Source organism: Flavobacteriales bacterium (assembly GCA_025210805.1).
Taxonomy (GTDB): domain Bacteria; phylum Bacteroidota; class Bacteroidia; order Flavobacteriales; family CAJXXR01; genus JAOAQX01.
Genome location: JAOAQX010000006.1, coordinates 173,014 through 230,684, shown reverse-complemented (window position 1 = coordinate 230,684; position 57,671 = coordinate 173,014). Strand labels below are relative to the sequence as shown.

General features: G+C 34.4%; 45 protein-coding genes and 1 riboswitch (2 of these 46 only partly in view). Of the genes, 31 read left to right on the top strand and 14 right to left on the bottom strand.

Annotated elements, in window-relative coordinates:
• The 3 genes from N4A45_03835 to N4A45_03825 form a co-directional block, all read left to right on the top strand.
• Positions 1–269: the 3' portion of a UvrD-helicase domain-containing protein gene (locus tag N4A45_03835; GenBank protein MCT4664351.1), read on the top strand. The gene continues 2,836 nt to the left of window position 1, outside the view; 269 of the gene's 3,105 nt are visible here — the last part of the coding sequence; the start codon falls outside the window, past its left edge; it ends in the stop codon at positions 267–269.
• Positions 269–2,980 carry a PD-(D/E)XK nuclease family protein gene (locus N4A45_03830; protein ID MCT4664350.1) on the top strand — a complete coding sequence of 904 codons (2,712 nt, stop codon included), beginning with the start codon at positions 269–271 and terminating at the stop codon, positions 2,978–2,980. The genes N4A45_03835 and N4A45_03830 overlap by 1 nt, the downstream gene beginning before the upstream one ends.
• Positions 2,981–3,195: 215 nt before the next feature.
• The gene (locus N4A45_03825) at positions 3,196–3,912 is read left to right on the top strand and encodes a GNAT family N-acetyltransferase (GenBank protein MCT4664349.1); all 717 of its coding nucleotides are present in this window, start codon (positions 3,196–3,198) and stop codon (positions 3,910–3,912) included.
• Positions 3,913–4,083: 171 nt separating this feature from the next.
• Here the strand turns inward: N4A45_03825 and N4A45_03820 are convergent, their stop codons facing one another.
• The 6 genes from N4A45_03820 to N4A45_03795 form a co-directional block, all read right to left on the bottom strand.
• The gene (locus N4A45_03820) at positions 4,084–5,301 is read right to left on the bottom strand and encodes a hypothetical protein (GenBank protein ID MCT4664348.1); all 1,218 of its coding nucleotides are present in this window, start codon (positions 5,299–5,301) and stop codon (positions 4,084–4,086) included.
• 303 nt (positions 5,302–5,604) lie between these two features.
• Positions 5,605–8,259, bottom strand: coding sequence for a TonB-dependent receptor (locus N4A45_03815; protein ID MCT4664347.1), 2,655 nt, complete (start codon positions 8,257–8,259; stop codon positions 5,605–5,607).
• 295 nt (positions 8,260–8,554) lie between these two features.
• Positions 8,555–9,253 carry a 16S rRNA (cytidine(1402)-2'-O)-methyltransferase gene (gene rsmI / locus N4A45_03810; GenBank protein MCT4664346.1) on the bottom strand — a complete coding sequence of 233 codons (699 nt, stop codon included), beginning with the start codon at positions 9,251–9,253 and terminating at the stop codon, positions 8,555–8,557.
• 87 nt (positions 9,254–9,340) lie between these two features.
• Positions 9,341–10,945, bottom strand: a complete 1,605-nt coding sequence (gene pckA / locus N4A45_03805; GenBank protein ID MCT4664345.1) for a phosphoenolpyruvate carboxykinase (ATP) — start codon at positions 10,943–10,945, stop codon at positions 9,341–9,343.
• A gap of 100 nt (positions 10,946–11,045) precedes the next feature.
• Complete coding sequence (locus N4A45_03800; GenBank protein ID MCT4664344.1) at positions 11,046–11,438, bottom strand: DUF423 domain-containing protein; 393 nt, start codon at positions 11,436–11,438, stop codon at positions 11,046–11,048.
• Positions 11,439–11,445: 7 nt separating this feature from the next.
• A complete protein-coding gene (locus N4A45_03795; GenBank protein MCT4664343.1) occupies positions 11,446–11,769 on the bottom strand; it encodes a hypothetical protein in 324 nt (107 codons plus the stop codon).
• A gap of 238 nt (positions 11,770–12,007) precedes the next feature.
• Here N4A45_03795 and N4A45_03790 point away from each other — a divergent pair, with 238 nt between their 5' ends.
• Both N4A45_03790 and N4A45_03785 read left to right on the top strand, forming a co-directional pair.
• Positions 12,008–12,553 (top strand): hypothetical protein, encoded by a 546-nt coding sequence (locus tag N4A45_03790; protein MCT4664342.1) that lies wholly within the window; start codon positions 12,008–12,010, stop codon positions 12,551–12,553.
• Positions 12,554–12,702: 149 nt separating this feature from the next.
• Positions 12,703–14,796, top strand: coding sequence for a carboxy terminal-processing peptidase (locus N4A45_03785; GenBank protein MCT4664341.1), 2,094 nt, complete (start codon positions 12,703–12,705; stop codon positions 14,794–14,796).
• Positions 14,797–14,883: 87 nt separating this feature from the next.
• On the opposite strand, the gene N4A45_03780 is transcribed toward N4A45_03785, so the two are convergent.
• The gene (locus N4A45_03780) at positions 14,884–15,477 is read right to left on the bottom strand and encodes a transglycosylase domain-containing protein (GenBank protein ID MCT4664340.1); all 594 of its coding nucleotides are present in this window, start codon (positions 15,475–15,477) and stop codon (positions 14,884–14,886) included.
• 398 nt (positions 15,478–15,875) lie between these two features.
• On the opposite strand from N4A45_03780, the gene N4A45_03775 reads away from it, so the two are divergent.
• Positions 15,876–16,721 (top strand): universal stress protein, encoded by an 846-nt coding sequence (locus tag N4A45_03775; protein MCT4664339.1) that lies wholly within the window; start codon positions 15,876–15,878, stop codon positions 16,719–16,721.
• A gap of 7 nt (positions 16,722–16,728) precedes the next feature.
• Positions 16,729–18,924 carry a SulP family inorganic anion transporter gene (locus N4A45_03770; protein ID MCT4664338.1) on the top strand — a complete coding sequence of 732 codons (2,196 nt, stop codon included), beginning with the start codon at positions 16,729–16,731 and terminating at the stop codon, positions 18,922–18,924.
• Positions 18,925–19,023: 99 nt separating this feature from the next.
• Here N4A45_03770 and N4A45_03765 read toward each other — a convergent pair whose 3' ends face one another.
• Positions 19,024–20,271, bottom strand: a complete 1,248-nt coding sequence (locus N4A45_03765) for a carboxypeptidase-like regulatory domain-containing protein (protein ID MCT4664337.1) — start codon at positions 20,269–20,271, stop codon at positions 19,024–19,026.
• Between the two features lie 410 nt (positions 20,272–20,681).
• Here N4A45_03765 and N4A45_03760 point away from each other — a divergent pair, with 410 nt between their 5' ends.
• The 4 genes from N4A45_03760 to N4A45_03745 all read left to right on the top strand — a co-directional run bounded on the left by N4A45_03760 (position 20,682) and on the right by N4A45_03745 (position 28,543).
• Positions 20,682–23,732 carry a SusC/RagA family TonB-linked outer membrane protein gene (locus N4A45_03760; GenBank protein MCT4664336.1) on the top strand — a complete coding sequence of 1,017 codons (3,051 nt, stop codon included), beginning with the start codon at positions 20,682–20,684 and terminating at the stop codon, positions 23,730–23,732.
• Positions 23,733–23,742: 10 nt separating this feature from the next.
• A complete protein-coding gene (locus N4A45_03755; protein ID MCT4664335.1) occupies positions 23,743–24,888 on the top strand; it encodes a SusD/RagB family nutrient-binding outer membrane lipoprotein in 1,146 nt (381 codons plus the stop codon).
• Between the two features lie 177 nt (positions 24,889–25,065).
• Positions 25,066–26,817, top strand: coding sequence for a DUF1800 domain-containing protein (locus tag N4A45_03750; protein MCT4664334.1), 1,752 nt, complete (start codon positions 25,066–25,068; stop codon positions 26,815–26,817).
• Between the two features lie 4 nt (positions 26,818–26,821).
• The gene (locus N4A45_03745; protein MCT4664333.1) at positions 26,822–28,543 is read left to right on the top strand and encodes a DUF1501 domain-containing protein; all 1,722 of its coding nucleotides are present in this window, start codon (positions 26,822–26,824) and stop codon (positions 28,541–28,543) included.
• A gap of 87 nt (positions 28,544–28,630) precedes the next feature.
• Here N4A45_03745 and sucC read toward each other — a convergent pair whose 3' ends face one another.
• Complete coding sequence (sucC, locus tag N4A45_03740) at positions 28,631–29,821, bottom strand: ADP-forming succinate--CoA ligase subunit beta (protein ID MCT4664332.1); 1,191 nt, start codon at positions 29,819–29,821, stop codon at positions 28,631–28,633.
• Between the two features lie 317 nt (positions 29,822–30,138).
• Here sucC and N4A45_03735 point away from each other — a divergent pair, with 317 nt between their 5' ends.
• The 11 genes from N4A45_03735 (at position 30,139) to N4A45_03685 (ending at position 44,436) form a co-directional block, all read left to right on the top strand.
• On the top strand, positions 30,139–31,038 hold the full coding sequence (locus N4A45_03735) for a MerR family transcriptional regulator (protein ID MCT4664331.1): 900 nt from the start codon (positions 30,139–30,141) through the stop codon (positions 31,036–31,038).
• Between the two features lie 67 nt (positions 31,039–31,105).
• Positions 31,106–31,224: riboswitch (SAM riboswitch) on the top strand.
• Between the two features lie 64 nt (positions 31,225–31,288).
• Complete coding sequence (locus N4A45_03730; protein MCT4664330.1) at positions 31,289–32,278, top strand: homocysteine S-methyltransferase family protein; 990 nt, start codon at positions 31,289–31,291, stop codon at positions 32,276–32,278.
• 1 nt (position 32,279) lies between these two features.
• Positions 32,280–34,907: a methionine synthase gene (metH, locus tag N4A45_03725; protein MCT4664329.1), complete on the top strand. Its 2,628-nt coding sequence runs from the start codon at positions 32,280–32,282 to the stop codon at positions 34,905–34,907.
• A 20-nt stretch (positions 34,908–34,927) separates the two neighbouring features.
• Positions 34,928–35,884: a methylenetetrahydrofolate reductase [NAD(P)H] gene (gene metF / locus N4A45_03720; protein MCT4664328.1), complete on the top strand. Its 957-nt coding sequence runs from the start codon at positions 34,928–34,930 to the stop codon at positions 35,882–35,884.
• Between the two features lie 139 nt (positions 35,885–36,023).
• Complete coding sequence (locus N4A45_03715) at positions 36,024–36,251, top strand: hypothetical protein (GenBank protein MCT4664327.1); 228 nt, start codon at positions 36,024–36,026, stop codon at positions 36,249–36,251.
• A 437-nt stretch (positions 36,252–36,688) separates the two neighbouring features.
• Complete coding sequence (locus tag N4A45_03710; protein MCT4664326.1) at positions 36,689–38,482, top strand: SurA N-terminal domain-containing protein; 1,794 nt, start codon at positions 36,689–36,691, stop codon at positions 38,480–38,482.
• Positions 38,483–38,568: 86 nt separating this feature from the next.
• Positions 38,569–38,928 (top strand): hypothetical protein, encoded by a 360-nt coding sequence (locus tag N4A45_03705; protein MCT4664325.1) that lies wholly within the window; start codon positions 38,569–38,571, stop codon positions 38,926–38,928.
• Positions 38,921–39,841: a DMT family transporter gene (locus N4A45_03700; GenBank protein MCT4664324.1), complete on the top strand. Its 921-nt coding sequence runs from the start codon at positions 38,921–38,923 to the stop codon at positions 39,839–39,841. Before N4A45_03705 ends, N4A45_03700 begins: the two co-directional genes overlap by 8 nt.
• Positions 39,842–39,943: 102 nt before the next feature.
• Positions 39,944–40,573, top strand: a complete 630-nt coding sequence (locus N4A45_03695; GenBank protein MCT4664323.1) for a NifU family protein — start codon at positions 39,944–39,946, stop codon at positions 40,571–40,573.
• Positions 40,574–40,776: 203 nt separating this feature from the next.
• The gene (locus tag N4A45_03690; protein MCT4664322.1) at positions 40,777–43,533 is read left to right on the top strand and encodes a M43 family zinc metalloprotease; all 2,757 of its coding nucleotides are present in this window, start codon (positions 40,777–40,779) and stop codon (positions 43,531–43,533) included.
• Positions 43,534–43,608: 75 nt separating this feature from the next.
• Positions 43,609–44,436 carry an iron dicitrate transport regulator FecR gene (locus N4A45_03685; protein ID MCT4664321.1) on the top strand — a complete coding sequence of 276 codons (828 nt, stop codon included), beginning with the start codon at positions 43,609–43,611 and terminating at the stop codon, positions 44,434–44,436.
• A gap of 8 nt (positions 44,437–44,444) precedes the next feature.
• Here N4A45_03685 and der read toward each other — a convergent pair whose 3' ends face one another.
• From der to N4A45_03670, 3 genes are all read right to left on the bottom strand, one after another.
• The gene (gene der / locus N4A45_03680; GenBank protein ID MCT4664320.1) at positions 44,445–45,749 is read right to left on the bottom strand and encodes a ribosome biogenesis GTPase Der; all 1,305 of its coding nucleotides are present in this window, start codon (positions 45,747–45,749) and stop codon (positions 44,445–44,447) included.
• Between the two features lie 11 nt (positions 45,750–45,760).
• The gene (gene era, locus N4A45_03675; protein ID MCT4664319.1) at positions 45,761–46,639 is read right to left on the bottom strand and encodes a GTPase Era; all 879 of its coding nucleotides are present in this window, start codon (positions 46,637–46,639) and stop codon (positions 45,761–45,763) included.
• Positions 46,640–46,752: 113 nt separating this feature from the next.
• Complete coding sequence (locus tag N4A45_03670) at positions 46,753–47,781, bottom strand: DUF3667 domain-containing protein (GenBank protein ID MCT4664318.1); 1,029 nt, start codon at positions 47,779–47,781, stop codon at positions 46,753–46,755.
• 252 nt (positions 47,782–48,033) lie between these two features.
• Here N4A45_03670 and N4A45_03665 point away from each other — a divergent pair, with 252 nt between their 5' ends.
• The 8 genes from N4A45_03665 (at position 48,034) to N4A45_03630 (ending at position 55,295) form a co-directional block, all read left to right on the top strand.
• Positions 48,034–49,215 (top strand): acyl-CoA dehydrogenase family protein, encoded by a 1,182-nt coding sequence (locus N4A45_03665; protein MCT4664317.1) that lies wholly within the window; start codon positions 48,034–48,036, stop codon positions 49,213–49,215.
• Positions 49,216–49,596: 381 nt separating this feature from the next.
• Positions 49,597–49,818: an addiction module protein gene (locus N4A45_03660; protein ID MCT4664316.1), complete on the top strand. Its 222-nt coding sequence runs from the start codon at positions 49,597–49,599 to the stop codon at positions 49,816–49,818.
• Positions 49,799–50,104 (top strand): type II toxin-antitoxin system RelE/ParE family toxin, encoded by a 306-nt coding sequence (locus N4A45_03655; GenBank protein MCT4664315.1) that lies wholly within the window; start codon positions 49,799–49,801, stop codon positions 50,102–50,104. Before N4A45_03660 ends, N4A45_03655 begins: the two co-directional genes overlap by 20 nt.
• A gap of 215 nt (positions 50,105–50,319) precedes the next feature.
• Positions 50,320–51,369, top strand: a complete 1,050-nt coding sequence (gene queA, locus N4A45_03650) for a tRNA preQ1(34) S-adenosylmethionine ribosyltransferase-isomerase QueA (protein ID MCT4664314.1) — start codon at positions 50,320–50,322, stop codon at positions 51,367–51,369.
• Positions 51,370–51,450: 81 nt separating this feature from the next.
• Positions 51,451–51,906 (top strand): DUF6495 family protein, encoded by a 456-nt coding sequence (locus N4A45_03645; protein MCT4664313.1) that lies wholly within the window; start codon positions 51,451–51,453, stop codon positions 51,904–51,906.
• A gap of 101 nt (positions 51,907–52,007) precedes the next feature.
• Positions 52,008–52,922 carry a DUF3078 domain-containing protein gene (locus N4A45_03640; protein MCT4664312.1) on the top strand — a complete coding sequence of 305 codons (915 nt, stop codon included), beginning with the start codon at positions 52,008–52,010 and terminating at the stop codon, positions 52,920–52,922.
• 472 nt (positions 52,923–53,394) lie between these two features.
• A complete protein-coding gene (locus N4A45_03635) occupies positions 53,395–54,159 on the top strand; it encodes a LysE family transporter (protein ID MCT4664311.1) in 765 nt (254 codons plus the stop codon).
• A 230-nt stretch (positions 54,160–54,389) separates the two neighbouring features.
• A complete protein-coding gene (locus N4A45_03630; GenBank protein MCT4664310.1) occupies positions 54,390–55,295 on the top strand; it encodes a metallophosphoesterase in 906 nt (301 codons plus the stop codon).
• Positions 55,296–55,399: 104 nt separating this feature from the next.
• On the opposite strand, the gene N4A45_03625 is transcribed toward N4A45_03630, so the two are convergent.
• Positions 55,400–56,032 carry a peroxiredoxin gene (locus tag N4A45_03625; GenBank protein ID MCT4664309.1) on the bottom strand — a complete coding sequence of 211 codons (633 nt, stop codon included), beginning with the start codon at positions 56,030–56,032 and terminating at the stop codon, positions 55,400–55,402.
• 167 nt (positions 56,033–56,199) lie between these two features.
• A complete protein-coding gene (locus N4A45_03620; protein ID MCT4664308.1) occupies positions 56,200–56,841 on the bottom strand; it encodes a CoA pyrophosphatase in 642 nt (213 codons plus the stop codon).
• Between the two features lie 120 nt (positions 56,842–56,961).
• Between N4A45_03620 and N4A45_03615 the strand changes: the two genes are divergently transcribed.
• Positions 56,962–57,671, top strand: partial view of a bifunctional riboflavin kinase/FAD synthetase gene (locus N4A45_03615; GenBank protein MCT4664307.1) — the 5' portion only. Its footprint extends 217 nt past the window's final position; 710 of the gene's 927 nt are visible here — the first part of the coding sequence; the start codon lies at positions 56,962–56,964; its stop codon lies off the right edge, out of view.

The window sequence follows — 57,671 nt, the reverse complement described above, 5'->3', positions numbered from 1 at the left end:
CAGAGATGGATGCCTTTTTTGATCCCAAAAATATCGTTTATAATGAAAGGGATTGGTTAGATTCACAAGGAGCTTTGTTTAGACCAGATAGACTGGTAAAACGCCCAAATGGGGACTATCTATTATTGGATTATAAAACAGGAAAGCCAAAAGTGGAGCATGAGCATCAGGTAGAAAAATATCGAGCTATTCTAGAGAAATCAGGGCTTAGAATAACTAAATCTTGTTTAATTTATATAGAAAAATTAGTGATTAAAACTGTAGGTTAATGGATAATTTTATAAAAAATGTAGCACAATATATTGCCAAGAAAGAACTTCAAATGGAGGAGGTTATTTTGGTAGTTCCTGGAAAAAGAATCGGTGTTTTTCTAAAAAAAGAATTTGCCAAAATTTTACCTTTACCTAGTGCTTTACCAAAAATTGTAAGTATTCAAGATTGGTTAGCCGAAAAATCGGATCAAACGGTGGTGCATCCTTTAAGATTACAAGCTTTACTTTTTGAGTCTTATAAGGAAATAAAAATAGAAGAAAAAGAACATTTTGGTAGTTTTATAAAATGGGCAAATACGCTTTTGGCAGATTTTAATGAAATGGAAAAGAGCATGGCAGATGTATCTGCCTTGTTGAATCATTTACAAGATTTTTCGGAGATTGATGCCTGGAGTGAGCAGTTGGGTATAGAGGCTTTTCATAAAAATAGTTTGTTAAAGCAAAAACATGAAGAGTTTTGGAAAATTGCTCACCAACTTCATCATATTTTTCATCAAAAACTAGAAAAAAGAGCTTGGACTTACTCTGGGAAACAGCTGAGGACTATTGCCGAAAGTATTCGTGAAAAGGCTCAAGAAAATACGCCTATTTATTTTATAGGATTTAATGCGCTGAGCAAGGCGGAAGAACAAATTTTTGATTTTTACATTCGTCATAAAAAGGCACAAATTCTGTGGGATATAGATCATGATATGCTCCAAGATATACACCAAGAAACAGGAATGTTTATAAGAAAGTATTGGGAGCAATGGCGAGAGTTTATCCCAAAAGATTTTCCTTGGAAAAAAAGTTATTTCAGAGCGGGAAAACAACAGATGAAAGTCATTCCTGCCAATGGGATATATCAGCAAATGGAAGTGTGTAGCCACCAGTTAAATAAATGGAAAGAAGCGGGCGAAATACAGCACAAAACGGCTCATGTTCTTTGTGACGAAAAAGCTCTTTTTCCTTTTTTGTCAAGACTTCCTGATGGGATTTCTTCGGTAAATATTACAATGGGATTTCCACTTTCTGCCAGTCCCACCATGCAGTTTATAAAATCAATATTGGCATTGGTTAAAACCAAGAAAGGTAGTTATTATCTTCCCACTATAGAGACTTTGTTTTCTCATCCTTTTTTTAGTCATTTTGATACAAAACAGATTTTCTTGGAGGTAAAAAAACAAAATAGATGGTGGTCTGGTGCAGCCTTTTGGAATGATTTATTAGAAAAAAATCAACTGAATGTTTTGCAATTATTCTTTCAAAGAATAGAAAGTAATGAGGATTTACTCAAACTGGGGTTTCAAGCAATAGAATTAGTGAAGAAAAACCCTCAAATCAAAACATTGGAAAAAGAATTTTTATATGAATTCTTTTTGATTTGGGATCAAATGGCAGTAATTGTTGAGGAGTTTTCGAGTTTAATCAATGATTTTAATACTTTTCAGTTATTGGTAGAAAAAGTCGTTTCTCAACAACAGATAGATTTTGTGGGTGATCCTATTGGGGGACTCCAGATAATGGGAATGCTAGAAACGAGATTATTAGACTATGATCGAATCGTATTTAGCAATATCAATGAAGGAGTGATGCCCAAAGGGAAAAGTCAGGACAGTTTTATTCCTTATGAGCTGAAAAAACATTATGGACTTACTACGCATATTGAAAACGATGCCGTTTATGCTTATCATTTTTTCCGTTTGCTTCAGCGTGTAAAAGAAGTGGTTTTTGTGTACAATTCTAATGTAGATACCACAGGAGGAAGTCAGGTGAGCAGGTTTGTAATGCAGCTGATACAAGAGTGGAAGCATCACCCTCACTTATCCGCAGAAATACAAGAACATCATTTTAGTTTTAAGAAATTCCCAAAGACTTTAGAGGTGGAATATGCCCGTGATCAATTTTCTCAGGAACAATTGATTTCTTGGGCAAAAAAAGGAATTTCAGCTTCTTGGATTAATAGTTATTTTTATAGTTCTTTAGCTTTTTACAGAAACTATGTTTTGGGTATTCGTGATGAGGAAGAAAATGAAAATATCGCCATAAACGAACTCGGAACAGTGATTCATAATAGCCTTGAGCGTTTGTATAATCAAAATATAGGGGTGCCTCTTTCAGAGGAAATTCTTAAGTCTTACCTTAAACAAAGTAGCACTTTCCTTCGTGAAGAATTTGAAAAATTGGGAAATGGAGTCTATTTAGATCAGGCACAAAATAGACTGCAGATTCAAGTAGCAAAACGCTTTGTTGATCGGGTAATTTATACAGATTTAGAGGTCGTCCAGCAAGGAAATGAACTTCTAATTATTGCCAATGAAATGAAATTGGAAATAGAAAAGAAGTTTGAGAAAATACCATTTCCTGTGAAGCTAAAAGGGTATATAGATCGAGTGGATCAACTTAATGGGGAAGTTCGTTTATTGGATTATAAAACAGGGAAAGTAGAACAACTCACTACAAAAAAAATATTTGAAACTTTCTGGGGGAATCCCAAAAAACATGCAAAAACGCTCCAAGTACTGTTTTATTTAGTGCTTTATGGAAGTCAGAATAGTAATAATTCTCAAGTATCTGTAGGGATTTGGTTTATCCGATCCATGGAGAAACAGCCTTTGTCTTCATCATTGCCTTATGCTACATCTTTAGAACGGATGGAGGAATTACTGGGGAATATTTTGTATGAAATCTTTTTTTCAGAAGAACATTTTCAAGATTTAGGTGAATGATTTACGATAGGTAGTATATAAAAATAAATACATCAGTATATAAAATTAAATACATCAGATGTAATAGGAATCAAAACCATATCTTTGTTGAAATTACCTATGGTAAGTAGTTTAATGCTAATTGGTAAAATAACTCTATAGATGGTATGGTAGGTTTGGAAAACATTCTCTAACTAATTCATTTTCATCAATAGAGGTTCTAAAATAGCTGAGAGATGATAAAGAAATTAGAATGGGATTCCGAATTTTTTAGATATAAAGTTGGGTTTATAAGAGCTGAGACTTCATGTATGTTTGAAATAAACGAAGCTTTGAATACGATTCTTGATGAAAATTACAAATTATGTTATCTTGCAAGTTCAGAGGAAATGGATTTTTCCCAATTTGATCATAAAGATTTGGAAATAAAATTTGTTGATCGTAAGGTAACTTATTTAAAAACGGTAGATTCTTTAAAAACGATTAATCCAGCTGTTACGAGTATTGAACAATTTGGTCCTAATGATAGAATTTTGAATATCGCTATCCAAAGTGGTGAATATTCTAGGTTTAATGTTGACAAGAATATTGAGGAAGGAAAATTTGAAGAATTGTATCAGTTGTGGATTCAAAATTCCATCAATAGAGAATTAGCTTTTGATGTACTAGGTTTTCAAGCTCAAGGAGGTTTAGCAGGATTTGTAACCTTAAAGGAAACTAAAGGACGTGCAGATATTGGCTTAATAGCAGTAGATGGGTTATATAGAGGTCAAGGTATTGGTAAATCTTTAATGAGTTCTGCTGAAAAGTGGGTGGATAATTTAGGATTTAAAGAACTTCAAGTGGTTACTCAAGGTGAAAATATTCCTGCTTGTAAATTCTATGAAAGTTGTGGTTACCAGTTAGAGCAAACCCAATATTATTATCATGTCTGGAATAAAAATATAAAATAGTCTCAGGCACCTGATTGAGAAATGTTTAGGTTTGCCTAAATCTTATTATAGATTTAATACATACAACAAAGAATTTAAAGAAACGACAAGCGTTTCTTTAAATTCTTTGTTGTATATCAGTACCTTTATAAGATATTTAGTAAGGTATTTGTCATTAGCGGCTAGAATTGATTACTGAGAAATCACATACCATTGATTATCACTAAATACTATAGAAATCAGTTTGAAAGGAGCATTAAGAATTTGCATGGCACTCCCGTCTATCGTTGCAGTACTAGAAATACTTACTAGGTTCGTGCTAAGATCAATTTTTTTGATAATAAATTTTTTTCCCGAGGGAGGATTTGCGGGTAAGGTAACCGTAAGTGCTCCGTTCATGGCATCAGCCAAAATGATTTCATCTTCTATCGTAACGGTATAATTGGAATGAATGACTCTTTCTATGGCGAATGATGAATTTGCTCGACCTTTATAAACTTTTCCAGCATTGTTGATGACCATTACATCGCCATTTCCTGCTAAGTTTTCAACCATTATACTATCGTTCTTTGCCTCAATATGTAAATATTTTTCGGGCTTTACGATTCCTATTCCCACTTTTCCTCTATGGTTGATAACCATATTGGTTTGAGGTCGGTTTTCTCCTGCAGGAGTGGTTCTAAATTCTAGTCTTCCTGGAGTACTAGTGGGTGTTACAATTGAGTCTGCCAACGATCTAATCTCGGCGATGGGCGGAATTTTGTCTAAAGCATCCACAGATGGAGGGCTTAGAACATTGGAGGCTAAACGAAATCTTAAACCACCTGCACTGATGTTTTCTTCGGTAACATTGCTAGTAGAGTTTTCTTTAAAACGAATCATATCAATATCTAAATCATTCTCTAGTTGATTGTTGAAACGTACAAAAAGTATATCTTCTGTTTTTGTATGTGCTTCTATTCTTCCTTGTGGGTTTTCTGTTCCTATTCCTAGATGGCCCTTATCGGAAATAAATAAATTACTGTCTGCATTTCTTGTTGTACTGCCATCTGATAAATGATTTAATGAGGTGGTTTCATTACTAGAATTTTGTGTCCAGATGGGATTATGGTCTTCACCTGTTAATAAAAGATTCCATTTGCTACCATTCCAATAATAATATCCAGGTTGTAGAGAATGTGTACCATTTACTGTATTTGTATTAAATATTAAAAGTGAGGTGGCTGGGTTACTTATCGTGGTTATATCATTACTTCCATTTAAAGAAATTCTTGGAATGAGAAGTCCCTTATTATTAGAAGATGCTTCTAAAATTGCAGAGGAATGTGGAATCGTCGTTCCTATCCCGATTTGCCCGAATGTTGTAGAGGTTATCATTATGCACAGTGTGGATAGTAATAGTTTTTTCATAAGACATATAAATTTTAAATTTTCTTTAAAGTTAATATGCTCTCTAGAGGAAATTAGAATGAAATACGTTTAGTTATATAAAATTGATGTTCAGTCATCTATATTCTTCTTTGAATCAAATATAAAAACAAAACTATATTAATGTTCTTGTTTAATATAACTTTTATTAGTTGTTTTAACGAATTTTTGTTATTTATTACAGTGTTGTAAATCAATATTTTAATTTAAATAACAAAAAAACCACCTAATCTTTCGATAGGTGGTTTAAAATATTTTAGAAGTATTTTTCTAATTGAAATTTATTTAGAAGTTGTAACGAACCCCAAAATTCCAAGTTCTTCCATAACCCCATTTAACTTGGTTAGAAACATCTACCCCATTCCATTGACCTTCTGAGTCTGTTTCAATATGGTTGTTGGTTCTAATGTTCTCAATGTATAGTTTATCGAATACATTATTTACATTCAAGTTAACATCAATTGAATTTCCATTCTTTAGCTCAACGTTATAACGAACACCTAAATCAACTGTGCTATAGCTTGGAAGCTTAATTGCTCCTTTGTGGTCTTCATTAATAAATGCCTCAACTCTTGTTGTATTACCATACATATCTGCATAATAGTTGTAGTTAGCATTCATTGATAGTTCTTTTGTTACCTCATAATTTAGACCAATACCAGCAGTAGTTTGTGCTACATTTCCTACTTTTACACCATCCAAGTAAACGATTTGTGTTGTATCTCCGTATTTTTCAGCATTTGCAGGATCGTCAGAAACTGTTCTTGCTACTCCATTACTACCATATCTCCAATCACCTAAAGAAAGGTATGCCGAAACACTAAGTTTGTCAGTAAGTTGCGACATCAATTCAAGTTCAGCACCATAGTGTGTTTGAGAGATTGGTCCAACAGTTGAGAATTGATCATCAACACCATCTTTGTCATTATCAATACCTCCACCATTCATCACACGGTTGTCCCATTGTGTATAATAAACATTGGCATTTACCTGAACATCACCTACGTGCTTATATCCTGCTTCAATACCTGTGATTTCTTGATTTTGATCAACAGTAAGTGGGTTCGTAACGTTTGAATAATTATTGTTTACAAACAAGTCATCATGGAAAGGCTGACGAGAGTAGTATCCGAAGTTTGTATATACTTTGTCTTGATCAGTCACATTATAAGCTCCTCCTAATTTTAGGTTGTATCCTAAGTTTGTGATTTTTTCTGAATCACCCAATCCTTGATCTAATACGTCTTTTGTAGTACCCCAGAAACCATGTCTTTGGTGAGATTGGTTTGAGATTGCTCCTTGTAAGAATAAAGAATAGTTGTCTTTCGCATATTCTAATTGTCCAAAAGCTCCAAAATAGTTGATATCTTCTGAGAAATTTCTGTCCATTCTATCTTTTCTAGCTATATCGCTAAAAAATGGAATTGACCCCCATGGGTTAAATCCTTGTGTATTCTTTACAGCATATTCTCCAATGCTTCTGTTTTCTTGAGAAATAGAATCTACACCGAAGAAATCTGTAGCTACACGATAGTGTTGTCCGTTATAGAAACGTCCATCTGCTCCAATATTCAATTCTAAATTGTCATTCAATTCAATATTCATATTGGCAAGAACACCATACCAGTTGTGAGCATTTACTGATGCCTTTGTGTATCCTTTTCCTGCATCAACTGCACCATCATAGTCATAAAGACCTTGAGAGTTTCTGTCAATTCCACTTCCAAAAGCGAAACCACCACGACCGAGTGAACCATAACCTGTTACAGAAAGTTCTTTTTTGTCGTCAATTGTCCAGTCCCAACTTAAGTTTACGATTGGTTTATGGTAGAAATTTCTACCACCAGCATATAATTCTCCTTTGTAATATCCGTAGTTATTGCTCCATCTTCTATTTTCTTGTAATTGATCGCTAAGGCTTTGTGCTCCTAATTTATCTGCATCATAAAATTTAGTGATCGTTTGATGTCTTGAAGTTCCGTGCCATTGTGGTGCTCCAGTAACTAAAAAGTTGAATACGTGCTCTTCAGAAGGCTTGTATCCCAAAGATAAGAAGTACGTTTGACCTTGTCCTACAGTTCCATCAATGTATCCATCTCCTTGCCAATGACCTAACATAGCCGATACAGCCAACCCGTTATCCATCAATCCTGTAGAATAATACGCATTGGTTTTCATATAGTTATTGTTTGCAGCCATTCCACCGATAAATCCACCTTCTTTAGTGTCAACAGTCTTGGTTACAATGTTTACCGTTCCTCCTACTGAAGAGATGGCAAGTTTAGAAGATCCCAATCCTCTTTGAACTTGGATTGCGTTTGCAATATCCATTACTCCACTCCAGTTAGACCAATACATTTTTCCGTCTTCCATTCCGTTAATCGGTTGTCCGTTTAATAGGAATGCAGTGTTTGTTTGGTCAAAACCTCTAAGGAAAACTTGACCATCACCATATCCACCACCTTTTACATTTTGTACAGAAGGTGTTGATTTAATAAGCTCTGGTAAATCGTTGTTTGCAGCTTTCGCTTTAATTATTTCAGGAGTAATTGTAGAAACAGCTATAGGTGTTTTTCTATCCTCTGCCAAGTCAATAATTCCTTTACCAACAAGTACTACTTCTCCAAGTTTTCCGTCTGCAGACATCTTCACAGTTCCCATATTTGCTTTTCCATTAGATAAAGCAAAGGAAACAGTTTTGTCTTGATATCCTACATAAGACAATACGAGTGTACCATTGTTGTTTGATACGTTTAATTTAAACTTACCGAAGGCATCTGTTGCTACTCCGTTTGAAGTTCCTTTTTCTACTACGTTTGCTCCAATCAGTGTCTCCCCTGATGAGGCATCAACTAGCTTACCTGTTACAATTCCTTGTGCCATGGCTTCAAATGACAAAAAGACTAACATGATAAGAAAACTAAATACTGTTTTTTTCATCTTGAGTTGTTTTTTCAATTTAGTGATGGGCAAATCTATGGCGACTTGGGGAATTTTGCAAACCCTTTTCTTTACTTATTTATTAACTTTTTTTAGGGATTTTTGTTGAATTTTTAACTTTTGATAGAGCTTGAAATAAGTGTCTGAAAAACAATTAGTTATTTTTATTAAAATTATAGTGTTCTTTTTTATTAGTTAACAATAACTTAACACAGTTTTTTAAAGTTCTATTACGGTGATATTTGTCTCTTTTGGAGAGCTATTGGTATTCGTAAAATGTATATAAAGTTATTTTTTATTCCATTTCAAACTGGAACGATGAGGGTGCAATTAAAAGAACAATTTCTCCTTTTAGCTTTTGGGTAGCCAATATTTCAGCGAGCTCTTCAGCGGTTCCTCTAAGGCATTCTTCATATAATTTTGAGATTTCTCTACAGATGGCAATTTGTCTATCGGGACCGATAAATTCTACAATTTGCTTGACAGTTTTGGCAATTTTATGCGGAGACTCATATAGAACAATGGTTCGTTTTTCTTCTTGGTAAGATAGGAGTTTACTTTGTCTTCCTTTTTTGGGCGGCAAAAATCCTTCAAATACAAATTTTTCGCAAGGAAAACCACTTTTTACTAGTGCTGGAACAAAAGCTGTTGCACCGGGAAGGCATTCTGTTTCAATATAATTTTGAACACAAGCACGTGAGAGTAAAAATCCAGGATCTGAAATGGCAGGTGTTCCTGCATCAGAAACTAGAGCGAGTGTTCTTCCTTGTTTTAGCTTTGCAAGAATGCTATCCACCAGTTTATGTTCATTGTGCAGATGAAAGGAGAGTAGGTTGTTCTCTATTTCAAAATGATTCAATAGTTTTCGGGTCGTTCGGGTGTCTTCTGCATATATTTCATCTGCTTTTTTTAAGACCTTTATGGCTCTAAAAGTCATGTCTTCTAAGTTTCCTATGGGTGTAGGTACAAAATATAGTTTTCCGTAATGATCCATGATTTATTGATTTTCGTTGACACAAAAAAAGCTATCCAAATTTATGGATAGCTTTTGAATTTATGATCGCTTTTTTGAAGCTTTTCCTTATACGTTCACCTTTGGTGCTCCAGAAAGGATTTCTTCATTTGCATATTCTTTGAATTGGTCAAAGTTGCTCAAGAATTTTTCAGCTAATTCATTAGCTTTTTCATCATAAGCATTTTTGTCGGACCAAGTATTCTTTGGAGAAAGAATTTCGTCTGGTACATTAGGACAAGTTGCTGGCATATTCAATCCAAAAACTTGGTGCTGTACGTAGTCCACTTTATCTAAGTCTCCTTCTAGAGCTGCGGTAATCATAGAACGTGTGTAACCTAGTTTCATACGAGATCCTACACCGTACTCACCACCAGTCCATCCTGTGTTAACAAGCCATACATTTACGTCGTTCTCTTCCATTTTCTTTCCTAGCATTTCTGCGTAAAAAGTTGGGTGAAGTGGCATAAATGGAGCTCCAAAACATGCTGAGAAAGTAGTTTGTGGTTCTGTGATTCCTGCTTCCGTTCCTGCTACTTTGGCTGTGTATCCAGAGATAAAATGGAACATAGCTTGAGCAGAACTCAATTTTGAAATTGGAGGCAATACACCAAAAGCATCACAAGTTAAGAAGAAAATATTCTTAGGTTTTGGACCAGCAGATGGTGTTTGAATATTGTTGATATGGTAAATTGGGTAACTTACACGTGTGTTTTCTGTTTTGTCAGAGCGTGTAAAATCCACTTGGTTAGTACCTTCAGTATATACAATGTTTTCAAGAAGAGCACCTTCTTTAATTGCATTGAAAATATCGGGTTCTTTTTCGGCAGTTAAGTCAATTGTCTTGGCATAACATCCACCTTCAAAGTTGAAAACTGAGTCAGCAGCCCATCCGTGTTCATCATCTCCAATAAGGTTTCTTTTTGGATCCGCTGAAAGAGTGGTTTTTCCAGTTCCTGAAAGCCCGAAGAATACAGCGGTATCTCCATCTTTTCCTACATTGGCAGAGCAGTGCATTGCCAATACGTCTTTTTGGTAAGGTAGAATAAAGTTAAGAGCAGAGAAAATTCCTTTTTTGATTTCTCCAGTATAACCTGTTCCACCTACAAGGATCATTTTTTTGCTAAAGCTAAGAACAGCGAAGTTCTCTTGTCTTGTTCCATCTTCTGATGGATTTGCAAAGAAACCTGGAGCGTTGATTACCTTCCATTCTGTGTCGAAGTTTTCAATTTCGTTCCCTTCAGGACGGATAAACATGTTATAAACAAACATATTCGACCACGGATACTCGTTAATTACCGTTACAGGTAGTTTGTAGTTCTCGTCTGCACAAGCAAATGCATGACGCGCATAAATTTCTTTTCCGCTTAAATATTCCATCATTTTGTGATACAGCTTGTCGAAATTAGCTGCTTCGAATGGGATATTAATGTCTCCCCACCAAACTGCATCTTTTGTGATATCATCTTTTACAATGAATCGGTCTTGAGGCGATCTTCCGGTGAATTTTCCTGTGTCAATTGCCAATGCTCCTGAGTCTGCAATGGTTCCTTGTCCTTTTTCTACCGTTCTGGCTGTTAATTCTTTTGGATCTAGATTCCAATAAACAGTAGCGTCTTTGATTCCTAATTCCGAGATCTGGAATTTAGAAGATCGTTTTCCTGTTTCAGTCATTACTTTTTCTTTTATTTTTAATAAGAAAGTTCTGCAAAGGTATAAATCTTTGATTAATTATAAGTTTTTCAAGGTTTTAAAATTTCCTTTGCTTTTCTAACTATTTGTTTTTTAGGTTAATAATTACGTCTATCCAAACCCAAATAAGAAGTATTCCTCCTAATGGGGTTAAAGGCCATAGATTACTCACAAAATCAATGTGATGCAAAGATTTTGTGGCTAATAAATATATGGATCCTGAAAACAAAAGCATTCCAATCCATTGAATTGTAAGTACTCTTTTGAGATGTTTTAGAGGCCAATGTTTATTAATCAGCAGCAAAAGTACCAAGCTTATATTTCCATAAAGATGATATTTGTTACCGGTCATAAAACTAGCTAAAGCATCTTGAGAAAGGGATTTTTCTAAGGCATGAGCAGAGAGCGCACCTATAGAAATGACAATAGCCCAAGAAAGGGCTATTAATTTAAGTTGTTTTTGTTCGTTTACCATCAATTTGTTAAGATGTGGCTAATTGTTTCAGTGCTGGTAGATCATTTGTAGAATCTTCAAGTCTTTCAGACAAAATCTCCATAAAACGATTCATCAAATCTTGATTTTTTTGTTTCTTCACCAAAAGAAGAATTTTTTTAGATTGATCAAAATTCAAACATTTTTTTACGGTTACTGTTCGAAAATAAGAGACAAAATCATCACTTGTTACATTGCTTTCCAAAGCGGTGTAAAGATTATTGTACTGTGTAGTTGTCAAAACATTACATGCCAAAGCACTTGAAACACTGAAAAGGGTGAAAAATAAAATACTTAAAAACTTTGTTTTCATAATTTTAGACAATTAAAATGATTAATGAAGTATAACAAAGGTACATTTTTTTTTGAGAATGGTGGTTCATCTACTTTTATATCTAACTCACTTTTGGGAGCTTTAGGTTTTAATTTCACGAAAACCAAATTTTTTCTGAAAGATTTAATTTCAAAGGCATACGAAGCAGATTTATCAAATTTTGCATTCCTCTAAACTTTCTGTAACTTACAATCCGAATTATAACCTTAATTGACCAATGGCATTTAATAAATATCAGCATGTAGATCCATTAGAAATACGACCAAGATTTCGAGTATTGGCACAAGCAGATGATCAAGATCTCATGAAGCAAGTATGGAAAAAAGCACAAGAAGAACCGAGTGTTTACCCTGTGAAAACGTATGGAACCCACCTAGATATTTATATGAAGAAGGAGGAACAATCTTTTTTTTCGCCTGTTTTGCATCTCAATTTTGATCAAACGATGGGTGATAGTGAAGATGATACCATGGTAAGATGCCTCATCGGTCCAAAACAAAGCAATTGGGTGATTTTTGTTTTTATTTATGGTTTTCTTTCTGTTGTAGGTACATTTGCAGGGATTTACGGATTGGTGCAATATTATCAGTTTGATAATCATACACCTTGGTTATGGACATTCCCGATATCTGCAATTATTATAGCAACTATTTATACAATGGTAAAGATGGGGCAAAGAGCAAAACAAGATCAAACAATTCATTTAGTGCGTTTTTTGTATTATAGCTTAGAAGGTTTTGAGTACGAAAGAAGAATGGAATAGTACTTGATATGCTTCTTTTAAATCTAGGCATTCAGCATGGCCGAACAGATCTATTTGATTTAGATTATGTGAAATAATGTGAAACACTGTTTCAAAGCCAAAATAATCATTTAGCTTTGATAGTCAAACCCGTTTGGTAACTCAACACTATGCAAATAAACAAACTCAAAAAATATACTGGAATTGTCTTAGTAGGAATACTTCTTATGAGCTTTAGCCAAGGAGATTCAAATGAAGAAAAGCCCAACAGAAGAAAACAAGGAATTGTGCAGTCGATGGTTTTTTCGGCATTAGATGCACGTCATTACCATGCTCCCAAAATTAATGATGAGTATGCCGCTACGGCATTTGATGAATACATTAAATCTTTAGACTATGGAAAGCAGTTTCTCCTTTCTACGGATATTGAAAAACTATCGGTTCACAAAACACGTTTAGATGATTATATTCAAAATGCAGAGTTAGACTTGTATTTAGAATCACAAGAAATCTTAAAAGAAAGGATTCAAGAGGCAAAAACGTATTATCAAGAAATTCTAGCAAAACCTTTTGATTATGAAATTAAAGAGGAAATAGATAGCGATGCCGAAAATAGAATGTGGTGTGATACAAAAGATGATCTTAAAGAAGTCTGGAGAAGAAACCTAAAGCTTTCTACTTTATCGAGAATTTACTCAAGAGAAAAAACACAAGAAGGAATCAAAGAAGGTGAGAAAAAAACTTCTTGGAAAGAACTGGAAAAAGCATCAAGAGAGGCAACTCTTAAAAGTATTGAATCTTGGTTTGATAGAATGGGAAAATTAAAAGATGAAGATCGTTTTGAGCAATATATTAATAGCCTTTTGCACGTAATAGATCCTCATACCACTTATTTGGCTCCAAAATCAAATGAAGATTTTAATATTTCTATGTCAGGAAAATTAGAAGGAATAGGAGCAAGACTCAGTCAAGCAGAAGGAGAAATTAAAGTAGCCGAAATAATTCCGGGTTCGCCTTGTCATTTACAAGGAGAGCTAGAGGTGGAAGATATTATACTAAAAGCGGCTGAAAAAGAAAAAGAGCCAACAGATCTTGAAGACATGTTATTGAGTGATGCCATTCGTTATATCCGTGGAGATAAAGGGACTCCGGTAACACTTACGGTAAGAAAAATAGATGGAAGTCTTCAAGATATCACCATCGTGAGAGATGTAATAGTGAATAAAGAGACGTATGCAAAATCTGCCTTAATAGGTGACGAAAAAGAAGTAGGATATATAAAACTACCTAAATTCTATGTCGATTTTAGCGACAGAAAAGGGAGAAGATGTTCTACGGATATGAAAAAGGAACTTCAAAAATTACAGGCAGAAGGTGTCGATAAAGTAATTATTGATCTTAGAAACAACACAGGAGGTTCTCTTTCTGATGTGGTAGATATTGCAGGGTATTTTATTAGTGATGGACCTATCGTACAAGTGAAAAGTTATGATGGAAATAAAAAAGTATGGAATGACCGTGATAAAAAAATGGTTTTTGATGGAAAGCTTATTGTTCTAATTAATAATTTTTCAGCTTCGGCATCAGAAATTTTAGCTGGAGCTTTAAAGGATTATGACCGAGCTATTATTATGGGATCTAATCAATCTTTTGGAAAAGGTACCGTTCAAAATGTTATGAGTTTTGATCGTCAGTTTGGAAATCGTTTCAAAAATTTAGGACAATTAGGATCTTTGAAAATAACTACCCACAAATTCTATAGAATCAATGGGGAATCTACTCAAAGACGAGGAGTGAAAAGTGATATAGTATTGCCAGATAACTATCGATACATCAATATCGGTGAAAATGACCGTGAATTTGCCTTGGCTTGGGACAAAATGGAAATGGCAAAGCATGATTTTTATAGAAACAAATTGAACGAGAAGAAAGCTAAAAAATACTATGATGAATTTTTAGCAAAAGACAGTGTTTTTCAATTTATAGATCAGCAAGCAAAAGAACTCAAAGCTGATAGAGATGACTCTATGGTTCCCCTTCACTATAAAACCTATAAGCAGGAAAGAAAACAAGAGGAAGAAGACTCAAAAGGATTAGATGAGTTGATGGAAAACAATAGAAAAGACTTGGTTATTAATAATTTATCGGTAGATCTTCCTGAAATTCAAAAAGATAGTTTGTATATAAACATCAACAAAAAGTGGATAGAATCATTAGAGAATGATATTTATCTCCAAGAAGCAGTGAAGGTGATGGAATTTTAATACAGAATCGTATTCAAAATAATCTTTTAAAAAATCCTCCATTGATATGATGTCATTGGAGGATTTTTTTTAGTCTATGTCGATTTCCTAATCTATTATCAATAAATTTTTCTTCTTTAGAATTTCTTTTAATTTTTGGGGATTTCTTTTGGGATTAAAGACACTAGGATTCTCCATCATAAGACTAAGAATAGCATATTGTTCTGTGTTTAGAGAATCTAATTCGGTCTTAAAATAAAAAAGCGATGCTTGATGTATTCCACGTGTATTGTATAAAAAATCATACCTTGATGCTAAATAGTTGAGACAGGCTCTTTGAGATATTTCTTCCTCTATTTTCAAAGCAAGTACATAGCTGTTTCCTGTAATTTTATTGTTTTGCAGGGTCAAATTCCAACTATATCGGGCTATATCTAAACAAGGGCAATTGTAATTGTTTTTGTTCTTTAGTAATTTATCTGAAAGAACTCCCATAGTTGATGTGAACGGATAAATTTGTTTGAAAGTTGAAACAAATTTATCGGGAAGCTCTTTCGAGTTTTTGATATTGACTTTTAGTGTCTTCAATTCAGTTTTGTTAAAACTATTATTGAAGTCACTTTTTAAATAAAAGAAACTAAGAACTCCCACAAGAAGAAAACATAATACGGAATACAACAATATTTTAAATATTTTTCTCATTTGATAGGTTGTCGATTTAAATGTATAATTCTTCTACCAAGATTTTGATAAACCTTCAATGCTAGTTTGTCACTAACTCTAATTTAGAGTGATAAAATTACATTATTAACCTTGAATTTCTAGATTTTATTTTATGCTTATCCGCATGTTTTCCCCTAATAGTTCCGAAATGAGCAGATGTCTTTTTGGTCAGTATAATATTTGTGCCCTTTTCTTTGTTTCGGTCTTTCTTTTCATCTTTTTAGCTCCTTTTCAAAAAAATGATTAATTTTCAGAACTAATACCACTTACGGTGTTAATTTACCCACCGTATAATGCCGACACATTACAAAACTTAGTTATGGATGAGATGAAGTAAGTGATTTTAGTAAGTAATCGGTATAAGAGAAAGAATATAAATGACACAACCGTATAAAAAGATTGGGATTGGGGTAACTTTTTCTCCAAATTTGGCAGCTAATATTGCCGAAGCAACACGACTAGCACTAAAAACCAATACTGCACTCATTTTGATTCACGTGGGGGGGCAAACTCCCGAAAAAGATGAAAAATTCGCTTCTTTTATGAACGAATTTGTGGCTCAAGGAGGTCGCTACGAACTGGTGTATCAGAAGGGAGATCCTGTGGAAGTAATTCTTTCGGCTATCAAAAATCACCAAATAGATTTGTTAATCTTAGGTGCATTAAAGAAGGAAAACCTGATCAAGTACTATGTCGGTTCTATCGCTAGAAAAATTACCAGAAAAGCCCCTTGTTCAGTGCTTTTATTAATCAATCCATCTGTAGATCGTGTTCCATGCAATCATATTGTCGTAAACGGAATAGAAAACCAGATGACGAAGGAAACGATTGAACATGCATTCTATTTTGGAAAAACATTAACCTCTAAAAAGTTAACGATTGTTGAAGAAATAGGACGAGATGAAATAGGGGTAAAAATAGATGACGATAGAAGTTTGAAAATAGCCAATATGCTCAAGGAAAAAAGAGCAAGCATTGAGAATGAAAGAGTGGAGGATATCATACATCAAATTCCCGAAGAAATGCAAAAGGATATCCAAGTAATAAAACAACCTATCTTTGGAAAAAGAGGTTATTCTATTAGTCATTATTCTGAAATTGCTAGAGCTGATCTACTGGTGACCAATTCTCCAAGAAAAACCAATTTTTGGCAAAGACTATTTCCTAATGACATAGAATATATTTTAGGTGAAATCCCAACAGATATCTTAATTGTACGATAAAGCAGAAATGAGCAAAAATATAAACAGTTTCTTAAAAGATCTTCCTAAGAATATATTCTCAGGATTTGTAGTTAGTCTTATCGCGTTGCCACTTGGTTTGGGTCTTGCTATGGCAAGTGAAGCGCCTCCAATTGCTGGGGTAATTACAGCAATTATTGGAGGGATTTTGGTAGCCATTTTAGGAGGAAGTCATGTGACCATCGCAGGGCCAGGAAATGGACTTGTAGGTGTGCTTCTTCTAGCAATTACCACTTTAGGTTTGGAGGGGAGTTATGCTGCCATTATTGTTTCGGGACTAGTGTTAGTGCTTTTAGGTTTTCTACGGATGGGAACCCTCTCTAATTATTTTCCTTCTTCTGCCATACAAGGAATGCTTTCTGCCATAGGATTAATCATTCTAGGGAAACAATTCCATATTATGCTCGGGAATAAAATCAGTAGATCCTCAAGCATTGATTACTTAGTTGAGATTCCAAATACTCTAATAGGGGTATTTTCTTATCAAGATTCAGGATTGGTGGCTGCGGCTATCGTGGGAGTTTTGAGCTTAGCTATTATGGTTTTCTATCCCAAAATAAGGAATAAATATTTGCAATTAATTCCAGCTCCCATGTGGATTGTACTTCTGTCTATTGGGATGAGTTATTTCTATGAATTGGTCTTAAATCAACCAAATCCTGTACATCCAGATTATATGATTTCGGGAATTCCTGCTTTTGATCAAATTATTACTCAGATTCCTACTCCAGATTTTAGCTTAACCAGTAAGGGTGCTTTCTGGACAAGTGTGGTTTCTCTTACGCTTATTGCCAGTATTGAGTCGCTTTTGAGTATTAAAGCGGTCGATAAATTGGATCCTCAAAAAAGAAGATCTAATGTCAACAAAGATCTTAAAGCACTTGGTTTAGCAACAGTAGGAAGCGGATTTTTGGGAGGATTGAATGTGGTAACGGTTATTGCCCGTAGCTCAGTAAACGTGAATAATGGTGGAACGAACCGTTCTTCAAACTTTTTTCATGCTACATTTTTAGTTGTTTTTATCATTCTTTTTAGTACACAATTAACAAGAATACCACTTCCCGCTTTAATGGCAATTTTAGTTTTCACGGGATACCGATTAGCGTCGCCAAAAGTAATTAAGCAGATTTTTACGATAGGAAAAGAACAGTTGATTATCTTTTTTGTAACTCTTTTTATTACCTTAAAAGTGAGCTTGATTGTAGGGATTTCTGCAGGAGTTTTTACCACAATGATTATTCATTTTGTGATGAATAAAGATTTGATGCTTTTTATGAGAAATATTCTAAAACCAAATGTCTTAATGTTTAAAGAGTCTGGAGGGAATTATTATGTAAGTGTCAAGCATTTTTGCACCTTTATGAATTATACGAAACTCAAAAACAAACTCGATGAAATCCCCGAAGATCAAGATGTGGTGGTAGATTTCACCATGTGTCATTTTGTGGATCATACCGTGATGGAAAATCTTCATAATTACCAAGAATTGTTTGAGAAAAAAGGAGGAAATTTTGATGTCATCGGTTTAGATATGCATAGCTCAGATTCTGAGCATCCATTTGCGCTTAGAAAAATTGGCGATTTTATCACAGGAAGTTTTACAAAACGTCAAAATTCTATTTCAAAAATTGCCGAAGAGCTTGATATTACTTATGACTCAGAGTTTAGTTATGATACTTCTTTCTTGCAGAAATTTCATTTTTTTACCACCAAACCTATAGAGAATATCTACAATACACTTTATAGTAAAGATAAGGCGATAAAATTATTTGATATTACTTTTTCTGAAGGAGAATTTATTGCCAAAGAAGTTGTGAGAACTACCATGCTATACATGAAATGTGAGATAGAAATACCACAATTTTGCTTAGATCGTGAAGGTTTTTTATCCAAAGTATATCCCACTATAGGATTTGAAGATGTGAATTTTAAAAATTACCCTGCTTTTTCAAAAAGGTTTTTTGTTCTTGGAAATAACTGTCAGGAGCTTGAGAATTTTTTTGGAGAAGAGATTGTTCAGTTTTTAGAACAAAATGACCAGTACCATATCGAATCTAATGGAGAAGGGATCCTTGTATTTGGAAAAGAGCGTTTGGCTGGAGCCAAAGAAATTAAACAGATGTTGAGTTTTGGAAAAGAACTCATCCATTTAGTTAACCAAAGACAAGTTGTAGAGGTTTATTAGCTTAAATGATACTAAAATAGAAGCTCGATATAGGTGTTTATAAACCTTTATCGAGCTTTTTTTATATGATACCTTTATGGTGTTGATTACTCGTTGGTATTATTTCACTACAGAAATGTCATCCCATTGAATTCCTGCGGGGTTGAACGCTTCAGATTCGTTTAGTTCAGATTTAATTCTTTGATTTTTAGGAATAGGATTCTGTTGATTCTTTTTGAGTTTGGTAATAACGCATAGTTGCTGAGAATTAATTATTGCAGGGATATTTTTCCTAAACATTCGAAAATTCACTAAATCGAGTTTAAGATCAATTTTTGCCATTTTGGGATACATTTTTTCTTTAATCTCTTGGTAATCCACCTGAAAATCAACAATAATATCTTTTACCCTAACCCCCATAACTAGCAGTACGGGACGAAGTAAAATGGGGATTTTCACATCTACATTTCCGCTAATTCGCTTGAGAGCGAAGGTTTTCGTATTGATCAGACAAGTAATTCTTGCACGTTCCTTTTTGTCATAATATTCCACACTTACATACTCAGATGAATCTTGATAGAGATACTTTTTTTCGGAAAAATAAACCTTATCTTCATCCATATCATCTATCATTTTTAAATAGTTGGAGTTTTTCGGGTCCATCATATTGGCTATAGAATAATAATCCATCATAAAGGATTTTGCATCCATAAAACCTACATCTATCGTTGTACTGTCTTTTTTGTCTTTACGTTTTTCTGCGTATTTTTTCCTTTGTTTTTCCATGAATTTCAAATCATGCACATCTTTTTCTTCCCAAAAAAGAACGAGTGATGCTTGTTGAGCATCTTTAGAGGTATCTTTTTTATTCTTGAAATAATTCTCCAAATAGGCTTCTTCATGAAATAAGGTACGTTTATTTTCTTGAGCTTTTTGTTTAAAATAAGACTCAAAACGATAGGAATTTGAATCTAGATTATTATCATAATTTTCAAACGCTTGTTGTAGGTACCATACCGCTTTCTTTGGCTCTAGAGTAAGTTCGGTGAGGAATTCTGTGGTTTCTGAAAGGTAGATTTTATAATTCTGCTTTTTAAGATCTTGTATTCTTACACGTTTGCTGTTATAGCCAATAAAAGAAATCAATAAACTATCTTTTTCGTTAAGTACTTTAGTTTTAAACTCAAAAATACCTTGCTCATTTGTACTCGTTCCTTCATTTGTTTTCTCGGAAACAACGGAGGCATAAAGTAATGGATCATTACTAATAGAGTCTAATACTTGAGCTCTAATCAGTAGGGTATTTTGGGCTGATAATTCACAAAGTAAAAAGGTGGAAAACAGAGTTAAGACAATTGATTTTAACATACAAATAGTTTTTAGGACTAAAGAATTTCTAGAAGAATAATTTATGTATTCTTTCTTTCGAATTTTATCTAGCTTATTTATCAGCAAGATACTTATTGGTTTCTTTTTTTTTTGTTAAAAGAATGTGAAAAATGACTATAGGAGATTAAATAAAAATATAACAAGAGGTAATCTTATAAATAAAATATTTGACATACGGATAATAAATACCTTAAATATATCAGTGTTATTTATATTGATTTTTTGTAAAGAAATACTTTATAATGAGCTATTTTGAAATAGCTACCTACTCGATAATTGCTTTTTTAGCTCTTTTTGTGTGAAAAAATGTTAATAGAATTAACAATAATTAGGAATATTTAATAAAAAAATATAATTTTAAGGTAACAAAAACCTAAAATACACTTAATATGAAACACCTAGTCACATTAATATGTGTCTGTTTTCTGGTGTCTAGCTCGAGCTATGCCCAGAGATTAATCAAAGGAAATGTAACAGACGCATCGGATGGTAGTCCCATACCTGGGGTAAACATTGTAGAAACAGGGACAACCAATGGAGTAGTTTCTGGTGATGGAGGACAATTTAGCATCACCGTATCAGAAAAAGCCACTACGCTTACCTTTTCATTTATTGGATATCAAAGTCAAACTGTTTCGATAGAAGGGACAAACCAAGTAGCTGTTAGCCTAAAGGAAGGGAATAGTGTCATGAATGAAATCGTGGTAACTGCTTTAGGAATCAAAAAAGAAGAAAAGGCTTTAGGATATTCTGTACAAAGAGTTTCTGGAGATGATGCCTTAGCTAACGGAAACCCGAATCCTATTGCAGGACTCCAAGGGAAAGTTGCAGGAATTCAGGTACAACAATCTAGTGGAACACCAGGAGGTTCTTCAAAAATTACTATTCGTGGTAATGCTACTTTTGGTGATAACCAACCTTTAATTGTTATAGACGGAGTTCCTATTGATAATTCCACAAATAATACTTCATCAGTAAATGTTAATGGAGTAGATCAATCCAACCGTGCTATAGATATCAACCCCGATGATATAGAATCTGTTTCTGTATTAAAAGGAGCTGCCGCAACGGCACTTTATGGTTCTAGAGCAGGTAATGGAGTTATCATTTATACCACAAAGAAAGGGCAATCTTCAGGAGAAGGACGAGTTATTGGAAAATTCTCTACAGATATCACTTTAACAAATCCAGTAAACCTTCATGAAAAACAACAAGTTTATGGACAAACAGCAGAAGGGTCAAGTATGTCTTGGGGTGATAAAGTAGCTGCCGGTGATATTGTAAATGTAGAAGATGATTATTTCCGTACAGGTGTAAGTAAGAACGTTAATTTATCTCTTTCGGGAGGGAATGACAAGTCCAATGTGCGTTTTTCTGTGGGTTATACAAATGCTCAAGGAATTATACCGAACTCTAATTGGGATAGGATTTCTACTCGATTAACTGCTTCTACAAAACTTACAGATCGTTTAAAAGTCTCGGGAACCATGAACCTCATTAACTCAGGAGGAAACAGAGCGCAAAAAGGTTCAAACTTGGCAGGGGTTATGTTATCTCTTTACCGTACGCCTATTAACTATGATCCAAGAAAAGCATACTATGATGATGCAGCTACTAAAGGAACAAATTCAAACTACTTTTCTTTCTATGATAATCCTTATTTCTCTGCAGAGAAAAATACTTATATAGATAATGTATGGAGAGTACTTGGGAATATCACAACGACTTATGACATTATTCCCTTAAACGACGCAGAAAAGCTAAGAAGTTTGGTATTTACTTACAGAACAGGAATCGATGCGTATTCCGATGTAAGAAAAGGGCAATCAGCTATTGGGTCTAATACCACCTCTACAAAACGTGGACAAATTATAGACTATACAGGAGTGTTTTATGAATGGAATAACGATTATATTCTTAATGGAGATATTCAATTACAAGAAGACCTAAACTTGAGTGCGACACTGGGAGCTAATGCAAGAGCAAGAAAAGACGAATATAATTTTACAACAGGAACAAATCTTGTTGAAGAGGATTTTTATAACATCGCTAACGCTGAATCTGTAGTTGCAGAGCAATACAAAGAATTGGTAAATGAATATGCGGGATATGTCGATTTGAGCTTTGGTTATAAAAACACTTATTATTTAGGGCTTTCTGGTAGAAATGAGTGGAGCTCTAAATATGACCCAGATAATAACTCTTATTTTTTCCCATCTGCAAATGCGTCTTTTGTATTTTCTGAGCTTTTGGAGGAAAATGAAAACAGTATTTTATCTTTTGGAAAACTAAGAGCCTCTATTGGAAAAACAGGTATCGCTCCTGCTCCTTGGCGTTATGCCAGTTATACAGAAGCGGTGAATGTACGGGATGGATTTACGGATGGTAATACAACTGCTCCCGATGGATCCTACCTCACAAATTTTGGTAAAATAAAAGGAAATCCAAACTTAACACCCGAAATTCAAGTAGGTTCTGAAGTAGGTTTAGATTTAAGATTTTGGGACGGGAAACTGACTTTAGATTTGGGAGTGTATGATCAGCAAGTCTCAGATTTATTAATCTCGGTACCTGTAACAACAGCAACTGGTTTTGAGTTTGAGTATAAGAATATCGGAAAAATGCAAAACCGAGGAATTGAATTAAGCCTTGGATACAATACAAAGATTGCAAAGCAAGTAAAGTGGAATTCGACCTTTAATTTTGGGCGAAACAAAAATACCGTTTTAGAATTAGCCGATGGCGTTGATGAAGTTTCACTAGGTGGAGGATTTACCTCTATTTCTGCTTATGCTAGGGCAGATCAAGCATTTGGTGTTTTCTATGGAACAGACTGGGAAAAAGATAAGCAAGGTAATTTACTCGTTGGGGAAGACGGACTTTATATAGAAGGAAGTGAAAAAGTGTTGATTGGTGACCCAAATCCAGATTTTACTTTAGGATTTAGAAATAGCTTTTCTTATAAGAATTTCTCTTTAAATATTTTCTTTGATGGATTATTTGGAGGAGATGTTTATAACGGTACAAGAGCGATGATGAATTTTAGAGGAATTGGAAAAGATTCAGAGGATAGAGAAGGAACCGTTGTATTAGAAGGTGTAAAAGCTGATGGAACAAAGAATACCACAGAAATTTCTAAACAAGAGTATTGGCAATTTATAGATGGGATTGCTAGTGCTGCCTCTGCACAAGTAGAAAAAGACATTTATTTCGTTAAACTAAGAGAGTTGGGTCTTTCATACAGGTTGCCTTTAGAAGGAAAACAAATTAACACTTTGAATTTCTCAATCATCGGGACCAACTTATTAACCTTTACGAATTATTCTACAGGAGATCCAGAAACTTCTTTAACGGGTGCAGGATCAAATACTAGTGGATTTGATTACTTTAATTCACCCAACGTAAGAGGATTGGTATTTAAAGTAGCAGCAACTTTCTAAAAAAAGTATTATGAAAAGATTTACAATAAAAAATATGGCAACAGTAGCTTTGGCTTTAGTCTTTACTGTGAGTTGTCATAAGTTAGATATAGAAAACCCAAACGGAGGAAAAAATCCGAGTTTTAACACCGCAAAAGATGCAATGGGTTATGTGTACACAGGACAGTTTGCTAGAGTATCAGCTATGCTAACTCAGCAATTAAGAGGCTCAGATATTCATTATGCTCCTATTTATGAACAATATGTCTTGCCAGACAATAAAATGAAGGCAGCTTATGATATCGCCTATCGTCATGGAGTTTCTGTAGCAGTAGATAAAATTGAAGAATATTCTCAAAGAGCTTCAACAACTAATGATGCTTCCTTTACAAAAATGGCGGATGAAGCAAGATTAGTAGCAGCCTCTATCTATTCTGTAACGATAGAATACTATTCAAATCCAGAGAAATATATCAGTAGAGACCAATCTCCAACTGGTCTTAATTACTCAGATATTTATGATTTATTGGATGCCGTATCTACCGATGATTTGAAAGATGAAGCCATGCTCTTGAAAGCCAGAGTGAAATTGAATGAAAAGGATTATGGAGCAGCACTTTCAATAATCAATTCCGTTGCAGATAAAGATCAAGTTGCTTTTGGTTTGGAATATGCAGGTAGCTCTACAAATATGAACGAATGGCAACGCTTTATTGGTGATCGAGGAAAATACCTTTTAGCAGATTCCAATAATATTGTTAAAAAATACATGGTGGATGATCCAAGATTAGCGACCTATTATCTTTCTGACGAAAAATTCAATTTTCCATTAGCTAGAAATGGTTCTGTGAATATTTTAGGTTCCATTGAGGCATACTTTATTTCTGCAGAATTAAAAATGCGAAATGATGATAAGGCTGGTGCCGAAGCGGATTATAAAAAAGGAATCGAAGCAAGTATGAAAGCTACTGGAGTTACCGATTTTACAAATTATATGACAGAAAAAGGGACATTGGATAATGATAAAGAAAAGGCTATAGAGCAAATCCTTACCGAAAAATATTTAGCACTATTTGGGCATCCAATGGTATTCGTGGATTATAAAAGAACTTCTTACCCTATTATTACTCACAAAGCAAGTAATTTCCCAAATAAATGGGAGTATCAATACCAATAAGCTGGTAATTAGTCTATTGATTTAAGAGTGATTTTTAGATTTTTTAGTAACAACCTCCTATGTTTTTATAGGAGGTTGTTTTGTTTAATCATATATTACAGCTTTAATATAACGATGTTATCTATGGTGGTTTAATAAAATAAAGTTATTTTTGAGAATAACCAAAGTTGCGTCATTATGATTTCTACACAAACTATAAGCAAAAAAACCGATGTACTAGGGCATCGGTTGGCTGCGCATTTATTAAGGAAAACGACTTATAATGTAAACAGTCGAAAGATAAAGCGATTTGCTAAGCTCACTCCAGAAAAAGCGGTTAAAAGACTCCTGCGAAAAAGAAAGTATTTCAGAGAATATCCTTTGGATAATGATTTTATTCCGTGGATAGATCCCACTAATACGGAAACATCAAATGCTTCGGGTTATCATAAAGCGAAATTCACCTCTCTATGGTGGATGGATGAAATGAGACGAGACCGAGGAATTCATGGTAAGCTTCAGTTATTTATTCATCAAAATTTTATGGCAAGTTTTAGAATGGTTCATTTAGATTCATTTTATGATTATGCCAATATGATTAAATATTATAGTACACGTAGCTATAAAGATCTTGCTTATGCCTTAACGAGGAATCAAACCATGCTAAGATATTTAGATGGCTATGCAAACAGAGTGGGAAACCCCAATGAAAATTATGCAAGAGAGTTTTTAGAACTTTTTACGATAGGAAAAGGAGCTCAAAATCCAAATGATCCAACTGACTACACTCATTATACAGAGTATGATATTCAGCAAGCGGCGAAAGTTCTTACAGGATATAAGATGCACTTGCGTGTTCAAGATCCTGTGTCTGGTTTTTATTATGGAAAACTTCATCTCTCACATCATGACACAAGTGATAAAACCTTTAGTGCTGCATTTGGGAACAAAACAATTACAGGAGGAAGTACAGAAGCAGAAATAGAACAAGAGGTTAAATCATTCATCAAAATGGTGTTTGATGAAGATAGAACTGCGATAAATATTTGTGAAAAACTCTATCGTTTTTTTGTAAAAAAAGATATTTCTGCAGACACCCATACGAATATCATTCTTCCAATGGCTCAGAGATTAAAGTCTAGTAACTATAAAATACAGAGAGCATTAAAATTATTATTGACAAGTAAGCACTTTTATGATGAAGATGATTGCCTCTCTACAGATGAGAACATAGGTTCGCAAATAAAATCACCAGTAGATCTTGCGTTCCAAACGATCAACTATTTTAATGTTCCTATTCCAGATTATTCGGTTTATGAAAATGCCAAGCAAAAACAAATAGAAGAAACGGGAACCTTTGACGATGCCACGCTTCCAGACAAAAAACATTATATCAATTTTTATGCAAAGGATATGTATCAAACCCTCTTTACCTTAGCGGGAATGCCCTTGCATGAACCAGTAACTGTGGCAGGATATGATGGGTATTTTCAAGCTCCAAATCTTGATAGAAATTGGTTGAATGCCAATACAATCAGGTCTCGATATGAATTTGGAAGAACCCTTGTTACAGGTAGAAACAAGCTTAGATGGAATAGTTTTACCCAAAACAAAGTAAAGCTCGATTCTGTGGATTCCGCAATTTTTGCTCTCAGAAAAAAAGGAATGATGAAAAATGCAGATTATATCGTTCGAAACCTCATCAAGGATCTTTTTCCAGAAGGAGTCACCATTTCAAATGACCGATTAAATTATTTCCTTTATGGAATCTTTTTGGCGGTGGATAATTATGATTCACCAGAAGCTGCTTCAGCAATTGCAACAGCAAAAATTAGTTGGAAATTTAGTTGGAAAAACTACCTCCAAACCGGTGATAAATCGGAAGTAAGTATTGCTTTAGATCGATTAATTTTAGCCTTGTATCAATCCCCAGAATTCCAAACACTATAAAGCCATGAAAAGAAGAAAGTTTTTAAAAAATACCAGTCTTGTAGCAGCTTCGCCAGTTTTATTAAATGGAATTCCGATATCTGCTTTTGCCGAAAATAATTTACCAATAGACCCAGATTGTATCAATCATACAGACCGATGTATCGTTCTTATACAAATGGGTGGAGGAAATGATGGGCTTAATACTGTAATTCCGATAGACCAATTTGCCGTGTATTCTCAAACCTTGCGTCCTACAATTCATATAGAGGAAACAGAAGCCATAAAATTACAGCAAGACCCTGATGACGCTTCCGCAGGAAATCGAGATGATATTGCTTTACATCCTGCACTCTCAGGTTTCAGAAATATCTATAATAATTCCACAAACTTAGGTTTGGGAATGAGCATTATTCAAAATGTAGGTTATCCAGTGCAAACAAAATCTCATTTTAGATCCACAGATTTAATCTTGGAAGGAAGAGACGGGAAAGCAACAAGTCCTACTTCTGAAGGATGGATTGCAAGATATTTGTACAACAACCATGAGGATGCCATTTTAGCAGAAACATTGCAAGATCCTTTAGCAGTTCAGCTGGGGAAAACAAATCCTTCAAAAGGATTGTCTCATACACATAATGTAACCGATTATACATTGAATCTTTCTGGGCAAAACCCATTAGGATTGTTTACGATTACTAATGTGTTTTCATCGGCTCATTTGGGAACGATTCCAAATTCTGATTACGGTTCTGCCTTGCAGCATGTAAAGGATATTGAAGAAGATTTAGATTTTTACGCAACTCGAATGAATACGGTTTTTAATGCGGGTGCAAATTCTGCGGTAACCTATCCAAATACTTCATTGGCTTATCAATTAAAAACTGTTGCAAAGCTTATTTCTGGAGGATCAAAGACCAAAATTTTTGTGTGTCATCATGGAGGTTTTGATACGCATTCAGGACAAGCTAATCGTCACAACAATGTCTTGGGGCAATTAAGTGCGGCAGTAGAAAGCTTTTATCAAGATTTGAATAATTTGACCGACGATCTTGGGAAAAAATACTCAGAAAGAGTGATTACCGCTACTTATTCTGAGTTTGGAAGAAAAGCTAAGCAAAATGGGAATCATGGAACAGACCACGGTTCTTTGTTTCCGATGTTTGTATTTGGAAAAGGAGTGAAGAGTCAAATGGTGGGAAATACGCCCAATCTTTCTAACCTAACAAACTCTTTCCAGTTACAAGGAATGGAGCATGATTACCGAGCGGTATTTGCTACGATTCTCCAAGATTGGTTAGGTTCATCAGATTCTGTGGTTGACATTGCTTTTAAGAAACATCCATCAAATGCGAACCAATCGTTTTTACCTGATAAAATTGATTTACTCAAAGCCAATTCTATTGCTTGTAAGGATGCTGATGAGGTTAATGATGGCTCGGTAGTTAGTGCAAGGAAATTCATCACAGAAGATTATGATATTAATCAAAATTTCCAATTAGAAGTCTATCCAAATCCTGCTTATCAGAACTTTATGTTGGATATTGAGTCTAATACAGAAGAAAAGGTGATTGTGCAGGTAATTAATGCCCAAGGGAAGGTTTTGATTTCTAAAACAACTGAAATCCATCAAGGAGAAAACAGTATTGCCTGTGAGGTGAAAAACTTTTCTGGTTTAGCCGTTATCAAGGTTTATACTTTAGATAATCAATTAGTAGGTGCAAAAAATTTACTTATTCGCCGCTAATACAGTTTTTATTAAAATAAAAAAATCCTCTAAAAGTATTCTCAAAACTTTTAGAGGATTTTGTATTTATAAATTGAAGGAGATGTTTTATCCTACCAATTCTTTTACTTTATCTGCAGCTTCTTGAAGCGCAATTGCCGAGTGTACTTCAAGTCCACTTTCGTCGATAATTTTCTTAGCTTCTTCTGCATTAGTACCTTGTAGTCTAACGATAATAGGTACATTGATGTCTTTCATGTTTTTGTAAGCATCTACAATTCCGTTTGCCACACGATCACATCTTACAATTCCTCCGAAGATATTTACTAAGATTGCTTTTACATTAGGATCTTTCAAGATGATTCTAAAAGCTTTCTCTACTCTTTCGGCATCAGCAGTTCCACCTACATCTAAGAAGTTTGCAGGGTTTCCACCGCTCATCTTGATGATGTCCATTGTTGCCATTGCAAGACCTGCTCCGTTTACCATACATCCAACGTTTCCGTCTAGCTTTACGAAGTTAAGACCGTATTCACCAGCTTCTACTTCTGTAGAATCTTCCTCACGAGTATCACGTAGCTCAGCAATGTCTTTATGACGGTATAATGCATTGTCATCAATAGTTACTTTGGCATCAACAGCAATAATTTTGTTGTCAGATGTTTTAAGAACTGGGTTGATTTCAAATAGAGAAGAATCTGAACCTTCAAAAGCTTTATAAAGATTGAATACGAATTTTACCATATTCTTATAAGCTTGTCCTTCAAGACCAAGATTAAAAGCTACTTTACGAGCTTGGAAACCTTGAATTCCTACTTTTGGGTCAATTTCTTCTGTGAAAATCTTTTCTGGAGTGTCTTCAGCTACTTGCTCAATATCCATTCCTCCTTCTGTAGAGTACATAATCATATTACGACCACTAGCTCTGTTAAGAAGAATAGACATATAAATCTCAGAAGTTTCTGTTTCACCTGGGTAATACACATCTTCTGCAACCAATATTTGGTGAACTTTTTTACCTTCTGCTGAAGTTTGTGGAGTGACCAACTGCATTCCAATAATGTCTGTTGCTCTTTCTTTTACTTCTTCTAGATTCTTGGCAAGTTTTACACCACCACCTTTTCCACGTCCACCTGCGTGTACTTGAGCTTTAATTACATGCCATCCTGTTCCAGTTTCTTCCGTAAGCTTTTCTGCTGCTGCAACAGCTTCTTCAGGAGTTGTTGCTACAATTCCTCTTTGGATACCAACACCATAGCTGGCTAGTATTTCTTTTCCTTGATATTCGTGTAAATTCATTTTATGACTTTTTTGCTTTAGCAAAAATAGGGTTTTGATTTAGATTTAAGAAATGAAAACATTTAATTTTTTTATTGAGGTATTTTTCTAGGTGTTTTTAATGTAAATCAAACGGATAATAATGTGATTGTATAAGCTTGAAAGTGCTGTGGAGTCTGAGAAAATTAGTTTTTGTAGTATTCATGAGATTTTGTTATTTGATTAGAAATAACTGAATTGTTATTTGTTGGAAATTACGCCATATCGCTTGAAATTGTGTATTTTGTAAATAAGTTTTATATTTGAAGACTCACTCACAAAAAAAATCGCACATCGCTTTGAAGGATATTTACCAGACATTTTCAACTAGAGATTTTGAATTGATTACAGGAATCAAAACGGCCACTTTAAGAATGTGGGAGCGTCGTTATGGTTTGTTTTCACCCACTAAAGGAAACAGAAATATTAGAACTTATTCTATAGATGATTTCCAAAAATTACTCAATATCGTTTTTTTGCTAGATAGAGGTTTGAAAATTTCAAAATTGGCAGAGATGTCTGAGCAAAATCTAAATGAAAAAGTACTAGAATATGTCACCGAAGAATCTCAAGAAGACTATTGGATGCTTTCACTCAAAAAAGCCTTAATAAATTTGGATGGAGTACTTTTTGAAAGAACGTATCAAGAAATGATTAGCAAACTTACTTTTGATGTGATTTTCGAAACCCAGTTCATGAAATTCTTTCACCTTATCGGGATTTTATGGCAAACAAAAATAATTACGCCTATCCAAGAGCATTTTATTAGTAATCTGATCGCTCAAAAGATTCATATTCATACAGAAAAGGAAAAAATTACACCTACAGAAGATAGTGATCTTTTTATCCTTTTTTTAGTAGAAGGTGAAATCCATGAGTTGGGATTACTTTATATAAACTATATTTTACAAGCGCATGGAAAAAAGACCATTTACTTAGGGGCGAGTATTCCAAAAGAAGATTTAAGAATTGTAGGGGAAAAATACCCAAATGCAAAATGGGCTACCTATTTTACAATGAATGTAGACTCAGATAACTGGGAAGAATATCAAAACTATCTAATGGATAATCATTTGGATACTTATCAAGAATTTTGGTTGATAGGAAATATTCCAAACTCGATAAGACTCCATAAAACAATGAGTATGAATTATCTTAAAGATGTAGGAAATGCTATGGATTCATTGATGTATCTTTAAAAATAATAGTTATTTATTGACTCAAAGGTATTCATCTTCAAAAAAAACACCCTATATTTGTTTCACAACGTTATCAGGAAAGGCTGAGGGAATAGACCCAATGAAGCCTTAGCAACCCTTTCAATCTATACGAAAGAAGGTGCTACGTTCTACCAAAATCAACTACTTGATTTGGATAGATAACTCAGAAAAGTTTTCCAAAAATAGAAGACTTTTTCTCTCAAACTTTCCTGTATAAAAAAGAAGACAAATGACTTTACAGGAAGCAATTCAACAAAAAATATTGGTTTTAGATGGTGCTATGGGTACCATGATTCAGCGCTTTAAGCCTACTGAAGAAGATTTTAGAGGTGATGTATATAAAAATCATTCTTGTGATCTCAAAGGAAACAATGATTTACTCTCTATTACTCGACCAGATATTATTCGTTCTATTCATCAAGAATATCTAGCGGCTGGAGCCGATATTATTGAAACCAATACTTTTTCTGCTAATAAAATTTCTATGGCAGATTATCATCTGGAAGATGCAGTATATGAAATGAATTTTCAGTCGGCAAAATTAGCAAAAGAATGTTGTGATCAGTTTCGTAAAAAAACACCCAATCAACCTAGGTTTGTTGCAGGATCAATAGGACCCACAAACAGAACTGCAAGTCTCTCACCCGATGTAAACAGACCAGGATTCAGAAATATCTCTTTTGATGAACTTGAAGAAGCCTATTATGAACAATGTTGTGCTTTGGCAGATGGTGGTGTAGATGCGTTTTTAATTGAAACTATTTTTGATACCCTAAATGCAAAAGCCGCAATAATGGCTGCTCAAAGAGCCAACAAAGATCAAGGGAAAGAGATTCCAATGATGATTTCAGGAACCATCACGGATGCCAGTGGGAGAGTGCTTTCTGGTCAAACTCTAGATGCCTTTTTTATCTCTATCAAACATGCAAATCCATTGACTGTTGGATTGAATTGTGCTTTGGGTGCAACCCAATTATTACCTTATGCCAGAAATCTTAATAGAATCTCAGAATTTGCTATTTCGGCACATCCAAATGCTGGTTTGCCCAATGAATTTGGGGAATATGACCAATCTCCTGAAAACATGGCAAGACAACTAGAACCCTTTTTAGAACAAGGTCTTTTGTCTGTGGTGGGGGGCTGCTGTGGAACTTCCCCTGCTCATATAGAAGCTATTGCAGAACTAAGTAAAAATTATCAACCCAAAAAGAACAATTAACATGGAAAAATATCTACAATTATCGGGGTTGGAGAGTCTTATAGTAAGACCAGAAAGTAATTTTATTAATATTGGAGAACGAACAAATGTGGCAGGATCACGTCGTTTTTTAAGATTAATTAAAGAGAAAAACTATCAAGAAGCATTAGATATTGCTAGAAAACAAGTGAATGGAGGAGCTCAAATTCTTGATATTAATATGGATGATGGTTTGCTCAATGGAGTTGAAGCCATGCAAGAATTTCTACTTTTAATAGCTTCAGAGCCCGATATTGCTCGTGTTCCCATTATGATTGATTCTTCAAAATGGGAAATTATAGAAGCAGGACTCAAATGTGCTCAAGGGAAATGCGTGGTAAATTCTATTTCTCTCAAAAGTGGAGAAGAACAGTTTGTAGAACAAGCTAAATATATCCAGCATTTTGGAGCTGCAGTGGTGGTCATGGCTTTTGATGAAAAAGGTCAGGCAGACACCTTAGCAAGAAGAATAGAAATCATAGAACGATCTGCAAGTATTCTCGACAAAATCGGTTTTCCTCCAGAAGATATTATTTATGATCCCAATGTTTTTCCCATTGCAACAGGACTTCCAGAACACCAAAGAAGTGGAATAGACTTTATAGAAACCTGTAAATGGATTCAAAAAAATCTACCGTATAGTAATGTCTGTGGAGGGATTTCCAATATTTCCTTTTCATTTCGTGGGAATAATTTTATAAGAGAAGCCATTCACTCTGCATTTCTATACCATGCCATTCCTAATGGTTTAACAATGGGAATTGTGAATCCAAACCAATTGGAGGTGTATGATGAAATTCCCAAAGATTTACGAGATATAATTGAAGAAGTAATCTTTAATAAAAACGAAGTAGCATCTGAAAAACTCATTGAGTATGCCGAGAAAACACAAGGCATAACATCAAATAAAGAAGAGAAAACAGAAGCATGGAGAGCATTTGAACTTGAAAAAAGGATAGAATTTGCCCTTGTAAAAGGAATAGATACCTATATCGTAGAAGATATTGAAGAAATTCGAACTTCATTTGAGAATCCTGTAGAAATTATCGAAGGTCCCTTGATGGCAGGAATGTCGGTAGTGGGTGATTATTTCGGAAGCGGAAAAATGTTTCTACCTCAAGTAGTAAAATCGGCGCGAGTGATGAAAAAAGCGGTAGCCTATTTAGAGCCATTTATAGAAGCTTCCAAAAGCGAAGCACATACCAAAGGGAAAATCCTTTTGGCAACTGTAAAGGGCGATGTTCACGATATCGGAAAGAATATTGTATCGGTGGTTTTGGCTTGTAATAGTTATGAAATTATCGACCTTGGTATTATGGTTTCAGAAGAAACAATAGTGAATAAAGCGATAGAAGAAGGCGTAGATGCTATTGGACTTAGTGGTTTAATAACGCCTTCATTAGAAGAAATGGTTACTGTGGCAAAGTTATTAGAAGAAAAAGGACAAAATATTCCTTTGCTTATAGGTGGAGCAACGACTTCTATTACGCATACTGCCGTAAAGATTGACACCGTGTATAATTGCCCTGTGGTTTATATCCCCGATGCTTCCAAAGCAGTTACAATTGTGAGTGAGCTTTTGCAGGATAAAAGTCAGTTTGAAAATCATTTAAACCAAAAATATGAAGAGATTAGAGTAGGATATCAACGAAAAAATGAGCAAAAAACTTTTTTAAACATTGCAGATGCTCGTGCGCATAAATTTCAAATTGCCCATGATTATGCACCCGCAATTCCCAGGCTTCAAGGAGTACATGAGGAACAGAATATTCCCTTAGATTTTATCGAAAAATATATTGATTGGTCTCCTTTTTTCTGGACATGGGGTATAAAAGGAATGTATCCTAAAGTACTGAAAAATCCAGAAGCTCAAAACCTTTTTGATGAGGCACAAAAAATCCTAAAACAATTAGTGGATGGAAAAAAAGTGAGAACTCGTGGAGTTTGGGGAATATTTCCTGCAAAATCTGAGGAAGATGATATCGTATTTGAAACCAATAAAGGGAGTCGGAGATTTTTGACTCTTCGTCAGCAAGAGCAAAAGACTAGTAAAAAAGCTCATTATTGGGCATTGTCAGATTTTGTACATCAGAAAAAACAAGATTATGTGGGTTGTTTTGCTGTTACCGCAGGAGCATATTTTGATGAAAAAGCAGAACATTATAAAAAAATTGGAGACGATTATCAATCCATGATGCATTTGGCCTTGGCAGATAGACTTGCCGAAGCTACGGCAGAATGGCTACACGAAAAAATAAGAAAAGAGTATTGGGCGTATGCCGAAGAAGAATCTTTGGAAAATAAAGACCTGATTCAAGAAAAATATCAAGGAATAAGACCCGCTCCAGGATATCCTGCTTGCCCAGATCACCTAGAGAAAGATGCCATTTTTGAAGTCTTGGAAGTCTCCAAAAGAATAGGTATAGAGCTTACAGAAAACAAAGCTATGACACCCTTGGCGTCTATCTCAGGATATTATTTTGCACACCCAGAGGCACAATATTTTGGTTTAGGTAAAATAGGAAAAGATCAAGTAGAAGACTATGCAAAAAGAAAAGGAATGAGCATAAAAGAAGCCGAAAAATGGCTGGCTACTTCTTTGAATTATTAAGGCTTGAAAAAAGAAAAACAATGAAAGTAACAGAACATATAGCAAAAGCCAAAGGTAAAACGCTTTTTAGTTTTGAGGTTTTACCACCGCTAAAAGGGCAGAGTATTCAGCAAGCTTACCGGGCTGTGGATCAAATGATGGAGTATAATCCTTCTTTTATCAATGTCACTTATCACAGAGAGGAATATATTTTTAAGCCATTAGCCAATGGTTTTCATGAAAAAAAAGTGGTGAGAAAAAGACCAGGAACCGTGGGAATGTGTGCCGCACTCCAATCTCGATACAAAATAGATACTATTCCTCATATTCTTTGTGGAGGTTTTTCAAAAGAAGAAACAGAAAACTTCTTAATAGATCTCGATTTTTTAGAAATTGATAATGTTTTGGCATTACGAGGAGATCCTGTAAAAGGAGAAACCTATTTTCAGTCTGAAGCTAAAGGAAATAACTATGCTAAAGATTTGATACTGCAAATAAAAGATTTGAATAACGGAATTTATCAGGATGAGGATTTACAAAACCCAACGCCTACAAATTTCTGTATTGGATCTGCTGGTTATCCTGAAAAACACATGGAAGCACCCAATCTGGATACCGACATCCTAAAACTCAAAGAAAAAGTGGATGCAGGAGCAGAATATATTATTACACAAATGTTTTTTGACAATCAAAAATATTTTTCTTTTGTAGAAAAATGTCGAGAAGCAGGAATCGATATTCCCATTATCCCAGGGTTAAAACCATTGAGTACCCAAAGACAACTAAGCATCATTCCGCATCGATTCCATGTAGATTTACCCGAAGAACTCGTTATAGAAGCCGTAAAATGCAAAACAAAAGAAGAAGTAACGGCTTTGGGGGTAGAATGGTGTATCGCTCAGTCCAAAGAACTTAAAAAATACGGAGTTCCCTCGCTTCACTATTATTCTATGGGGAAAACAGAAAGAATAACAAAAATTTTGAAGGAGGTTTTTTAAGGTCGAAGCTGCTTTTTTAATCTTTTGTTATATGTTGATATTAAAAAGACTACTCAATAAACTGGGTAGTCTTTTATGTGAAATATTTTTTTAAATTTTAATGAGTAGAAGGTAGCGTTATGTTAGCATTTCCAAAATCATGAAAAAAAGTGTAATAATTATTTGTTTATTAGTGTTTTTTGGCGGTTGTGTCACTTTTAAGAAGAAGTACCAGCCCGTTAATATTCACTTTTTTGGAAAAATATCCATTCCAGTTAAAAATCAAGAGATTCCTATTCCTTGTAGTGTTTTATTCTATAAAGACACAACACTGATGTTTATAATTAAAACAGATAAAGAAGGTAGATTTCATGATATCTATCAATAGACACCAATCTAAATCCACTAACGATAAAAATAAAAGGAGCTAAAAACTATCATTTATTAGATACCGTAGGGCACAGGATTTATCGTACTGATATTGATTGTAAAGATTGCAATGCAGTTTATCATAATGAGATTTATTTGACACCCGATATGAAAGAAATCAGAATCCTACCAGATTGCCTTATTGGAGAGTGGGGAATAAATCCAAGCCCAGAGTAGGTTGAAAAAGATTGTAAGAAAATTTTAAAATATTGATTTCTAAACAGCAAAAAGACCTTTACTCGTATTCTTGATTTTACATAAAAAACTTTAAAATAAAAAGCATAAAAAAATTAGCCATGAATAATTTCCTCAGAAAAATTAAAACGATTACTTTTAGCATCAAACGAAGTTTTGTATCTTCGTGCACTAAACAAAATTTTTAATTGAAATTGCGTAATGGCATCATTAGAAAGTATTCGTAAGAAATCAGGATTATTAATCGCCTTTATTGGAATCGCACTATTAGCTTTTCTTCTAGGTGATGCATTAGGAAACGGTCGTTCAATCTTCGGAGGAGATCAGGACCTAGGGTCTATCAATGGAGAAAAAATAGACTATGTGAAATTTGAAAAAGAACTCAAAGACCGCTCACAGCTAGAAGGTCCAGGAGCTGATCAAGATCAGTTGAGACAAAGACTTTGGGATCAAAAAGTAACAGAGGCTGTATTAAACTCAGAGTATGAAAAAGCAGGGATTTCTTTAACAGACAAAGAAATGGCTTCAAATATCATTGGGTATGACAACAAAGAAGTTGCTCCAATCGTGAAGCAAATTTTTGGAATTCAGCCAGGACAAGAAGTTTCCAATGCGCAATTGAGTGCTGGAATCGAAAGACTACAAAATGAAAACCCAGGACAATGGGCATATATCCAAGAAATCATCAGAGGACAACTCCTTAATGACAAATTGAATACTTTCGTTGGAAAATCGATGATTTCAAATGACGCCGAAGCTCAAGTTACTTATGAGTCTCAAGCAAGAACTTATAGCGGAAAAATGGTCTTTAAAAGCTATGCTTCTGTAGATCCTGCAAACAAAGCAGTAACAGATGAAGACATCAAAGCTTACTATGAAAACAATAAAACGGATTACGAGATTGAGGAATCAAGAAGAATTCGTTATACAGTTTTTGAAGTAAACCCAAGTGAAACTGATGCCATGACTGTAAAAGCCAAGGTAGAAAAGCTTAAAAGCGAAAGTGTAGAGTATAATAAAGCTTATGACCTTTATGATACCATTCCTGGTTTTGATAAAACAGACGATATGGTAGGGTTTATGAGAACTCATTCAGATATTCCTTATAATCCAAACTTTATGGCTCGTAAAATGATTTCACCAACTATTGATGAAATGATGCACGAAGCAGAAATCGGGTTTGTTTACGGTCCTTATTTTGAAGGAGGAATGTACCGCATGGCACGTTTGATGGATAAAAGAAACGACTCAATCGTAGTAGCAGTATTAGGAGTAGAAGTAGTAGCTAGTGAGTCTACGGATAAAGAAGTATACACAAAAGCAAGTTCTTTTGCAATGGAAGTTCAGAAGAATGGATTTGATGCAGCAATTAAAGGATTGCAAAATCAACCATCTTACCGAAGAGCTATTCAAATGACTACACAAGAAATTCCAGCAGTAGGAAAAGAAAGACAAATAGTTCGTTGGGCTTTTGCAGAAAAAACAGAAGCAGGAACATTCAAAAGATTTGATATCGGTAATAAATATGTAATAGCAACCTTGGAAGCTAAAATGCCAAAAGGATATGCCTCTTTTGAAGATATCAAAGACCAATTAAAGCCAGCTGCAGAAAACGAAAAAGCGAAGCAATTTTTATTGAGCAAGCTTAATGGAGTAACTTCATTGTCAGCTGCTGCTACCGCTCTAGGAGTAGAAGAAACGGATTTTGCCGGAGTAAGTCTATCTTCAAACTCAGTGGGAACCGCAGGTTATGATCCAAAAGCCGTGGGAATGGTTGCAGGATTAGCAAAAGGAAAAACATCGGCTCCAATAGGTGGAATCGGAGGAGTATATATTGCTCGTGTAGATGAAATTGTTGAGCCAGTAGCTTCAAACGAATTAGGAGCTATCAAATCTCAAATAGAAAACACATTTGCACCTAGAGTGGGGTATGAACTATTACCAGCCATGAAAGAAAATGCAAATATTGAAGATAATAGAGCTAAGTTTTATTAATAAACAGCACTAAAACTTCAACCATATTATTTAAAAAACCACTCAAAAATTTTGGGTGGTTTTTTTGTTCAAACCAAAATGATTACATGAAAACCTTTATTTATCTTTCAACTTGCGATACTTGTAGTCGTATAATAAAAGAACTTGGAATTTCTAAAGAAGATTATCACTTTTATAATCTTAAAGACCAACCGATATCTAAAGAACTTCTAGACCATATTTTGAACCAAGGAATCGCCCTTGATGATTTGATTAATAGACGCTCTAGAAAATATCAATCAGAGGGTTGGGGGAAGAAAGATCTTTCTAAGGAAGCGTTTTACGAACTTCTACTTCAGGAATATACCTTGATAAAAAGACCTATTTTACTGGATCAGAACCGAGTTTTCGTAGGGAATAGTAAAAAAGTGGTTGCCGCCATGAAAGAATATTTAGAAAATGAATAAAAAAATCCTTTTTTCACATATTGCACTTTTTGTTGCCAATTTGATATACGCAATCAATTTTACAGTGGCCAAGGAAGTGATGCCTACTTATTTACAGCCTTTAGGTTTTATTTTACTAAGAGTTTCTGGAGCCGTGATTCTGTTTTGGCTCTTGCACCAACTCATGAAACACAAGCTTAAAATAGACCGAAAAGACTGGCCAAGGCTGATACTTTGTGGATTATCAGGAGTAGCACTCAATCAAATGTTGTTTTTCAAAGGTTTGAACCTTACAACACCTATCAATGCAGCGGTTATTATGACTTCCACACCGATATTGGTATTTACAGGAGCTCTTTTGCTAAAGCAAGAAAAGCTCAATTGGGTTCGAATGATCGGACTTATTTTAGGAGGAATTGGCGCTGTAGGAATTATCCTATATGGGAAAACCAATATGTTGAGTCATGCACCAAATCCAGGAAAGGGAAATCTGTATGTATTTATCAATGCCGCTTGCTATGCAAGTTATTTGTTATTGGCTAAGCCCCTCATGCAAAAATATCACCCTATAACGATTATTACACTCTGTTTCTCAATTGGGTGGTTAGTTGTTCTGCCTTTTGGTTGGGAAGAAGCTTTTTCGGCAGAATACCATCTTATGCCTGATTATATCTTATTTGCAATTGGTTTTGTAATTCTTTTCACCACTTTTTTCACGTATTTACTCAATATCATTGCATTAAAAAATGTGAGAGCCTCTACAGTGAGTTTCTATATTTATTCTCAGCCACTATTAGCAACGTTTATCGCAATAATTTTCAGTTCAGATAAATTAGATTTTGTTAAAATAGTTTCTGGTTTGGCCATTTTTATTGGAGTGTATTTAGTGAGTGCCCCCAAAAAGAGCTTAAAAAGAAAAATCGTAAAAGATTGAAAATAGCGAATGAAGAAGAATCGATAACTCAAAGCAAAATTCCCTAGCTCTTAATACAGTATTTCCTCTTTAGGCTTACCTTTGCAACTCAAAGAAACCATTATGGAAAAGAAACAACCAGTTAGCATATATGCCGAAATCACTCCAAACCCTGCGGTGATGAAATTTGTGGCAAATTTAGTAATCAATCCTTATGATAGTGTTGAGTATAAAGAGGTCTCAGAAGTAAAAAATGCACCCTTGGCAATGGAACTATTTCAGTTGCCCTTTGTAAAAGAGGTATTTTTTGCAAAAAACTTTGTAGCACTCACCAAAACAGAAAATATTGAGTGGTTTGAAGTAGCTCTAGAAGTAAGAGAAAAGCTTCAGGCCTATTTTCAAGAAGGAAATAAAGCTATTTTAGAAGACCCTTATAAAGGAAAAGAAGAAGAGCGAGGAATGTCTGTTGAGAGTTTGGATGAGCAATACACACCAAATTTAAATGGAGCAACACCTAAAAATGAAGTGGAAGAAAAAATAGTCAGTATTCTAGAAGAATACATCAAACCCTCTGTAGCAATGGATGGTGGAGACGTAGTTTTTTCTAGCTTAGAAGACGGAATCCTAAAAGTAAAACTTCAAGGAGCATGTAGCGGATGTCCTTCTGCTACCATCACTCTAAAACAAGGAATAGAAAACCTCTTTTTACAAATGATGCCTGATCATGTAACTGCTGTAGAGCAAGAATTGTAAAAAGACCTAAGACGAAAGAAAAACAATAAAATTGTAAGGAATTCGTTCAAAAAGATACAATTATAGTACTAATATTCGTTAACAAAAATTATTTCATTGTTAAAGAATATTAAATATTTTCTTATTTTTTAGTAAGTTTGGAAGATGGATAAATCACATTTTATCCAACTATGAATAAACGATTATCAAAACTATTGCTAGGTATGACAAAAAAATTATTTTTTGCTTTAAGTCTCGTGTTCGGTTTTGGAGCAATGGCACAACACCATTGTCCTACAACAGATCATGAACTTGAGGAGAGATACAAAGGTAAACCAGAGGTTCTTAAAGAAATTCGTGAGAATCAAGCAGCATTCCGTCAAATGACGAAAAATGATGCTTTTGGTGTACGTACAAACGATTCAATGAATTATATTCCTGTTGTTTTTCATGTTCTTTATGAAGAAGCAGGAGATAATTTATCACGTGAGAAAATTTTAGAACAGCTTACGATTCTAAACAATGATATTCAGAGAAAAAATGCTGATAAAGTAAATACACCTGATTATTATATTACCCCAGAGCATGAATCAATAATTGAATTTGCCAATCCTATTGATGATAAGAGTAATCTTACAGGAACTTCACGTTATATTGTAATTCAAGGAGGTAATGAAGATAATGCTGCTGATTTTGACGCCAATACTCCTAGTGGTGATAGACTGGTAATTTATTTTACACAAGACACAACATACATAAATAAACCAAATCTTACCGCTTCATTTGGAGAGACAATCACATACAAGAATATTGACCTTTCTGTAGATTCTACTCAAGCACAGATAAAAGATGCTTTAATGGCAATTTTATCAAACACAATGACAGATGAATTTACTTATTCAGATGCTTCAGCTGGATTAATTCCTGCTGTTAGAATAAAAAATAAGAAGAAAGGAACTGCCACTCACGTAGCAGTAGGATTAACTTCAGGTACAAAAATTTATTCAGAAGCTAAAACTCAAACAGTAGGAGGGGTGATCGCAAGAGGTGCTAAAATTCAATTTGAATTGGCTAAAATTGATCCTGATGGAAACCCAACAACGGGAATCAATAGAATTTACTCTGATAGATCAATAAACAAGAACTGGAAAGATGTTAATGGAGCAATAGGAGAGAATATTTATAAAAATAACCCGAAATTTGTTACAACTTGGGATGCCAAAAAGTACTTTAATATTTGGGTTGTAAATAGTATTGCTAGTAGTCCAGGTGGAACCATTTTAGGATTCGCTCAATTCCCATCAGAATTAGATTTTAAAACACACACAGATGGTGTTGTTATCAGAAAAGATAGAGTAGGTAATACATTTGCCAGTTTAGGGCGAACTTTATCACATGAGGCTGGGCACTGGTTAGGTTTAAGACATATTTGGGGAGATGATGATGGACTTCAATATATCCCGCCAGCTTATAGAAATCAGATTGATTTAAATCAAGACGGAAGCATTTCTAATTCAGAATTTGCAGCAACTTCAGGAACGCTAAGAGAAATTGCAGTTGATGCATTATCTGCAGGATCAGACAATGTAGAAGATACACCAGAACAAGGAAATAGAACTCCAAATATTTGTCCTACGGGAGAAGTTGCAGGAGAGCTTGGAACACCACATGGAGATATGTATCAAAACTATATGGATTATTCTAACGACGACTGTATGAATTTATTCACAGATGGTCAAACCAAAGTGATGAAGTCATCTCTTAAAGCTTTCAGAAAAGATATCTGGACAGAAACAAATTTGATGGCAACTGGATTGTCTAAGAATTTTGATGCTGCTACACTGAAACCAGGATTTAATGTATTGTTTGAAAAAACTACAATTTTAGAAGGTGGAAATATCGATATGGAAGCTGAAGCATCTTTTGTAGATGGATCTTCTAATTACGAATGGACTTTCCCAGGTTCAAATCTAGCTGCAAAAACTGGTCAATCAGTGAATGTTACATTTGCAGATCCAGGTGTATATAGTGTAGAGCTAAAAGTTACAAATGGTAATGGTTCAACAACTAAAAAATATAAAGATGTAATTGTAGTTAATGAATCTTCAGCTACGCATGCTGGACCTTTATATATGACTTTTAATAACTTCTCATCAATAAATGGTGGATGGGCAAGAACTGCATCAACTAACCCAGATGACAATATTAAAGGATGGAGCTGGTCTGGTGAGACAGGTAAAGATGGATCAGGTTGTGTAAGAGTAACCTCTCACAAAAATAGCGGAAAATATGTAAGCTCATTGGTATTTAAGACAATGGATTTTACAAATGCTAAAATAGGAAGTGCAAACAAAAAATTAAGCTTTGACTATGCTTATGCAAAACGTTCTTTAGTTGATAATGACGATAGACTAAGAATCATGTATAGAGCTTCTAATGGAGACTGGAAGATTCTAGCTACCTTATCTACAAATCCATCAGCGTATAACACTGTTGCGGAAGAAGGAATGGTAACTAATGGAGATAGTCTTCTATACAACCCATACTGGGAGCCAACTGCAGCGGATTGGAAAACATATTCTGTAAACATTGGTAGTAAGCTAAACAGCTCTAAACTTCAATTGAAATTCGAATATTTCGGACGAGGTGGAAACCCATTCTATATGGACAATCTAACAGTTTCGAATGCTCCATTGAATGTGGAAGAAGAAACCTTAGAAAATGAGTTGACAATTGCTCCAAACCCGACGAATGGAAACGCAATTATCCATATCCAAAATGAAGAGTTAGCTCAAGATGCAAGAATTGAAGTAAAAGATATTCTAGGAAAGTCTTACGGAATTGTTTCTCATGAATTGAATGCAAATAAAAACGAAATAGCTCTTTCAAAAGTGGCACCAAGCCTTAATAATGGAGTTTATTTTGTGACAATTACTTTAGGAAATAAAGTACTTAGTAAAAAGTTTGTGGTAAATAAATAAAATATTTACCTCTTATAATTGTTTTGAGCAATCCAATTAATTTTGGGTTGCTCTTTTTTTTGAAAAAAAGATCAGATGATTAGTAAACAACTTCTTCAACAGTGTAAGAACGCTATTAAAGCCCGTCAAAAAATCACTTTTATGATAGGAGCGGGACTGTCTGCCGAAAGTGGAATTCCTACTTTTAGAGGAAAAGAAGGCTATTGGACCATAGGTTCTAAAAACTATATGCCAGAAGAAATGGCGACCCAAAAGATGTTTAAGAAATGCCCTGAGGAACTTTGGAAATGGTATTTATATAGAATAGCTGAGGCTGAAAAAGTGAAGCCTAATATAGGACATTTGATTCTCAATAAACTCGAAAAGAAATACCCTGAAAGCTTTCACCTTATTTCTCAAAATGTAGACGGACTACACACAGTGGCAGGAAATTCTTTATCTCATAGTTATTTTATACATGGAGATTTGTCTTATGTTCGGTGCAGTAATGATTGTACCAATACGTTGTTCCCTTTTCCAAAAGAGCTTAATTTAAGACATAGAACAAAAAAGACTTCAATAACGGCAGAGGAAAGGTCGAAGCTTAGCTGCGATAGATGTCATGCATGGCTAAGGCCTCATGTTTTGTGGTTTGATGAATATTATAATGAAGAATTCTTCAAGTGGGAAAGCTCATTAAAAATTGCGAATGAAACAGGGGTACTCATTCTTATAGGTACAACAGGAATGACGAATTTACCCCAGCATATTTTCGAAATTGCCTATAGAAATAAAGCTCAAATAGTAGAAGTAAATCCAAACGAAACCCATTTTTCTTCACTCTTAAAAGATTATCCCAATGGCGAAATATATTCCACAAAAGGAAGCATATTCTTATCAGAACTATTTGAAGCTTTACAATAAATGACTTTCTATTTCTTTCTAAAAAAGAATCTCACAGGAACTCCCGAAAAATTGAAATGATCTCTCAGTTTGTTTTCCAAAAATCGCTTATAAGGATCCTTAATATATTGTGGAAGATTACAGAAAAATGCAAAACTCGGTACTGCCGTAGGAAGCTGAGTTACATATTTGATTTTAATATATTTACCTTTTGTAGCAGGAGGTGGAGTATGATTTACCACTGGAAGGAAGAAATCGTTGAGTTTACTTGTTGAAATCTTGGTGGTTTTTCTTTCATAAACTTTCATTGCCTCATCCAAAGCCTTGTGAATCCTTTGTTTAGTAAGGGCAGAAGTAAATACAATTGGGAAATCTGAAAAAGGAGCTGTTCTTTTTCGGATCTGATTTTCTATATCACGAATGGTATTGGTTTCTTTTTCTACCAAATCCCATTTGTTTACTAAAACTACAATTCCTTTTTCATTCTTTTGAGCCAAATGGAAGATATTGATATCTTGAGCATCTAAAGTACGTGTGGCATCTAGCATGATGATACAAACATCAGAATTCTCTATTGCACGGATGGATCGCATCACCGAATAAAATTCCAAGTCTTCCGCTACTTTTTTCTTTCTACGAATACCAGCCGTATCCACCATAATAAAATGATGCCCATACATATTATACTCAACATCTAAAGAGTCTCTAGTTGTTCCAGCAATATCAGTAACAATATTTTTTTCTTTTCCAAGCAGTGCATTTAGCATAGATGATTTCCCCACATTCGGTCGTCCGATTAGTGTGAATCTTGGTAATCCAGACTCTAATTCATCTGGAATAGGAGGAAGCTCTGAGGTCACTGCATCTAGCAATTCTCCAGTACCCGAACCATTGATCGAAGAAATTGGGAAAAATTCTCCCATTCCTAAACCATAAAATTCATTGGCTTCAATAAGTCTTTCTCCATTATCTACTTTGTTTACGGCCACCAAAGTAGGTTTATCAATCTTTCTAAGAACACGAGCCACAGATTCATCTAAATCTGTAATTCCAGAAATAACATCCACCACGAAAATGATCAAATTGGCTTCTTCAATTGCTAAATCTACTTGTTTTCGAATTTCGGCCTCAAAAACATCATCAGAACCTTGAACATATCCACCCGTATCTATCAAAGAGAAAATTTGACCGTTCCATTCCACTTTACCATAATGACGATCTCGTGTTACTCCACTAAATTCATCTACAATTGCTTGACGAGTTTGTGTTAATCTATTAAAAAGGGTAGATTTCCCTACATTGGGTCTTCCTACTACAGCTACTATATTTGACATGATTTGTGGTGTTATTGTTGATATCCAAACTTTCTTAAAGACTTCTCGTTATCTCTCCAGTTTTTGCTCACTTTTACAAAGATTTCTAAGAAAACTTTAGTTCCTAAGAATTTCTCTATGTCTTTTCGAGCTTGGATTCCAACACGTTTGATGTCCTTTCCTTTATGACCGATGATTATTCCCTTTTGAGAATTTCTGGCAACATAAATTACGGTAGATATTTTGGTGATATTGGGTTCTTCTTTAAAAGATTCTACTTCTACTTCTACAGAATATGGAATCTCTTTTTGATAATTTAATAAGATTTTTTCTCGAATAATTTCCGATACAAAAAATCGTTCAGGTTTGTCTGTAAGAGCTTCTTTATCAAAATATGGAGGGCCTTCTGAAAGAAGACTTTTAATACGGTTCAAAAGAGAGTCTGTATTAAACTTTTCAAGTGCAGATACAGGAATAATTTCGGCATTTGGAAGTTCCACTTGCCAAAAATCCACAGCATTTTCCACTTCCACTTGATCCGAAGCATCAATTTTATTGATCAACAAAAGCACAGGAATTTCCATTTTTTTAATAGAATTAAGGAATTTTTCATCCTTTAGCTTACGTTCTTTTGGTGTCATCATTAAGATCATGATATCCGCATCACGTAAAGTTTCCTCTGCAAACTGCATCATATTGGTTTGTAGTCCATAATGCGGTTTGATAATCCCTGGAGTATCAGAAAATACAATCTGAGTCTCTTCATCATTAAAAATTCCGAAAATACGATGACGTGTGGTTTGTGCCTTAGCGGTGATAATAGAAAGTTTTTCACCAAGAAGAGCATTCATTAATGTTGATTTACCCACATTTGGGTTTCCAATGATGTTTACGAATCCAGATTTATGCATAATACCTGTGTTTTGAACCTGCAAAGTTATTGATAATTATGCGACATAGGTTGTTATTACAGATTTTATACCGTTTTAATACAAAGAAAAACCTTGAAGAAATTTTCAACAGCCTAACTATACCATATAAACACTACCAAAAATAGCACAACAACCGTCATGGGAACAATCAATAAAAGGTAGAGTGCCGATTGAATAAGCCCTGTAAGTATGGATTTAAACCAGCTAAGAAGATACATTTTCCGTATTGCCAATATGAGATAAAATAATACAACCAAAGCATAACCGGCAAGGATAAATATTCCTTCAAAATCAAGATAGTCGCCAAAAATGAGTAAAGGCATCATTAAAATATAACAGACGGCAAAAAAGTAGAGACTAAAGACAAAATGACCCGCATAACCGATTTTTAGTTTAAAGAGTATTAACCAAAACAAAAAAGCAAATACAGGAATGGACAGGAAAATTGTCAGAGGAATTTGAGAAACGATGACACTTAAAAAATCGCCTCCTTTTTTCTCTATGAGATTCCCAAATCCAATAGAGCTTTTTCTTCCCACCCAAGTGTCATTAAAAAAGCCCCAATTGTCAATACTAAAACTAAATGCCGAAGGATCGTTTTCTTCTAAAGATTTTGGTGCTTTTTGCTCATCTTTACTAGGTAAATCTTCAATGTTTATATTCTCAGAAACTGTTTTAGTAGTTGGTTTATCAATAGAGCTTCCGTGGTTAATTGCATAAGATTTTGTAACATAGAAAGTGTCATTTTGAGTATCCCAAATGGTATCACTTTTAATTGTCACTTCCGATTTTGTGGGAGAATAATCGGGACATTCACTTTCCATTGCACGATCTGTAAGTGTAATGATAAGAAAAAAGAGGAAGGAAATGAATAGATAGAATTTGGCAGGATGAAAATAATGAGCCCTTTGTCCTTCGTAAAAGGCACGAGCAACTTTTCCTGGACGGGAAATGAGTGGGAATATCGTTCTGAAAAATGCCGAATCAAATGAAAGGTAATTTGATACAGTATCTTTAAATAACAAGCCCATCGTGAGCTTTTCTCCTGCTTTCTGCCCGCATTTTGGGCAATATTTAGCATCAGTGCTTAGTTCGGTTGTACAATTTTTACAGGTAATCATATTGTATTTATTAGATTGTTATTGAATCAAAAACATAACGAATCAGATTCTAAAATTAATGAAATTTATTGTATCAAAAACACGATTTGAAAAACAGAATGGTCATATCTAAACTGAGCAAAGGAAACAAAAGTGGTAGCGCTTCAATACATTCAACTACTTCTTGTTTATTTTAGCTGAAAAATCGGGTGTTTAGTTTCAAAAAAAACAATACATTTGTTTACACTTTTTTAAAACAATCATTTAGAACTTATGGCTCAAGATTTATTCCAAGCGCCAGACTATTATCAACTGGACGAACTACTTACCGAAGAGCAAAAAATGGTAAGAGATGCAGCAAGAGACTGGGTAAAAAAAGAAATATCACCAATCATAGAACAATACTGTCAAGAAGCTAAATTTCCACAACATATCAAACAAGGTTTGGGAGAAATTGGAGCGTTTGGTCCTTATATTCCAGAAGAATATGGAGGAGCAGGACTTGATCAGATGTCTTATGGATTGATCATGCAAGAACTAGAAAGAGGAGACTCTGGAGTACGTTCTACTGCATCTGTTCAATCTTCTTTGGTAATGTATCCGATCTGGAAATACGGAACAGAAGAACAAAGAAAGAAATTCTTGCCAAAATTGGCATCAGGTGAGTTTTTAGGAGCTTTTGGGCTTACAGAACCTAATCATGGTTCGAACCCAGGAGGAATGGAGACAAAAATTGAGGACAAAGGAGATCATTATTTGCTAAATGGTGCAAAAATGTGGATTTCTAATGCACCTTTTTGCGATGTAGCCGTTGTATGGGCAAAGAATGAAGAAGGACGAATTAAAGGAATTCTTGTAGAGCGAGGTATGGAAGGGTTTACCACTCCAGAAACGCATAATAAATGGTCTCTAAGAGCTTCGGCAACCGGAGAGCTTGTTTTTGATAATGTAAAAGTTCCAAAAGAAAATCTATTACCCGGTAAAGATGGTCTTGGAGCCCCTCTAGGATGTTTGGATTCCGCTCGTTTTGGAATTGCTTGGGGAGCGATTGGTGCAGCCATGGATTGCTATGACACAGCATTAAGATATTCTCAAGAAAGAACACAATTTGGTCGTCCAATAGGATCATTCCAATTACAACAAAAGAAATTGGCAGAAATGATTACCGAAATCACCAAAGCACAATTGCTTACTTGGAGATTAGGAAACCTAAGGAACGAAGGAAGAGCCACTTCTGCCCAAATTTCTATGGCAAAAAGAAACAATGTAGAAATGGCAATGAATATCGCCAGAGATGCACGTCAAATGCTTGGGGGAATGGGAATCACAGGAGAATACTCTATCATGCGCCACATGATGAACCTAGAGTCTGTAGTGACTTATGAAGGAACACATGATATCCATCTTCTCATCACAGGATTAGACGTTACAGGACTAAACGCCTTTAAAAACTAAGCTACTGTAAAAAGCTTTTTTTAGGAAATAAATAATCGCCAAAGACTTTTTGAGTTTTTGGCGATTTTTTTTTGGAAAAATTTAAGGATGAGATTGATTTATAATATATCAGCCGATTTTAGAAAGGTGTATATATTGTATCTGAAATTTTATTAAATGATTAGCTACTTTTGGTGATTTCTTTAAAAAATAAGTAGTTTGTATTCGTTTAATTAACAAGTGTATAGTGATTAAAGGAGTAGATTTTAATAAAGAATAAAAGTCAAGACATCAGCTCGTATACAGTATGGCAGTCGAAAGTATACTCAAGTTTAATTAATCATAATACTCCTAGAAGTATCAAAAGGCATTTATTCGTACCTTTGGGTAAAATTATTTGATATGAAACTTACTGTTAATATAAAGGATCAAAGTAAGATAGCTGCATTTCTTAGTCTAATTAAGGAGATGGATTATATTGAGATTGTTAATGAAGATTCACAGGAATTGCCAGTGGAGCATAGAAATTTACTTGATCAAAGATTAAAAAGAATAGAAAAAGGAGAAACAAGCTTTAAAGATTGGGAGCTGATTAAAAAGAAATATGAAAACAAAGCCTTTTAGGATTGAACTATTAGAGGAGGCAGAACTTGACTTTGATAAATCATACGGATTTTACCATGAAAGTAGTCCAAAAATTGCTGATACGTTTTTAACAGAAATAAATATCGGTTTCGAGAGTATTAAGCATAATTCTACTGCTTTTCCAATAGTATATAAAGACATAAGAAAATACGTAGTAAAAAAGTTTCCTTTTATGATCTATTATCGCATTGAGGATGTGTGTATTCAAGTTATTGCAGTGTTTCACACAAGTAGAAGCCCTGAAATATGGAATAAGCGGATATAAAAGTACAAACTAAACAATAAAAATCATCATTACGTAAAAAACCTCATCAAATGAAGGTTCATATGAATTCTCACCAACTCCCAAAATAATTACTGAATTCCCAGCTTTTACCGTTGTTTTTTTTCGTTTAAAAAAAGCAAAAAACTTAGATTAACAGATTTACAAACTTATTGTATCTTTGTACTCTTAATTAAAAAGGTACCCGATTTATGAAAATGAAATTGTCTCACTACAACTTCGATTTACCTACGGATCTTATCGTTGATAGACCAGCGAAAAACCGTGACGAATCTAGGTTGATGGTTATCAATAGAAAAGATGGATCCATCGAACACAAAATCTTTAAAGATGTAATCGATTATTTTGATGAAGGAGACACATTTGTATTTAATAATACCAAGGTTTTTCCTGCTCGTATGTTTGGAAACAAAGAAAAAACAGGAGCAGAAATTGAAGTTTTCTTACTAAGAGAACTGAGTGCAGAACAAAGACTTTGGGATGTTTTGGTAGATCCTGCCCGTAAAATCAGAATAGGAAACAAGCTTTATTTTGATGAAGAAGAAACACTAGTTGCCGAAGTAATTGACAATACCACTTCAAGAGGTAGAACACTACGTTTTCTATACGATGGTAGCTATGAAGGATACCGCAAAAGACTTTTGGAATTAGGGCAAACGCCACTACCAAAGTTTATCGAAAGAATGCCTGATGCTGAAGATGATGAAAGATTCCAGACTGTGTATGCTAAGCATATTGGAGGAGTTTCTGCTCCCACTGCCGGAATGCACTTTAGTCGTCACTTACTCAAAAGAATGGAGATAAAAGGAGTTAACCAAGCCGAAGTTACTTTACACACAGGTCTTGGAGCGTTTCGTCCAGTAGAAGTAGAGGATTTGTCTAAGCACAAAATGGATTCAGAGCAATTTATTATTGAAAAAAATCATGCCGATTTGATTAATAAAACAATAAATGCCAAACAGCAAATATGTTGTGTAGGAACTACAGCTATGAGAGCTATAGAAAGTTCTGTTTCTACAAATCATTTACTAAATCCAGCAGATGGATGGACAAATAAATTTATTTTTCCACCTTATGAATTTAGAATTGCCAATAGCATGATTACCAATTTTCATCTACCAAAATCTACTTTAATGATGATGGTTTCTGCTTTTGCAGGATATGATTTCCTAAGAGAAGCTTATGATGTGGCAATCAAAGAAAAATACCGTTTCCATACTTATGGAGATGCCATGTTGATTCTATAACGATACATTGAATCGTAAAATCTTATAAAAAAGCTATTTTCTACTGTGAAAATAGCTTTTTCTATTATTTCTAAGAAAAACATGAAATACGAAATCCAATATAGACTGCTCAACGAGGAGGAAAAAAAGATCTTCTATAAAGATTTTATCACTTTTTTAAGTGTTCAAGGAATTGACGGAAAACTATGGAAGGAAACCAAGGAAAAAGAGCCTAAAAAAGCACTATTATTGTTTGCTCAATTTAGTGATTTGGTGATTCACAGAAGTTTGGAAAATGTTATTTTTTTGATGAAAGTACGAGCAAATGAAACCGAAATAATTTTTGCTGATGAAGAATGGATTCATATTCTATCCGTACCTGAAAACACAAAGGATATCGATCATTTAAAATTACTTGTTGATAACAATCCTTTAGTGCAAAAAACTAAAGTAGTTTATCCTTCTATGGGAAGGGAAAAATGGATTTTTATGCTCGTGGAACAACAAGGATATACACCCAAAAAGGAGGATTTTCGAAACCTGTTTGATACCAAATAAAGTCATTTTTCTAGCATTATTCTTAGCATTCTAGCATTATGTCTAATATTTGTGATATTTTTAGTGAAATAAATTCAATTTTGTAAAAAAAGATAAATACTATGAAAGTAAATAAACTATTGCTGGGCTTAGCAACTTTATGTGCTACTACTGGGTTTGCTCAAAAGACAGAAAAAACTGTTGATGTGGCTCCAGCTCCACTTTGGGAATATGATGCAGTGGGAAGATTGAATTTTTCTCAATTAGCACTTCAAAACTGGGCAGCAGGAGGTGAAAACAGCATGTCATTGGTAGGATTTATTGATGGTAAAGCAAATTATAAAAAAGGAAAGGCAAACTGGGATAATAGCCTTAGATTAGGGTATGGTCTTCTTAAACAAGGGGATAAAGAGATATTTAAGTCAGATGACCTTATCGAGCTAAATTCTAAATATGGTTATAAAACTAATAAAAATTGGTTTTATTCAGCATTTTTGGAATTGAAAACACAGTTTGATTACGGATTCCAAAATCCATCTGAAAGAGATACTGTTGTCTCAAATTTCTTTGCACCCGCATTTATGAAAACAGGTTTGGGTATGGATTATAAGCCAAACGATAATTTCTCGGTAAACATTTCTCCAGTGACCATGAAAAATACTTTTGTATTGAGTGATCAGGTAGATGAAACTCGTTATGGATTAGATGCAGGTTCTTCAGTAAGAACAGAGCTTGGTTTTAACCTTACTGCGAATTATAAGACAGAGTTGATGAAAAATGTAAAATATGAAACGACTCTAGCATTGTTCTCAAATTATCTAGAAAATCCACAGAATATTGATGTAAACTGGTCTAATTTAATTACCATGACGGTAAATAAGTATATCAACGTTAACTTTCAGCTAGATATGATTTATGACGATGATATTTTGGTACAAGAAACAGCTGATGGAAGAAAAGTTCCAGGTCTACAGTTAAAAGAAGTTTTGGGAATCGGACTTACTTATAATTTCTTAGGAAAGGAAGTGAAAAAATAAAATCTTATACCATTTAATGGTGTGAATTTTCCCATAGGTATAACCTCAAGAAAGAAAGAAAACACTTTGGTTAATTCCAAGGTGTTTTTTTTGTCACAAGGGTTGAAAAAAAAATTTGAAAAAGTGCACAAAAAAAAAGACTGCCTTCTCCAAGGCAGTCTCAACTCGCACAAAAAATCTTAGTAACAAATAAGAATTAATTCCTACTTGTTTCCTTAACTCTGATTCAAATGTATGACCTCTTTGGTGATTAGAGACTCGATAATCGATAATTGCGTTATATTTATCGATAAATAAACTTGTTTGTCATATTAGTGGTATATTTTTGATTTATAAGACTTTATGGGCGTTTTAAATGTAAAAAGGATATTAATTTTATACATTGATTTATTGGAATAACGCAAGTTTGTCTTAGTCATTATATTAAGGATATTGTTACAATTTCAATTAACTTTGTCTATAAATTTTCGCTATGATAGAAAGTATTTTTACCCTTGGAATTTTAGGACTTTTGGCGGGCTTTGTCTTTTCAATGCCTGTAGCAGGACCTATAGGAGTCGTTGTAACCTCTAATGCTTTAAAGGGACGAAAGCGTTTTTGTACTCGGGCAGCCTTAGGAGCAAGTATTATAGAACTATTCTACGTTCTTATTGTGGTATATGGGATGGCAAAACTGTATAATTATTATAAAGATTATGTACCATATATACTTCTTGTGGGTAGTGTTTTTATATTAGGCGTTGCTTATAAAATTATCAAAACAAAACTTGATTTTGAGCAATTTGATGAAAATGAAGACCTTAATTGTAAAATTAAAAATAAAGGAGGCTTAAGAGCAGGAATGTTCCTAAACCTCACCAATGCCACTTTATTATTCGGATGGCTATCCTCTTCTTTTGTTTTATTGTCTTTTGCTTCTTCAATTGGACTAAACATCGGAGGATTAGACATGCTTTTGAGTCAGAATATGGAAATATTAGAAGAAGGCACAAAAGCACTTGAAACAACTGTACAGGGCGAGAAGACCGCTTCAGATTTTATTCTGTCATTTGTTTATGCTCTTGGTGTTGCAATAGGAGGATACCTGTGGTTTGTATTACTTACTAATCTTCTAATTAAATACCGTAAAAAATTTAAAGTATCACATATCAACCGACTCATTCATGTTTTAGGGTATGTGTTGGTAGTCATTGCTTTGTTTCTTATTTATGAAGGAATACAGTTTCTAAATGTTTAATAAGAACAGTGCTCCTGATTTTTTTAAAAATAAGTTTTCACTCCTCATCTGAATTTCCAATCGGTATTAAGACTAAATTAACTCAAAAATCCTTTAGAAACCTTAATTTTACTTCCCAAAAGAAGAATTATACCGATTACTTGTTGAATACCACTTACTTCACTACATTCGCAAAAGAATTTGAACAAAGTATTGGTACATATCGGTAAATTAACAATAGAAATGGTATTATGTGGTTTTCTAGAAGACGTTTAAATAAAGCACTCAAGGAGGCAGAAATACTCAAGATAGATGATGATTCCAAAATTGTTTTTATGAGTGATGCTCATAGAGGTGATGGTGGTTTCTCTGATGATGCCGTTAAAAACCGCAATATTATGTCTCATGCTCTGGGAAGCTATTTTAAAGAGGGCTTTACCTATATTGAGCTAGGTGACGGGAATGAGCTTTGGGAAAATATCTATTTTAAAACGGTATATCGTGCTCATAAAAACACTTTTTTGAGGATAAAAGATTTTTATGACGACAATCGTTTGTTTATGATTTGGGGAAATCATGATATGGTTTATAGAAATCCTAAAACTGTCAAAAGACATTTTAGTGAAATGCTGGATGCAAAAACCGATAAAATGGTTGATTTTATGCCCAATCTCAAATACCATGAAGCTCTAAGAATACAGTATAAAGATCGACAAGTTCCGCTATTAGCACTGCATGGACATCAGGCAGATTTCATGAATTATTCAATGTGGAAATTCAATCGTTTTTTTGTTCGTTTGATATGGAAATGGCTTCAGTCTTTTGGTTTTTATGATCCTACTTCGCCTGCTCAAAATCATATCGAGCTTATTAGGGTAGAACGCAGAATAAAAAAATGGATTCATGAATCCAAAACGATGGTTATTGCAGGGCATACGCATCGACCAAGATTTCCCTCGCCAAATGAAACGCCTTTTTTTAATGATGGAAGCGGAGTGCATCCACGTTCTGTTACTGCTATTGAAATACAGTACGGATATATTTCTCTTGTAAAATGGCATATAATCACTGACGATATGGGATATCTTAAAATAGAAAAAGAAACCCTTGAAGGTCCCATGTGTTTAGAAGATTATTGGGCGGCTTTTGAAGCCTAATACAGAAAAGACATTGTAATGAACCATAAAAAAGCCTTCCGATTTCTCAGAAGGCTTTTGTCATTTTTCTTTGGTTGGTTTACCCAATGGTTTGGGTGGTATTATTAGTGCTTAGAAAGGTAATCTGCAGTACCTTCATGAGAAGCTTTCATACCTTCTTTACCTTCAGCCCAGTTTGCAGGACAAACTTCACCGTTTTCTTCAAAGAAAGTAAGAGCATCTACCATACGCAATGCTTCGTCTACATTTCTTCCTAATGGTAAATTGTTTACCAATTGATGTTGTACAACTCCATTTTTGTCAATCAAGAATAAACCACGGTAAGCAATTAGTTCTTGAGTAGCGTCTAGTTCGTCGCTTTCATTATAGAAATAATCTCCTGTTAAAACATCAAAGTTTTTAGAAATCGTTTTGTTTGTATCTGCCACTAGTGGGTAAGTTACACCTTTGATTCCTCCTTCGTTTTTAGACATTTGAAGCCATCCCCAGTGACTCATTTCTGTGTCTGTAGATACGGCTACAACTTCTGTATTTCTTGATTGGAATGCCTCCAATTTCTCTTGGAATGCATGTAATTCTGTTGGACAAACAAATGTAAAATCTTTTGGGTAAAAGAAAAGAACTACATTTTTCTTTCCGATAAACTGCTCAAGTGAAAAGTCAGCTTCTATTTGACCTCCATTAACTACGGCACTTGCCTTAAATGCTGGAGCTTTTTTTCCTACTAATACTGCCATTTTTTTGTTTTTTAGAAATTATAGGAACAAAAGTAGCACCTTTTATGGAATAGAGAGGTTAAGATTTATTAAAGTTTTTTATACTCATATCAATTTTATCTATCAGATATTTTTTTGGGAGTTTGGATGATCGATTTGATCTACAAAGGAAGATTAAACAAATTGATTTATAATAAAGTGTCTTTTTTTTCTTGCAAATATTCTTTCAGAGAAAGGAGCATCATATAACTTGCTCCCCAAATAATTCTTTCTTGCCAAAAAATGCATGGAAATAAACGAGTTTCCCCTGTAAATAACTCAATGGGTTTGTTTTGAAAAAAGGAATTGTCCCATAAGATTTCTAAAGGGAGCGAGATAAACTCTGCAACTTCATTTGGGTCTAAATTGAGCGCAGGAAGTGGTCCTTCAAAATCGATAAAAAAAGGTCTGACCTTAAAATTGGATGCATGGATATAAATGTCGGGTAGCCGATCTTTCACGGCTGAAATAGGAACCGAAATTCCACTTTCCTCAAAGCATTCTCTTAAACAGGTATCTAGAAGATTCTTGTCGAATCTTGAGTCAAATTTTCCCCCAAAAAATCCAATCTGATTACTATGAACTCCTGGGTATTTGTTTCTCAAGATCATGGCTATTTTTTTTTGAGAACTAAGTTCATCCTGATACAAAATAACTCCTACTGAAGCTGTTTTTGCATCTGGAAAATAAGTTTTTGGGAAAAAAAGAAAGTCGGGAGAAAATTCCATGATTATTGAATAAGTAGTAATTCTACGAATATAATCAATTAAATATTGAAGGCTAGAAAGCACTCCATTCTTTTGTAATTCATAGTATGGTACTTTAGAGTGAAGAATCCCCTATAATATATTATTGCTTATTTTTGCGAATCTAATATTAATCGGTATTAGACAAATTAGAAAGAATCTTCCGTGAAAATATATCATCATATAAACGAATTTGAACATCAGAACAAATCGGTAATTACCACAGGTACTTTTGACGGAGTCCATATTGGACATCAAAAAATTCTTGAAAAGCTTATCGAAACTGCCAAAATCCACCAAGGAGAAAGTGTTTTACTTACTTTTCATCCGCACCCAAGATTGGTTTTGCAGAATGATAGAGATTTGAAGCTCATTCAAACCATGGATGAAAAAATTGCTGCTTTAGAAAAAATTGGCTTAGATCATTTAATTATTCATCCTTTTACAAAAGCTTTTTCTCAGTTGAGTTCTTCAGATTTTATTCACAGTGTTTTAATAGAGCAACTGGGAGCAAAACGTCTTGTAATAGGTTATGATCATCAGTTTGGTAAAAATAGAGAAGGTTCATTTGCACATCTCAAAAAATATGCTTCCAATTATCAGTTTGAAGTAGAGGAAATTTCTGCAAAAGATCTTAACGAGGTTACCGTAAGCTCTACAAAGATTAGAAATGCCATTCTTGCTGGTGAAATAAAACAGGCAAATGAGTATCTCACAAGATCTTATGAACTTCATGGAAAAGTAGCTCATGGGGCAAAAATAGGGCGAACTTTGGGTGTTCCCACCGCAAATATTTCAGAAATAGATCGTCATAAAATTCTACCAAAAGAAGGGGCTTATTTTGTGAAAGTGTTGCATGAAAATAAAAGCTATTT

What these genes read in the sequence shown, in the direction of transcription:
- pckA (MCT4664345.1), bottom strand. Translation starts at nt 10,945, where the DNA reads ATGACTGAAACAGGAAAACGATCTTCTAAATTCCAGATCTCGGAATTA.
- N4A45_03800 (MCT4664344.1), bottom strand. Translation starts at nt 11,438, where the DNA reads ATGGTAAACGAACAAAAACAACTTAAATTAATAGCCCTTTCTTGGGCT.
- N4A45_03635 (MCT4664311.1), top strand. Translation starts at nt 53,395, where the DNA reads ATGATAGAAAGTATTTTTACCCTTGGAATTTTAGGACTTTTGGCGGGC.
- N4A45_03775 (MCT4664339.1), top strand. Translation starts at nt 15,876, where the DNA reads ATGACACAACCGTATAAAAAGATTGGGATTGGGGTAACTTTTTCTCCA.
- N4A45_03655 (MCT4664315.1), top strand. Translation starts at nt 49,799, where the DNA reads ATGAAAACAAAGCCTTTTAGGATTGAACTATTAGAGGAGGCAGAACTT.
- N4A45_03745 (MCT4664333.1), top strand. Translation starts at nt 26,822, where the DNA reads ATGAAAAGAAGAAAGTTTTTAAAAAATACCAGTCTTGTAGCAGCTTCG.
- N4A45_03830 (MCT4664350.1), top strand. Translation starts at nt 269, where the DNA reads ATGGATAATTTTATAAAAAATGTAGCACAATATATTGCCAAGAAAGAA.
- N4A45_03780 (MCT4664340.1), bottom strand. Translation starts at nt 15,477, where the DNA reads ATGAGAAAAATATTTAAAATATTGTTGTATTCCGTATTATGTTTTCTT.
- era (MCT4664319.1), bottom strand. Translation starts at nt 46,639, where the DNA reads ATGCATAAATCTGGATTCGTAAACATCATTGGAAACCCAAATGTGGGT.
- N4A45_03730 (MCT4664330.1), top strand. Translation starts at nt 31,289, where the DNA reads ATGACTTTACAGGAAGCAATTCAACAAAAAATATTGGTTTTAGATGGT.
- N4A45_03670 (MCT4664318.1), bottom strand. Translation starts at nt 47,781, where the DNA reads ATGATTACCTGTAAAAATTGTACAACCGAACTAAGCACTGATGCTAAA.
- sucC (MCT4664332.1), bottom strand. Translation starts at nt 29,821, where the DNA reads ATGAATTTACACGAATATCAAGGAAAAGAAATACTAGCCAGCTATGGT.
- N4A45_03660 (MCT4664316.1), top strand. Translation starts at nt 49,597, where the DNA reads ATGAAACTTACTGTTAATATAAAGGATCAAAGTAAGATAGCTGCATTT.
- N4A45_03795 (MCT4664343.1), bottom strand. Translation starts at nt 11,769, where the DNA reads ATGAAAACAAAGTTTTTAAGTATTTTATTTTTCACCCTTTTCAGTGTT.
- N4A45_03625 (MCT4664309.1), bottom strand. Translation starts at nt 56,032, where the DNA reads ATGGCAGTATTAGTAGGAAAAAAAGCTCCAGCATTTAAGGCAAGTGCC.
- N4A45_03825 (MCT4664349.1), top strand. Translation starts at nt 3,196, where the DNA reads ATGATAAAGAAATTAGAATGGGATTCCGAATTTTTTAGATATAAAGTT.
- metF (MCT4664328.1), top strand. Translation starts at nt 34,928, where the DNA reads ATGAAAGTAACAGAACATATAGCAAAAGCCAAAGGTAAAACGCTTTTT.
- der (MCT4664320.1), bottom strand. Translation starts at nt 45,749, where the DNA reads ATGTCAAATATAGTAGCTGTAGTAGGAAGACCCAATGTAGGGAAATCT.
- N4A45_03785 (MCT4664341.1), top strand. Translation starts at nt 12,703, where the DNA reads ATGCAAATAAACAAACTCAAAAAATATACTGGAATTGTCTTAGTAGGA.
- N4A45_03690 (MCT4664322.1), top strand. Translation starts at nt 40,777, where the DNA reads ATGACAAAAAAATTATTTTTTGCTTTAAGTCTCGTGTTCGGTTTTGGA.
- N4A45_03790 (MCT4664342.1), top strand. Translation starts at nt 12,008, where the DNA reads ATGGCATTTAATAAATATCAGCATGTAGATCCATTAGAAATACGACCA.
- N4A45_03815 (MCT4664347.1), bottom strand. Translation starts at nt 8,259, where the DNA reads ATGAAAAAAACAGTATTTAGTTTTCTTATCATGTTAGTCTTTTTGTCA.
- N4A45_03770 (MCT4664338.1), top strand. Translation starts at nt 16,729, where the DNA reads ATGAGCAAAAATATAAACAGTTTCTTAAAAGATCTTCCTAAGAATATA.
- N4A45_03685 (MCT4664321.1), top strand. Translation starts at nt 43,609, where the DNA reads ATGATTAGTAAACAACTTCTTCAACAGTGTAAGAACGCTATTAAAGCC.
- metH (MCT4664329.1), top strand. Translation starts at nt 32,280, where the DNA reads ATGGAAAAATATCTACAATTATCGGGGTTGGAGAGTCTTATAGTAAGA.
- N4A45_03630 (MCT4664310.1), top strand. Translation starts at nt 54,390, where the DNA reads ATGTGGTTTTCTAGAAGACGTTTAAATAAAGCACTCAAGGAGGCAGAA.
- rsmI (MCT4664346.1), bottom strand. Translation starts at nt 9,253, where the DNA reads ATGGATCATTACGGAAAACTATATTTTGTACCTACACCCATAGGAAAC.
- N4A45_03765 (MCT4664337.1), bottom strand. Translation starts at nt 20,271, where the DNA reads ATGTTAAAATCAATTGTCTTAACTCTGTTTTCCACCTTTTTACTTTGT.
- queA (MCT4664314.1), top strand. Translation starts at nt 50,320, where the DNA reads ATGAAATTGTCTCACTACAACTTCGATTTACCTACGGATCTTATCGTT.
- N4A45_03640 (MCT4664312.1), top strand. Translation starts at nt 52,008, where the DNA reads ATGAAAGTAAATAAACTATTGCTGGGCTTAGCAACTTTATGTGCTACT.
- N4A45_03755 (MCT4664335.1), top strand. Translation starts at nt 23,743, where the DNA reads ATGAAAAGATTTACAATAAAAAATATGGCAACAGTAGCTTTGGCTTTA.
- N4A45_03820 (MCT4664348.1), bottom strand. Translation starts at nt 5,301, where the DNA reads ATGAAAAAACTATTACTATCCACACTGTGCATAATGATAACCTCTACA.
- N4A45_03645 (MCT4664313.1), top strand. Translation starts at nt 51,451, where the DNA reads ATGAAATACGAAATCCAATATAGACTGCTCAACGAGGAGGAAAAAAAG.
- N4A45_03700 (MCT4664324.1), top strand. Translation starts at nt 38,921, where the DNA reads ATGAATAAAAAAATCCTTTTTTCACATATTGCACTTTTTGTTGCCAAT.
- N4A45_03750 (MCT4664334.1), top strand. Translation starts at nt 25,066, where the DNA reads ATGATTTCTACACAAACTATAAGCAAAAAAACCGATGTACTAGGGCAT.
- N4A45_03705 (MCT4664325.1), top strand. Translation starts at nt 38,569, where the DNA reads ATGAAAACCTTTATTTATCTTTCAACTTGCGATACTTGTAGTCGTATA.
- N4A45_03760 (MCT4664336.1), top strand. Translation starts at nt 20,682, where the DNA reads ATGAAACACCTAGTCACATTAATATGTGTCTGTTTTCTGGTGTCTAGC.
- N4A45_03695 (MCT4664323.1), top strand. Translation starts at nt 39,944, where the DNA reads ATGGAAAAGAAACAACCAGTTAGCATATATGCCGAAATCACTCCAAAC.
- N4A45_03710 (MCT4664326.1), top strand. Translation starts at nt 36,689, where the DNA reads ATGGCATCATTAGAAAGTATTCGTAAGAAATCAGGATTATTAATCGCC.
- N4A45_03665 (MCT4664317.1), top strand. Translation starts at nt 48,034, where the DNA reads ATGGCTCAAGATTTATTCCAAGCGCCAGACTATTATCAACTGGACGAA.
- N4A45_03715 (MCT4664327.1), top strand. Translation starts at nt 36,024, where the DNA reads ATGAAAAAAAGTGTAATAATTATTTGTTTATTAGTGTTTTTTGGCGGT.